Origin of the sequence: Streptococcus mitis, from assembly GCF_013305725.1 — a bacterium.
Taxonomy (GTDB): domain Bacteria; phylum Bacillota; class Bacilli; order Lactobacillales; family Streptococcaceae; genus Streptococcus; species Streptococcus mitis_BO.
In genome coordinates, this window is the sequence record NZ_CP047883.1 from 567,389 (window position 1) to 625,059 (window position 57,671).

Genomic DNA, 57,671 nt, shown 5'->3' on the forward strand with positions numbered 1-57,671 from the left:
GGCGTTGTTGCAAATCGTGTTTTGACGATTCTAGCTAGTCTCTTTTTCGTGATTGTTGTAGCAATGATAATAGTATTGATTTACCTTTCAAGCGGAGGGAGTAATCGCACAGCAGCTTTGAAAGATTTTTATGACTCATCTGCCCCTGCTTCAACATCTGTAACAGAAGAATCGTCTTCTTCATCTAGCAAGACTGAAGAAGCAACTTCTACAGAGAGCTCCTCTAGTGAGAGTCATTCCGAAGAACATGCTGCTAGTGAAGGAACAATTACAGTTCAGGCTGGTGAGGGTGAAGCTGTCTTGGCACAACGTGCAGGTATTTCAATTGCTCAATTAGAAGCATTGAATCCTGGACATATGGCTACAGGATCTTGGTTTGCAAATCCTGGAGATGTGATTAAGACTAGATAGGAGTTATAAATGAAGACGATTCAAATTGCTATCGATGGTCCAGCTTCAAGCGGTAAGAGTACGGTTGCTAAGATTATTGCTAAAGATTTTGGGTATACCTATCTAGATACAGGTGCCATGTATCGTGCGGCGACCTATATGGCTCTGAAACACCAGTTAGGAGTGGAAGAAATTGAGGAACTTTTAGCCTTATTAGACCAGCATCCAATCAGTTTTGGGCGCTCAGAAACTGGAGAACAACTTGTCTTTGTAGGAGATGTGGATATTACCCATCCTATTCGTGAAAATGAAGTGACCAATCATGTTTCAGCTATTGCAGCAATTCCTGAAGTACGTGAGAAACTAGTTTCTCTCCAACAAGAGATTGCCCAGCAAGGTGGGATTGTCATGGATGGTCGCGATATTGGGACTGTTGTATTGCCGCAAGCAGAATTGAAAATTTTCCTAGTAGCTTCTGTTTATGAAAGAGCAGAGCGTCGTTACAAGGAAAATATTGCCAAGGGAATTGAAACAGACCTTGAAGCCCTAAAAGAGGAAATTGCTGCGCGTGACTACAAGGATAGCCATCGTGAGACTTCTCCTCTCAAACAAGCAGAGGATGCAGTTTACCTTGATACAACTGGACTAAGTATTCAAGAAGTAGTTGAAAAAATTGAATCAGAAGCAAAAGAACGCATGTCCTAGGGACAGGAGAAGCAGGCTAAAGCTAGCCTGCTTCTTTTCTATCAAACTGAACGCATTCCAAACCAGTCTTTTTTTGAGTTTTTTGATAAAATAGTACTATCAGTGAAAAGGATGGAAGCATGACTAAGAAAATTGTAGCTATTTGGGCCCAGGATGAAGAGGGTGTGATTGGTAAGGACAATCGTCTGCCTTGGTATTTGCCAGCAGAATTGCAGCACTTTAAAGAAACAACTCTGAATCATGCCATCTTGATGGGGCGCGTGACCTTTGATGGAATGGGGCGTCGCTTGCTTCCAAAACGGGAGACCTTGATTTTGACGCGTAATTCTGAAGAAAAGATAGATGGGGTTACTACTTTTTATGATGTTCAGTCTGTCTTGGGCTGGTATCAGGCTCAAGATAAGAATCTTTATATTCTCGGTGGAAAGCAAATTTTTCAGGCTTTTGAACCTTACCTTGACGAAGTGATTGTAACTCACATTCATGCTCGGGTAGAGGGAGATACCTATTTTCCTGAAGAGTTTGACTTGTCTATTTTTGAGACAGTTTCAAGCAAATCCTATACCAAAGATGAGAAAAATCCTTATGATTTTACCATCCAATACCGCAAGAGAAAGGAAGTCTAATGGAACGTAGTTTATTTGGTTTTTTCACAGCCATGCTGTGTTTGGTCTGCTTGCTTGCAGGAGCACAGGCTTTTCGTAAAAAGCGCTATGGACTTTCTGTCCTGCTCTGGTTAAATGCCTTTACCAATTTGGTCAATAGTATCCATGCTTTTTACATGACCTTATTTTAGATAGAATGACAGTATAGAATAGAACGGAAGGAAATCATGCCTACAAATAGGAATAATGATATGATGGTTTATTGCTCATTTTGTGGCAAAAGCCAAGAAGAAGTACAAAAAATAATCGCAGGTAACAACGCCTTTATCTGTAATGAATGTGTGGAGTTAGCCCAGGAGATCATTCGGGAGGAGTTGGCTGAGGAAGTCTTGGCAGACTTGTCTGAGGTACCAAAACCAATCGAACTCCTCCACATCTTGAATCACTACGTAATCGGTCAAGATCGTGCCAAACGTGCCTTGGCAGTAGCTGTATACAACCACTACAAACGCATCAATTTCCACGATACGCGTGAAGAGTCAGAAGATGTGGATTTGCAGAAATCAAATATCTTGATGATTGGCCCAACTGGTTCAGGGAAAACTTTCCTTGCTCAGACCTTGGCTAAGAGCTTGAATGTACCTTTTGCGATCGCAGATGCGACAGCTCTTACTGAGGCTGGTTATGTGGGTGAGGACGTGGAAAATATCCTCCTCAAACTCCTACAGGCTGCTGACTTTAACATCGAGCGTGCAGAGCGTGGGATTATCTATGTGGATGAAATTGACAAGATTGCTAAGAAAAGCGAGAACGTGTCTATCACACGTGATGTTTCTGGTGAAGGTGTGCAACAAGCCCTTCTCAAGATTATCGAGGGAACCGTTGCTAGCGTGCCGCCTCAAGGTGGACGCAAGCATCCACAACAAGAGATGATTCAAGTGGACACTAAAAATATCCTCTTCATTGTGGGTGGTGCCTTTGATGGCATTGAAGAAATCGTCAAACAACGTCTGGGTGAAAAAGTCATCGGATTTGGTCAAAATAATAAGGCGATTGACGAAAACAGCTCATACATGCAAGAAATCATTGCAGAAGATATTCAAAAATTTGGTATTATCCCAGAGTTGATTGGACGTTTGCCTGTCTTTGCAGCTCTTGAGCAATTGACGGTTGATGACTTGGTTCGCATCTTGAAAGAACCAAGAAATGCCTTGGTCAAACAATACCAAACCTTGCTTTCTTATGATGATGTTGAGTTGGAATTTGACGACGAAGCTCTTCAAGAGATTGCCAATAAAGCCATCGAACGTAAAACGGGTGCGCGTGGTCTTCGCTCGATCATCGAAGAAACCATGCTAGACGTCATGTTTGAAGTACCGAGTCAGGAAAATGTGAAATTGGTTCGCATCACTAAAGAAGCTGTCGATGGAACGGATAAACCAATCCTAGAAACAGCCTAGAGGTGACTATGGAACTTAATACACATAATGCTGAAATCTTGCTCAGTGCGGCTAATAAATCCCACTACCCACAGGATGAACTTCCAGAGATTGCTCTAGCAGGACGTTCAAATGTTGGTAAATCTAGCTTTATCAACACAATGCTGAACCGCAAGAATTTAGCCCGAACATCAGGTAAACCTGGTAAAACCCAGCTTCTTAATTTCTTTAACATTGACGACAAGATGCGCTTTGTGGATGTTCCTGGTTATGGCTATGCCCGTGTTTCTAAAAAGGAACGTGAAAAGTGGGGGCGAATGATAGAGGAGTACTTAACGACTCGGGAAAATCTCCGTGCAGTGGTCAGTCTAGTTGACCTTCGTCATGATCCGTCAGCAGATGATGTGCAGATGTACGAATTTCTCAAGTATTATGAGATTCCAGTCATCATTGTGGCAACCAAGGCGGACAAGATTCCTCGTGGTAAATGGAACAAGCATGAATCAGCAATCAAAAAGAAATTAAACTTTGACCCAAGTGACGACTTTATCCTCTTTTCATCTGTCAACAAGGCAGGGATGGATGAGGCTTGGGATGCAATCTTAGAAAAATTGTGAGGAAAAGAAAATGGCAAAAACAATTCATACAGATAAGGCCCCAAAGGCTATCGGACCATATGTTCAAGGAAAAATCGTTGGCAACCTTTTGTTTGCTAGCGGTCAAGTGCCCCTATCTCCTGAAACTGGGGAAATCGTTGGAGAAACGATCCAAGAACAGACAGAACAAGTCTTGAAAAACATCGGTGCTATTTTGGCTGAAGCAGGAACAGATTTTGACCATGTTGTCAAAACAACTTGCTTCTTGAGCGATATGAACGACTTTGTTCCTTTTAACGAGGTTTACCAAACGGCCTTTAAAGAGGAATTTCCAGCTCGTTCAGCAGTAGAGGTAGCTCGTCTTCCTCGTGATGTAAAAGTCGAAATCGAAGTCATCGCAGAGATTGGATAAGCTAGTTGAAGTTTGGTGTTGCCAAACTTCTTTTGATATAAGGAGAAAAAGATGACAAAGAAACAACTTCACTTGGTGATTGTGACAGGGATGAGTGGCGCAGGGAAAACAGTTGCTATTCAGTCCTTCGAAGATTTGGGTTATTTTACTATTGACAATATGCCGCCAGCTCTCTTGCCTAAGTTTTTGCAGTTGGTGGAAACAAAGGAAGACGACCATAAGTTGGCCTTGGTAGTGGATATGCGTAGCCGTTCTTTCTTTTCAGAAATTCAAGCTGTCTTGGATGAGTTGGAAAATCAAGATGATTTGGATTTCAAAATTCTCTTTTTGGATGCAGCTGATAAGGAATTGGTTGCTCGTTACAAGGAAACCAGACGGAGTCACCCACTAGCAGCAGACGGTCGTATTTTAGATGGAATCAAGTTGGAACGTGAACTCTTGGCACCTTTGAAAAATATGAGTCAAAATGTGGTGGATACGACTGAACTTACTCCTCGTGAGCTGCGTAAAACCATTGCAGAGCAGTTTTCAGATCAAGAGCAAGCCCAGTCTTTCCGTATCGAAGTCATGTCTTTTGGTTTTAAATATGGAATCCCAATTGATGCGGACCTAGTCTTTGATGTCCGTTTCTTGCCAAATCCCTATTACCTTCTAGAACTGAGAAACCAAACGGGTGTGGATGAACCAGTTTATGATTATGTCATGAACCATCCTGAGTCAGAAGACTTTTATCAGCATTTGTTGGCCTTGATTGAGCCGATTTTACCAAGTTACCAAAAGGAAGGGAAGTCCGTTTTGACCATTGCCATGGGTTGTACAGGTGGACAACACCGTAGTGTGGCCTTTGCTAAACGCTTGGCGCAGGACTTATCCAAGAATTGGCCTGTTAATGAAGGGCATCGCGACAAAGACCGAAGAAAGGAAACGGTAAACCGTTCATGAGAAAACCAAAAATAACGGTGATTGGTGGAGGTACTGGGATCCCTGTCATTCTAAAAAGTCTACGTGAAAAAGATGTGGAAATCGCTGCTATCGTAACGGTGGCGGATGATGGTGGTTCATCAGGTGAACTCCGAAAAAATATGCAGCAATTGACACCGCCAGGTGATCTTCGTAATGTCCTTGTGGCCATGTCGGATATGCCTAAGTTTTATGAAAAGGTCTTTCAATACCGCTTTTCTGAGGATGCTGGAGCCTTTGCTGGTCATCCATTGGGAAATCTCATTATCGCTGGTCTGTCAGAGATGCAGGGTTCGACCTATAATGCCATGCAGTTACTGAGCAAATTTTTCCATACAACAGGGAAAATTTATCCTTCCAGTGATCATCCTTTGACCCTGCATGCAGTCTTTCAGGATGGGACAGAAGTGGCTGGAGAGAGCCATATTGCAGACCATCCAGGCATGATTGACCATGTTTATGTGACCAATACCCTCAACGATGATACGCCTCTGGCTAGCCGTCGAGTGGTGCAGACCATTCTTGAAAGTGATATGATTGTCCTCGGACCTGGTTCCCTCTTTACCTCTATTTTGCCCAATATCGTGATTAAGGAAATAGGGCAGGCGCTTTTGAAAACCAAGGCAGAAATCGCCTATGTCTGTAATATCATGACCCAACGTGGGGAGACTGAACACTTTACAGATAGTGACCACGTGGAAGTCTTGCATCGTCACCTTGGCCGACCTTTTATCGATACTGTCTTGGTGAATATCGAAAAAGTGCCTCAGGAATACATGAATTCCAATCGCTTTGATGAATACTTGGTGCAAGTGGAACATGATTTTGCTGGTCTTAATAAGCAAGTTCCGCGCGTGATTTCATCCAACTTCCTCCGTCTGGAAAATGGTGGTGCCTTCCACGATGGGGATTTGCTCGTGGATGAGTTGATGCGGATTATACAGGTGAGAAAATGAGTTTCACAGTAGCAGTAAAAGAAGAAATCCTAGGTCAGCACCATCTAAGCCGGCATGAATTATCTGCCATTATCAAGATGTCTGGTAGCATCGGTCTCTCGACTTCGGGCTTGACCTTGTCCGTCGTGACAGAAAATGCCAAACTGGCTCGTCACCTCTATGAGTCCTTTCTCTATTTTTATGAAATCAAATCAGAAATCCGCCATCACCAACGGAGTAATCTTCGCAAGAATCGCGTCTATACCGTTTTTACTGATGAAAAGGTGCAGGATTTGTTGAGCGATTTGCATTTGGCCGACTCTTTCTTTGGCCTGGAAACAGGTATTGATGAGGAGATTTTATCAGACGAGGAAGCCGGTCGTGCTTATCTTTGTGGCGCTTTCTTGGCAAATGGAAGCATTCGTGACCCTGAATCAGGTAAGTACCAGTTGGAAATCAGTTCTGTTTATCTGGACCACGCGCAAGGGATTGCCTCACTTCTCCAGCAATTTTTACTGGATGCCAAGGTGCTTGAGCGTAAGAAGGGGGCAGTGACCTACCTCCAGCGAGCTGAAGATATTATGGACTTCTTGATTGTCATCGGAGCTATGCAGGCGCGTGATGATTTTGAGCGGGTTAAGATTTTGCGAGAAACTCGTAACGACCTCAATCGGGCCAATAATGCCGAGACAGCCAATATTGCTCGGACAGTTTCTGCCAGCATGAAGACTATCAACAATATCAGTAAAATCAAAGATATCATGGGCTTAGAAAATCTGCCAGTGGATTTGCAGGAAGTAGCACAGTTGCGGATTCAGCACCCAGACTACTCTATCCAGCAGTTAGCAGATAGTCTCAGCACTCCCCTTACAAAAAGTGGTGTCAACCACAGACTCAGAAAGATAAACAAATTAGCCGATGAACTATAAAACCACGAATCCTATGTGACTCGTGGTTCTTTTTTTATAAACTAGTAGAGTGTTTTGGTTGTACCTTTTGTTCTGGGTCAATGTAGTTGATGGCATTGTTGACAGCGGTTGGAGCTTCTCCGAGACCTGTCGCAATCAGGTCAATTTTTCCTTCATAGTAGCAGCAGTCACCGATAGCATAGATACCTGATTGGCTGGATTCCTGTTTGCTGTTGACGATAATCTTGTGGCGGTTGAGGTCCAGACCCCATTTTTTAAGGTTACCGACAGAAGATTTGAAACCATAGTTGACAAAGAGGTGATCTAGGTCAATAATTTCTGCTTCATCAGATTTGGCTTTTGTGATTTCAAGTTTATCAAGCATTTTTCCATCTCCAAGGAGTTGGCTAGGGACGAATGGTGTCTTGATGGTCACAGAAGATTCCTGTAAGGCTTGGACACTGTGTTCCAAGGCGCGGAAATTATCTCTACGGTGGACAAGGGTAGTTGGCGCAATTTTTTCAAAAGCTAAAGCCCAATCAACAGCTGAGTCCCCACCACCCAGAATCGTCACTTTCTTACCAGCATATTGCTGAATGTTAGAAACGTGGTAGTGGATATTTTCATAGCCCTCAACGCCTTCTAGTTCCAGCGGACGTGGTTTGAAGGCACCACCCCCCATAGCAATGATAACAGTTTTAGACAGATGACTTCCTTTAGAAGTTGTGATGACAAATCCTTCTTCTTGTTTTTCAATCTCAAGAACCGTTTCGTTGAGATGGATAGGGGTATCAAAGCCGTTTAGCTGTTCAATCAAGCGGTTGGTCAACTCTTCTCCAGTCAAGTTTGGGAAACCTGGGACGTCGAGGATTTCCTTTTCAGGATAGAGAATAGCAGGTTGTCCACCGAGTTGAGGAAGAGAGTCGATGATTTGGACCTTGGCTTGGCGTAGGTGGGCATAGAAGGCCGCAAAAAGCCCGACAGGACCACCACCTACAATGGTAATATCATAGAGTTGAGACATGGTTTCTCCTTTGTTTTTTCTAGTCATACTCTTCGAAAATCAAATTCAAACCACGTCAGCGGCGCCTTACCGTACTCAAGTACAGCCTGCGGCTAGCTTCCTAGTTTGCTCTTTGATTTTCATTGAGTATCAGTTTATTTTATCATATTTTTTCTTTAATTTAAAATGAAGTAGGATAGGGAAAAAAATGTAAGAAAAATGGTATAATAGAAAGGAACGTGTTTGGACAGAGAGGAGACAGCAGATGAACTTTCAACAATTATCCAATCTGCAATATTGGACTAGCTTGTTTTCTAGTCCTTGGAGTATTGCCATCAATCTGTTTGATATTTTGATTGTGGCCTATATTTTATATCGTTTTACAAAAGCGATAGCTGGCACCAAGATTATGATTTTGGTGCGTGGGGTCGTGATCTTTGTATTAGCCCAGGTTGTGGCCAATATCCTTGATTTAACAACGATTTCTTGGTTGATTAATCAGATTATCACCTATGGGGTTATTGCTGCGGTTGTTATCTTCTCTCCAGAGATTCGGACTGGTTTGGAACGCTTGGGAAGGGCGACAGATTTCTTTTCTACTGCTCAAATTAGTGCAGAGGAGCAAATGATTCGTGCCTTTGTCAAGTCGGTTGAATATATGAGTCCTCGTAAGATTGGTGCTCTGGTTGCCATCCAACGAGTTCGGACCTTACAAGAATACATTGCGACAGGGATTCCTTTGGATGCCAATATTTCAGCTGAACTCCTTATTAATATCTTTATCCCCAACACTCCCCTACACGATGGTGCTGTGATTATCAGAGAAAATCGAATAGCAGTAACCTCTGCCTATCTTCCCTTGACAGAAAGCACAGGGATTTCCAAGGAATTTGGGACCAGACACCGGGCGGCTATCGGTTTGTCAGAAGTATCCGATGCCTTGACCTTCATCGTCTCAGAGGAAACAGGAGGCATTTCTATTACCTATAACGGTGTTTTCAAGCACGACTTGACGATTGAAGAATTTGAAGCAGAGCTACGAGCAATTCTTTTGCCAGCTGTTGAGGAAAAAGTCAGTTTCAAGGACCGTTTGCTAGGAGGTTGGAAATATGAGAAAAAATAGTCTATATATCATTTCATCTCTCTTTTTTGCTTGTGTCTTATTCATTTATGCAACGTCAACCAACTTTCAAAATAGCAATACCGCAAGGCAGGTCAAATCAGAAACCTACACCAATACGATAACGAACGTTCCTATCGATATTCACTATGATAATGACCAGTATTTCATTAGTGGATTTGCATCAGAAGTTTCAGTGATATTAACCGGAGCTAATCGTGTGACCTTGGCCAGCGAAATGCAGGAGAGCACTCGTAAGTTTAAGGTCACAGCGGATTTGACGGATGCCAGTGTTGGAACGATTGAAGTTCCCTTGAATATTGAAAATCTTCCAAGCGGATTGACCGCTGTGGCAACGCCTCAAAAGATTACAGTGAAAGTTGGGAAGAAGGTTAAGCGAGATGGGATGATTGTTGTGCCACAAGTTGACCAAAGCCAGATTGATTCCAAGCTACAAATTGATAGTGTAACCGTGTCAAACGAACGAGTTTCTGTCACAACTGACCAAGAAACATTAGCTAAAATCGATCGTATTATTGCGCTTTTACCAACCAGCGAACGCATAACCGGTAATTACAGTGGTTCAGTACCTTTGCAGGCAATCGATCGCAATGGTGTTGTCTTACCGGCAGTTATTACTCCGTTCGACACAACAATGAAGGTGACTACAAAACCAGTAGCACCAAGTTCAAGCACATCAAATTCAACTACAAGTAGTTCGTCGGAGACGTCTTCGTCAACGAAAGCAACTAGTTCAAAAACGAATTAAAAATAGAAAAAGGATTTTATAAAAATGGGTAAATATTTTGGGACTGATGGAGTCCGTGGAGAAGCTAATGTAGAATTAACGCCAGAATTGGCCTTTAAACTAGGACGTTTTGGAGGCTATGTTCTTAGCCAACATGAAACGGAAGCGCCGAAAGTTTTTGTAGGACGTGACACACGTATTTCTGGGGAAATGCTAGAATCTGCCTTGGTGGCAGGTCTCCTCTCTGTAGGGATTCACGTCTACAAACTTGGTGTCCTTGCAACACCAGCAGTAGCTTACTTGGTAAAAACTGAGGGAGCCAGTGCAGGTGTCATGATTTCTGCTAGCCACAACCCAGCCCTTGATAATGGGATTAAGTTCTTTGGTGGTGATGGTTTCAAACTAGATGATGAAAAAGAAGCAGAAATTGAAGCCTTGCTAGATGCTGCGGAAGACACTCTTCCTCGTCCAAGTGCTGAAGGCTTGGGAACCTTGGTAGATTATCCAGAAGGTTTGCGTAAGTATGAAGGATATCTTGTTTCAACTGGAACTCCTCTTGAAGGAATGAAGGTTGCCTTGGATACGGCTAATGGTGCAGCTTCTACAAGTGCCCGTCAAATCTTTGCAGATCTTGGTGCTCAATTAACTGTTATTGGGGAAACACCAGATGGTCTTAACATCAACCTTAATGTTGGTTCAACCCACCCAGAAACCCTTCAAGAAGTGGTCAAAGAAAGTGACTCAGCTATCGGTTTGGCTTTTGACGGAGACAGTGACCGTTTGATTGCTGTCGATGAGAATGGTGAGATCGTTGATGGTGATAAAATCATGTACATCATCGGAAAATACCTTTCTGAAAAAGGACAATTGGCGCAAAATACAATCGTGACAACCGTTATGTCTAACCTTGGTTTCCACAAGGCCTTGGATCGTGAAGGCATTAACAAGGCAGTCACTGCAGTTGGCGATCGTTACGTTGTTGAAGAAATGCGAAAATCAGGCTACAACCTTGGTGGTGAACAGTCTGGTCACGTCATCTTGATGGACTACAATACAACAGGTGATGGCCAATTATCTGCTGTTCAATTGACAAAAATCATGAAGGAAACTGGTAAGAGCCTGTCAGAGTTGGCAGCAAAAGTAACCATCTATCCACAAAAATTAGTCAATATCCGAGTGGAAAATGCTATGAAGGAAAAGGCTATGGAAGTGCCAGCTATCAAGGACATTATCGAGAAGATGGAAGAAGAAATGGCAGGGAATGGGCGTATCCTTGTTCGTCCAAGTGGAACAGAGCCCCTCTTGCGTGTTATGGCAGAAGCTCCTACAACAGAAGAAGTGGACTACTATGTTGATACTATCGCAGACGTAGTTCGAGCTGAAATCGGGATTGACTAAATCCTAGAAAACTAGATGAAAATAAAAAATTATGGTACAATAGCTTATAATATTGTAGCCGAGGGAGAAAGACATGAATCTTAAACGTGAACAAGAATTTGTTAGTCAGTATCATTTTGATGCGCGTAATTTTGAATGGGAAAATGAAAATGGAGCTCCTGAAACTAAGGTGGATGTGAACTTCCAATTAATTCAACATGACCAAGAAAATCAAGTGACTTCCTTGATTGTTGTCTTGAGTTTTATGATTGTATTTGATAAATTTGTCATCAGTGGAACCATTTCACAGGTGAACCATATCGATGGTCGTATTGTTAACGAACCAAGTGAATTGAACCAAGAAGAAGTGGAAACCTTGGCTCGTCCATGTTTGAATATGCTCAACCGTTTAACTTACGAAGTAACTGAAATTGCATTAGACTTACCAGGAATCAATTTGGAGTTCTAATATGAAATTAGCTGTTATCACAGATTCCTCTGCCTATCTCAGTGCAGATACCTTGCAAAGAGAAGATTTATTTGTTTTGGATATTCCTGTCAATATTGATGGTGAGGAGTATGTCGAAGGCATCAATCTGACTGCTGAGGAATTTTACCAAAAAATGGCTCAGGCCTCTGAATTGCCTAAGACCAGTCAACCAAGTATTGCCAAGTTAGATGAGATTCTAACTTCGCTCAAAGAACAAGGTTACACCCATGCTTTAGGGCTTTTCCTATCTTCTGGAATTTCAGGTTTTTACCAAAATATCCAGTATATGGTGGATGACTATGAGGGCTTAACCATTGCTTTTCCAGACACTTTAATCACAAGTGCTCCTCTGGGTATCATGGTTGAAAGTGTCTTTAACTGGCGAGACCAGGGCGATGACTTTGCCATTATTCAGGATAAGCTAGCTATTCAGATTAGTCACACATCTGCTTTCATCATGGTGGATGACTTGGACCACTTGGTTAAAGGGGGACGCCTTTCAAATGGAGCTGCGATTTTGGGCAATCTGCTAAGCATTAAGCCGATTCTTTATTTTAATGACCAAGGTGTGATTGAAGTGTACGAAAAAGTTCGTACTGAAAAGAAAGCAACCAAGCGTTTAATTGAGATTATCAAGGAAGCAACAGCTTCAGGCCAATACCGTATCATTGTCATTCACGGGAATGCTCCTGAAAAGGCTGAAGAATTGCGTCAGCACTTGCTAGATTCTGAAGTGGGTACGGATATTTCACTTGCTACATTTGGTAGTGTCATTGGAACACACCTAGGAGCAGGAAGTATTGCTCTGGGTTATATTCCAGTGATTTAGTTAGCACTTCTAGACTAGTTAAGAAGGCTTGTATCTTAGAAATTGAACACGGACTACCTGCCTCTTGAAAAAAGATGTCTGTCTTGCCTTTTGTGGAAAGTCAGCGCCATCCCCTATTTTTCACGGGCAGCTAAGGCCCTTTGTATCTTGATAATTGAACACGCCTGGAACCCTCTGTGAAAAAGATAGTTCTTCCAAGGAGGGAGGAGACACTCCTTGATTAGAACTCCTATTTTCACTCTGTGTTCTTACAGGCTTTGTATCTTAGAAATTGAACACGGACTACCTGCCTCTTGAAAAAAGATGTCTGTCTTGCCTTTTGTGGAAAGTCAGCGCCATCCCCTATTTTTCATGGGCAGCTAAGGTCCTTTGTATCTTGATAATTGAACACGCCTGGAATCCTGTGTGAAAAAGATAGGTCTTCCAAGGAGTAGATACTCCTTGATCAGAACTCCTATTTTCACGTTGTGCTCTTACAGGCTTTGTATCTTAGAAATTGAACACGGACTACCTGCCTCTTGAAAAAAGATGTCTGTCTTGCCTTTTGTGGAAAGTCAGCGCCATCCCCTATTTTTCAAGGGCAGCTAAGGTCCTTTGTATCTTGATAATTGAACACGCCTGGAACCCTGTGTGAAAAAGATAGTTCTGATCAAGGAGTAGATACTCCTTGATCAGAACTCCTATTTTCACTTTGTGTTCTTGCAGGTTTTGTATCTTAGACAGGAGTAGAGATGAGTATTCGAGTAATTATTGCTGGTTTTAAGGGAAGAATGGGCCAGGCTGCTTGTCAGATGGTCTTGGCTGATCCAGACTTGGACTTGGTAGCAGTTTTGTATCCCTTTGAGTCTGAATCAGAATGGCAGGGTATTCCTGTTTTCAAGGATAAGGCTGATTTAGCAGGCTTTGAAGCGGATGTCTGGGTAGACTTTACTACTCCAACTGTTGCCTATGAAAATACACGCTTTGCTCTTGAAAATGGCTTTGCTCCAGTAGTTGGAACAACTGGTTTCACGAGTGAAGAAATTGCAGAGCTGAAAGCATTTTCTCGTGAACAAAATTTGGGTGGTTTAATCGCTCCAAATTTTGCCTTGGGTGCTGTTTTACTCATGCAATTTGCAAGGCAGGCTGCTAAATATTTCCCAAATGTGGAGATTATCGAGCTCCATCATGACAAGAAAAAGGATGCTCCGAGTGGAACAGCTATTAAAACAGCTGAGTTAATGGCAGAAGTTCGAGAGTCTACCCAGCAAGGTGCGCCTGATGAAGAAGAATTGATTGCAGGTGCTCGTGGTGCTGACTTTGATGGCATGCGGATCCACTCAGTACGTTTGCCAGGCTTAGTAGCCCATCAGGAAGTCATCTTTGGCAATCAGGGAGAAGGATTGACACTCCGTCATGACTCCTATGATCGCAGCTCCTTCATGACAGGGGTGAATTTGGGAATTAAAGAAGTTGTCAAGCGTCATGAGCTTGTCTATGGATTAGAACACTTATTATGAGATTAACGCAAATGCCTTCTGAATTTCAGAAGGCTTTACCAGTATTAGAAAAAATTAAAGAAGCAGGTTTTGAGGCCTATTTTGTTGGAGGTTCTGTTCGAGATGCCCTCCTCAATCGTCCTATCCATGATGTGGATATTGCGACGTCTTCTTATCCAGAAGAAACCAAGCAGATTTTTCCGCGAACAGCCGATATCGGAATCGAGCATGGAACTGTCTTGGTCTTAGATGGGGACGAGGAGTATGAGGTGACTACTTTTCGGACAGAGGATGTCTATGTGGACTATCGCAGACCCAGTGCGGTCTCCTTTGTGCGCTCGCTAGAAGAAGACCTCAAGCGCCGTGATTTCACAGTCAACGCCTTTGCCTTGGACGATACAGGAGAAATCATTGACTTGTTCCATGGTTTAGAAGATTTAGAAAATCAAGTTTTGCGGGCGGTTGGAGTGGCAAGTGAGCGTTTCAACGAAGATGCTTTGCGGATTATGCGTGGCTTCCGTTTTCAGGCCAGTCTTGGCTTTGAGCTTGAGTCAGAAACATTTAAAGCTATGAAGACTTTGACGCCACTTTTGGAGAAAATTTCTGTGGAGCGTACCTTCGTTGAGTTTGATAAACTCTTGCTGGCTCCATTTTGGAGAAGGGGCTTGACTTCCATGATTGAGAGTCAAGCTTATGATTATCTCCCTGATATGGCAGCTAGCCAGGACGAGCTTAACAGACTGTTTGATTTGGAGACTGATTTCACCTTTGAATCTTCAGAGCAAGCCTGGGCTGCTCTACTGTGGGCTTTGGATATTGAAAATGCGCAGCCATTTTTGAAGGCTTGGAAGACCTCACGTCAGTTTGCTAAGCAAGTTCAGGATTTACTGACTATTTTGGCCTTGCGTGAAAAGGGAGAATTGAGCAAGCGCGATTGTTATCGCTTTGACTTGGATTTGCTTTTACAGGCTGAAAATCTTCGTCAAGCCCAAGGAAAAGAAGTCAACCCACAAGCCATCACAGAAACCTACCAGAGTCTGACCATTCATGACAAGAAAGAAATTCAGATTAATGGTGGCATTTTGATTAAGGAATATGGCTATCAACCAGGCCCAGACTTGGGAGAGATTTTAACAGAGATTGAATATGCCATTGTCGATGGAGAATTGGAAAATGACCGTCAAGCCATCCATGCTTACTTGAGGGAGAAAAAATGAGTGATTTTATCGTTGAAAAACTAAGTAAATCCGTTGGTGACAAGACGGTTTTTAAGGATATTTCCTTTATTATCCATGACCTAGATAGAATTGGTCTGATTGGTGTCAATGGAACGGGCAAGACCACCCTTTTGGACGTCCTTTCTGGTGTTTCTGGATTTGATGGAGATGTCAGTCCCTTTTCAGCTAAGAATGATTACCAGATTGGTTACTTGACCCAAGATCCTGATTTTGATGATAGCAAGACGGTCTTGGATACGGTTCTCTCCAGCGACCTCAAGGAAATCCAGCTCATTCGTGAGTATGAGTTGATCATGCTCAACTACAGTGAGGACAAGCAGGCGCGTTTGGAACGTGTCATGGCAGAGATGGACTCTCTTCAAGCTTGGGAAATTGAGAGTCAGGTCAAGACGGTTCTCAGCAAGCTGGGGATTCAGGACTTATCCACTCCAGTTGGGGAATTGTCAGGCGGTCTAAGAAGACGGGTCCAGTTGGCGCAAGTTCTTCTTGGCAACCACGACCTCTTGCTGCTGGATGAGCCGACCAACCATCTTGACATTGCGACTATTGAGTGGCTGACCCTCTTTTTAAAAAATTCTAAGAAGACAGTTCTCTTTATCACTCACGATCGTTATTTCTTAGACGCTTTGTCAACACGGATTTTCGAGTTGGATAGAGCTGGATTGACCGAGTATCAGGGCAATTATCAGGACTATGTTCGTCTAAAGGCGGAACAGGACGAGCGCGACGCGGCTCTTCTTCACAAAAAGGAACAACTCTATAAGCAAGAATTGGCCTGGATGCGCAGACAACCGCAGGCGCGTGCGACTAAACAACAGGCTCGTATCAATCGTTTCCATGACTTGAAGAAAGAAGTTTCAGGTGGTGCTGCTGAGACAGACTTAACCATAAACTTTGAAACCAGTCGGATCGGTAAAAAAGTCATCGAGTTTCAGGATGTTTCCTTTGCCTATGAAAACAAGCCTATTTTGCAAGATTTTAATCTCTTGGTGCAGGCCAAAGATCGTATTGGAATCGTTGGGGACAACGGTGTTGGAAAATCAACCCTGCTTAATCTGATTGCAGGCAGTCTTGAGCCGACAGCAGGACAAGTTGTGATTGGGGAAACAGTTCGCATCGCCTATTTCTCTCAGCAAATTGAGGGATTGGATGAGAGCAAGCGAGTTATCAATTACTTGCAGGAAGTGGCAGAAGAGGTCAAGACCAGCGGTGGTTCTACGACTTCCATTGCGGAATTGCTGGAGCAGTTCCTCTTCCCACGTTCGACGCATGGAACCTTGATTGAGAAATTGTCTGGTGGAGAGAAAAAACGCCTTTATCTTCTCAAACTGCTCCTTGAAAAACCAAATGTTCTTCTCTTGGACGAGCCAACCAATGACCTAGACATTGCGACTTTGACAGTTTTGGAGAATTTTTTGCAAGGCTTTGCAGGTCCTGTCTTGACAGTTAGCCATGACCGCTATTTCTTGGATAAGGTAGCAACCAAGATTCTCGCTTTTGAGGATGGCAAGATTCGTCCTTTCTTTGGTCATTACACCGACTACCTTGATGAAAAAGCCTTTGAAACAGAGATGGCCAATCAAGTGCAAAAGGTAGAAAAGGAGAAAGTAGTTAAGGTCCGTGAAGACAAGAAACGCATGACCTATAAAGAAAAGCAGGAGTGGGCAAATATTGAAGGCGATATTGAATCCTTGGAAAATCGTATCGCTGCTATTGAAGAGGAGATGCAGGCCAATGGCTCTGACTTTGGTAAGCTGGCTACTCTCCAAAAAGAACTGGATGAGAAAAACGTAGCACTTCTTGAAAAATACGAACGCTATGAATACCTAAGTGAATTTGATAGCTAGGAGAATAGAAAAATCCCGTCTCATGACAGGATTTCTCTATTCTTTTTTGTTTCTTGGTGAAAGATATTTTGCCAAGTTTCGTGACGGCGCCAGATACTGGTATGGACGATACCATCTAACTCATAGCAGATGAGTTTGGTCTTTTGACTGATGGAAGTGATCTGAATATCCTTGATAGCTGAATTCAAATCTTTTTCGGCTTTATAGGCCTCTTTATCCATCTGCTCTCCATCCTGACGAATATAGACAAAATCGTCAGCTAAGAGTTCTTCCAGTTGATTTCCTTGGTCAATCAATTGTTCACGCATAAGTAATTTTTTATAGACATTGTCTAAAATTTCGTCCTCAGGGATAGGTGCTGGCTCGATATGGACATCGGTATCAAAAACTCCAAAACGCTCTTCCAGCATGGATTCGACCTGATCCGCAATCTCATGACTTTCATAAACTGATAAGTCAGGATTCATCTCTAGCGTAATATCCAGGTAGATGTTGCTACCGTAGGTACGACCTCTTTGCGACTTAACCTTGCTGATTTTGGGAATTTCCATAATGGCCTTTTGATAGTCCTCAAGCAGACGGTCGTCAAAGCCATCTGATAGACTAAAGGAAGACTCGATGAAGATATCATAAGCAGTTTTCAAGATAAAGAAAGTGATGATAATGGCAACCAGTTTATCCACAATGGGATAATTGAAACTGCTGGCCAGGATGGCAATGGTAGTACCAAGTGAGGTGACAGCATCAGAAAGATTGTCCTTGGCTGCTGCCTTTAGTGCCTTGGAGTTGGATTTCTTACTGAGGCGAGTATTGTAGAGATAAACTACAAACATAATCGATGCAGAAATAATTCCTAGAGTTGCACCAAGAGGATCGATGACCGTTTCTTCACGACTGAGAATCTTCTGAATGGTATCCCTTAGCACATCAAAGCCAACATAGAACATGATAATAGAAGTGACCAAGCTAGCCAAATCTTCAATCTTCCAGTGGCCAAAACGGTGGTCTCGGTCAGCAGGCTGGCGTGCCATCCGGATTCCAATCAAGAGGGCCACATTTCCAATAATGTCCGACACGTTGTTAAAACCATCGGCCACCAAACTGGATGAATGGAGGAGGTGCCCAGTAGCTAATTTGGCTGCAGACAAGAGCAGGTAGGTAGAAATGCTGATAATGGCACCACGTTCCGCCAACTTGAGATTTGAAATAGATTGCTTCATTCAACTTCCTTTCTAGTCACATAGCATTCTACCATTATACTGGTTTTCAAGGGAAAATTCAAATAAGGCAGTTTTTACTCTTTGAAAACTTTTCAAAATTTGGTATAATAGTACTACTCAAGGGAGTAGCTGGCAGAAACCTGTGATAGTGTCGTCATTCCGAATTTTATACTGAAGAGTATGCTTTCCGGCCCTATCTTAAACAGCGAGACTTGTTATGATTTTTGTTTGTCGTGAAAAGATACGATGAGAAAAAGAGAGTCTGTTTTGCACACAATGTCAAGGAGGAGACACATGTCAAAAGAACAAAAACGCCAAGCGTTTTACATTCAAAGTCCTGAAGAGGTCTTGAAGGCTGTGGATGCGACCGAACAAGGTTTGTCATCAAGTGAGGCGGAAAAGCGCCTTGCCGAATTTGGCCACAATGAACTCGAAGAAGGCGAGAAACGATCAATCCTGGTCAAATTTATCGAGCAATTTAAGGATTTGATGATTATCATCCTAGTTGCGGCAGCAATCTTGTCAGTCGTGACTTCTGGTGGGGAAGATATCGCAGATGCCATTATCATCTTAGCCGTGGTAATCATCAATGCTGCCTTTGGTGTTTACCAAGAAGGGAAAGCAGAAGAAGCTATCGAAGCCCTCAAATCCATGTCTAGTCCAGCTGCCCGCGTTCTTCGTGATGGTCATATGGCGGAGATTGATTCTAAAGAATTGGTACCAGGTGATATCGTCGCTCTCGAAGCTGGTGATGTAGTGCCTGCAGACCTACGTTTGCTAGAAGCCAACTCTCTTAAAATAGAAGAAGCTGCCTTGACAGGTGAGTCTGTGCCAGTCGAAAAAGACTTGACAGTTGAACTTGCTGCAGATGCTGGTATTGGGGACCGTGTCAATATGGCCTTCCAAAACTCAAACGTGACCTATGGTCGTGGGATGGGTGTTGTTGTCAATACAGGGATGTACACTGAAGTTGGTCATATCGCTGGTATGCTTCAAGATGCGGATGAGACAGATACACCACTTAAACGAAACTTGAACAACCTTTCTAAAGTCTTGACCTATGCTATCTTGGTTATTGCACTTGTTACTTTTGTAGTGGGTGTTTTCATTCAAGGGAAAAATCCACTCGGTGAGTTGATGACCTCTGTTGCCCTTGCCGTTGCAGCTATTCCAGAAGGGCTCCCAGCTATCGTAACTATTGTTCTTGCCCTTGGTACTCAAGTTTTAGCCAAACGAAACTCAATCGTTCGTAAGTTGCCAGCAGTTGAAACTCTTGGTTCAACAGAAATCATCGCTTCTGATAAGACTGGTACGTTGACCATGAACAAGATGACCGTTGAAAAAGTCTTCTATGATGCAGTCCTACATGACTCAGCTGGTGACATTGAACTGGGTCTTGAAATGCCGCTTCTACGTTCAGTAGTCTTAGCTAACGATACTAAGATTGATGTCGAAGGCAATCTGATTGGTGACCCTACTGAAACAGCCTTCATCCAGTATGCCTTGGACAAGGGCTACGATGTTAAAGGTTTCTTAGAGAAATATCCACGTGTGGCTGAGTTGCCATTTGATTCTGAACGTAAGCTCATGTCAACAGTTCATCCACTTGCAGATGGACGCTTCCTCGTAGCTGTTAAAGGTGCGCCAGACCAACTCTTGAAACGTTGTGTTCTTCGTGATAAGGCTGGGGATATTGCTCCGATTGACGAGAAGGTTACAAACCTCATTCACACAAACAACTCTGAAATGGCCCACCAAGCCTTGCGTGTCCTTGCAGGTGCTTATAAGATTATCGATAGTATTCCAGAAAACCTGATCTCTGAAGAGCTTGAAAATGATTTAATCTTTACTGGTTTGATTGGGATGATTGACCCTGAACGTCCTGAAGCTGCTGAGGCTGTTCGTGTGGCTAAGGAAGCGGGAATTCGTCCAATCATGATCACAGGTGACCATCAAGACACTGCAGAAGCTATTGCTAAACGTTTGGGAATCATTGACGCAAATGATACAGAAGGACATGTTTTAACTGGTGCTGAGCTCAACGAACTATCTGATGAAGACTTTGAAAAAGTCGTTGGTCAATACTCTGTTTATGCCCGTGTGTCTCCAGAACACAAGGTTCGTATCGTCAAGGCTTGGCAAAAACAAGGTAAGGTCGTTGCCATGACAGGTGACGGTGTCAATGATGCTCCGGCTTTGAAAACAGCCGATATCGGTATCGGTATGGGAATCACTGGTACAGAGGTGTCTAAGGGGGCTTCTGACATGATTCTTGCAGATGATAACTTTGCAACTATTATCGTTGCAGTGGAAGAAGGACGTAAGGTCTTCTCAAATATTCAAAAGACTATTCAGTACCTACTTTCTGCCAATACTGCTGAAGTATTAACCATCTTCCTATCAACCTTGTTTGGTTGGGATGTCTTGCAACCAGTTCACCTCTTGTGGATTAACTTGGTAACAGATACCTTCCCAGCTATCGCTCTTGGTGTTGAGCCAGCTGAGCCTGGTGTCATGAACCATAAACCACGTGGACGCAAGGCAAGCTTCTTCTCAGGTGGTGTTTTGAGTTCTATTATCTATCAAGGTGTACTCCAAGCAGCTATTGTTATGAGTGTTTATGGCCTTGCGATTGCTTACCCAGTTCACGTGGGTGACAATCATGCCATTCACGCAGATGCCCTTACTATGGCCTTTGCAACACTTGGTTTGATTCAGCTCTTCCATGCCTACAATGTGAAATCTGTTTACCAATCCATCTTGACAGTTGGACCATTCAAGTCTAAGACCTTCAACTGGTCTATCTTGGTATCCTTCATCCTTCTCATGGCAACAATCGTCGTAGAACCACTTGAAGGAATTTTCCACGTAACCAAACTAGACTTGTCTCAATGGAGAATCGTCATGGCTGGAAGCTTCTCAATGATTATCATTGTTGAAATCGTTAAGTTTGTTCAACGTAAACTCGGTTTTGACAAGAATGCGATTTAAAAAGAAAAAGTCATCTTCGGATGGCTTTTTGCTACAGTTAAGGGAAAGGGCTTGCAGTTATCGGCTTTTGTGCTATAATTGCTATAATATAGTAAAAAGCAAGAGGAGTGAGCAGAAGTGGAAAAGAAAATTGTAAAGGATATTTTGTTTTTATCTCAGGTGTCTCAGCCGGCAAATCAGGATGATCTGTATCTTGCCAGAGATTTGCAGGATACACTTTTAGCGAATCGTGAGACTTGTGTCGGTCTGGCTGCCAATATGATTGGGGTGCAGAAGCGCGTGATTATCTTTAATCTTGGCTTGGTTCCTGTGGTCATGTTTAACCCAGTGCTCCTGTCCTCAGAAGGATCTTATGAGACAGAGGAAGGTTGTTTGTCCTTGACAGGTATGAGACCTACTAAGCGTTATGAAACCATAAGGGTTGCCTATCGTGACAGCAAGTGGCAGGAACAGACCATTACTTTGACAGGTTTCCCAGCCCAGGTTTGCCAGCATGAACTGGATCATTTGGAAGGACGAATCATTTAGGAGGAAAGCAAATGAAACGAATAGTCTTTGAACTTATTTTTATCGCAACGACCTGGTATATCTTTTTACCGCCTCTTAACCTGACCAGTTGGGAATTTCTCTTTTTCCTCTGTGGACATTTGCTGCTTGTAGCAATCTTATTTGGCTTTGGCAAGGGGATAAACCTTGTCAAAACGGTTCATGTGCGCCACGGAAAGGCGGAAGCTGCCTTAAATCTTGAGGGTTTCAAAATCAATCGGTTAGGGAAAATCCTTTTAGCTTCTATTGGAGGAATTCTTCTCTTAGCAGCCTTGGTTTCCTTGGTAACTTCTAGCATTTTTCAGGCTAAAAATTATGCCAATGTAGTCACAGTTACGGAAAAAGACTTTACTGAATTTCCTAAGACTGACACCAGTAAGGTTCCTATTTTAGATAGAAGTACTGCTGAAAAGATTGGGGACCGCTACTTGGGTTCCCTAACGGATAAGGTGTCGCAGTATGTAGCGGCAGACACCTATACCCAATTGACGATTGATGGGAAACCTTATCGAGTTACGCCACTAGAATACGCAGATCCTATCAAGTGGTTTAATAATCAAGCCAAGGGAATCGGCGAGTATATCAAGGTGAATATGGTAACCGGGAATGCGGACTTGGTGGACTTGAAGACACCAATCAAGTATTCGGACTCGGAGTATTTTAACCGCGATGTCAAGCGTCACCTGCGCTTGAAGTACCCAACTAAAATCTTCAAGACTCCATCTTTTGAGGTGGACGATGAGGGCAATCCTTTCTATGTGGCAACCGTTTACCAAAAGCAATTTGGTTTAGCGGTTCCTCGTCCTGTTTCAGTCATTATCTTGGATGCCACAAATGGAGAAACCAAGGAATACAGTTTGGCAGATGTTCCAGAATGGGTGGACAGGGTCTATCCAGCTGAGGAAACCATTGAGCAAATAAACTATAATGGCAAGTACAAGGATGGTTTTTGGAATGCATTGATTTCCAAGAAAAATGTCACCCAGACCACTAAAGGTTATAATTACTTGTCCATAGGAAATGATATCTACCTCTACACAGGGGTGACTTCAGCCAATGCAGATGAAAGTAATCTTGGTTTCATCCTAGAAAATATGCGAACAGGAGAAATCACTAAGTACAGCTTGGCTTCTGCGACAGAAGAATCAGCCCGTGAATCAGCCGAAGGTGCTGTTCAGGAGAAATCCTACAAGGCAACCTTCCCAATCCTCATCAACCTCAATGACAAGCCTCTCTACATCATGGGCTTGAAGGACAATGCGGGCTTGGTCAAAGAGTATGCCCTGGTAGACGCAGTCGAGTACCAAAACGTTATCGTAGCTACTACAGTGGAAGAACTGCTTAGCAAATATGCCAATAAAAACGACCTTGAAATTGACAATGCAACCACAGAAAGCATCAAGGGAGTAGTAGCAGACCTCAAATCAGCTGTTATCAAGGGCGATACCGTCTATTTCTTTAAAGTTGATGGCAAGATATACAAGGTCAAGGCCTCAGTATCAGATGACCTCCCTTACCTAGAAAATGGTAAAGCCTTTGAAGGTCAAGTAGGAAAAGACAATTATCTCAAGACATTTAAAGTACAGTAAGAGGAGAGGCTGGGCAAAACCTCAATTTCAGGAAAAATAAAGTAAATCTTTCCATCATAAAATGCATAGTATCAAGATTTCTCAATTCCTGATACTATGCATTTTTTAATTTTAATGCCTTTTTTCCCAAATCTCTTTTCAGATGAATTTCTTGGTAGTGGCTAAAAAATATGCTACACTATTAATATGAAAATTTTAATCCCAACAGCAAAAGAAATGAACACAGATTTGCCAAGTATTGAAGCCACTCCTTTAAAGCCAGAAAGTCAGGCCGTGCTTGATGCCTTGGCTCTCTATTCTGCTAGTCAATTGGAGAGTTTTTACAAGGTATCAGCTGAAAAGGCGGCGGAAGAATTTCAAAATATCCAAGTTTTGAAAAGGCAGACTGCTCAACACTACCCAGCCTTGAAACTTTTTGATGGGCTGATGTACCGCCACATCAAGCGAGATAAATTGACCGAGGCAGAACAAGCCTATCTTGAAAATCATGTCTTTATTACCTCGGCTTTGTACGGAGTCGTTTCAGCCTTGTCACCTATGGCGCCTCACCGTTTGGACTTTTTGATGAAGTTAAAAGTCGCTGGTAAGACTTTAAAGAGTCATTGGAAGGTAGCCTATGATGAGGCTCTGAAGCAGGAAGAAGTGATTTTCTCCCTCTTGTCATCGGAGTTTGAGACTGTATTTTCTAAGGAAATCAGAGAAAAAATGGTGACCTTCAAATTCATGGAGGATAGAGGTGGTCAGCTGAAGATTCACTCAACCATTTCCAAGAAAGCGCGTGGTACCTTCCTGACAGTCCTGATAGAAAATCAAGTACAAACGGTGGAAGAAGCTCGTCGCTTAAGATTTGCAGGATTTAACTACCGAGAAGACCTGTCCCAGCCACAGGAATTGGTTTTTGTAAAGGAAGTATAGAAATCAGATAAGAGAAAAAGTCAGCACGATTATGCTGACTTTTTTCTAGCTTATAAAGTATTGGATATATGAATCTCATTTGATAAACAGTTAAGATGATTAACCAAATTCATGATTGACAGATGGTTTCGGCAAATAAACTTCTTGGTAATTCCTGGAATATAGAAATTAGACACAATGATATCGTAGTCTGTCTGATTTAAAATCTCAGGGCTTGTTTCCAATTCATCCCAAGTATCAAAGGTGAATCGATTGTTACAATAGTATGTAAGCATATCCTTTAAAGTAAGTGATAGGGCGTGGTCAAAGTTACTGATAATCAAAACCTTGATAGGTGGTCGATTTTCTAACAACTGAGTAGAGAGGTTTTCAGCATGGGTTAAGATGGTGTACATCAAGTGTTCCAACTGTTCAGGATGGTCATGCTGTCCAATTGCTTGACGGTATTGAGCCAGTTCTTGACGCGCACTCTTCATAAAGTCTGGGAAGTAAACTTCGAAATTTTTAATCGTCAATGCTTTTTGTTCAAATAAGATTGGGGTAGAAAAGATTTCCTGTCTTGCAAAGAAAGCAGTGTTGTGTAAATGCCAAATCAGCTCATCGTGGTTGGTAAAGGTAATCTTATATTGTTTTGATAGGCGTTCTAATATTTGACTCAGTAATTGATAAGAGTATCTTGCTTCACTGTTTTCTTCTAATGAATTAAAGAACTCTTGAGGATCTAAGAAAAGATTGTTTTGAATAAAGGAAATAAAAATTTGTGCGATGATATCTGGAGTGATTTCCAGTCCCAGTTTTTCAGAAAAATGGACAAGTATCTCCTCAAAGTTTGGAATGCTTGCTAAAATAGGATAGTATTCATCAAAGAAATGATTTGGTAAGTCGATGAAATGACCATTTTTGATGCGGTAAATACTGATAGCTATCATTAGTTTGTACATTCTATAAATTGAAAATCGCATTGGATAATTCGTAATTTTATAGAAGAAGTCAGCAAACTCTGTTAAATCCTCTTCAGGAAGGTCAGGAAAAGGCCAATCAAGGAAATAATAGCGCTCAGAAAAGTATTGGGCAAAAAAGTAACGAATATCGATCTCATTTCCACGTATCTCGGATGGAGTAAAAGATAATTCAATTTGAAACTGAGATGAAAGAATCTTTGTAATATTTCTGCCCAATCGATAGAGGTTGGCATTACTAGAGTGAAGATTTTCTATTGTTCGATAAATAGGTAGCCCCTCATTGAAGAACATATACTCTAGTAATTGAAAAGATTGAGAATTAGCAAGAAAATATTGATAAACATCTTCTAAACTAGTGTTAACTTCTAAATCTATCATGATTCCGTTAACAGAAGATTGGATGTCAATAGATGGAAAGGCAAGACGTAATTCATTTAAATCACTTTTTAAGATTCGTTCTGTACATCCTAACTTGTCGGCAAGTTCATGTAATTTCAACCAATCGCGATGTTGAATTAGGGTTTCCATTAAGCGTAATTGTCTTTGATCTTTTGTGGATAAAAGGTTTCTCATACGGATATTATCCTCCTTAAAAACATTATATCACATTTTTGCCTTAATATAACAAAAATGTTAGAATCAAAAAAACGTTCTGATAATTCAAAAAAATAGAATATAATAAAAGGCTTTTATAGACAGAAATATGATATAGTAATTCCTTGGATAATATTGATTTATATATCAAATAGTTGTACATTAGAAATTATAAAATACTATCTAGGAGTTTAAAATGAAACATTCACATAAGAAATCATTTGACTGGTATAGCATGCAACAACGATACTCTATTCGTAAGTATCACTTTGGTGCAGCTAGTGTCTTGCTCGGTACAGCCTTAGTATTGGGAACTGCCGCTAATGCGCAATCAGTACAAGCAGAGGAACAACATCCTGAGGCAACTAATAGTGTCTCTGTTGATAAGGTAGATGAAGCTACTAAACCAGCAGAAGTTTCTACACCTAAAAAAGAAACAACTTATGCAGCTCCAACTGTTGCGAACCCAGTAGAAACGACTCCAGCTAAATCTGATGAAGCTAAAGCGCCAGCAGAAAAAGTTGAAGAAGTAAAAGATAAAAAAGAAGAAGTAACGCATCAAGATGCTGTTGACAAGTCAAAATTGTTAACAGCTCTTTCGCGTGCTAAAAAATTAGAAAGCAAGTTATATACAGAAGCAAGTGCTGCTAACTTGCAAGCAAGTATCCAAGCTGGTCAAAGCTTGCTTGGAAAAGCAGATGCAACTGAAGCTGAATTATCAGTAGCAGAGTCATCTATTCAATCAGCTATTATTGGTCTAGAACTTCGTTCTAACTCTAACAAAGGAACTGTATCAGAAACGCCTGTAGCGAAGAAAGCTGACGCGGCAGAAGCCAAAGAAGAAGCTAAACCAGCTGCAACAACTGATCGTTCAGCTGTTGATAGCGCTGTTTTGCCAACTAGCACAGCTGCCAAAGTAGAAACAACTTCAGCTCCAGCAGCTACTAATGAAATCTTGAAACCAGGTTTGAGCCTTTCTGATGCTCGCCAAAATCCAGCTATCCGTAAGGAAGACTTAGATAAAGGGCATAGTGGCTTTAGAGCGGCTAGCAATCCAGCCAACCCAATTGTCTCAGGTTCTGGAAATACAGTTGCATTTTCAGATATCAGCCAAGGTGGTCGTAGCTATAGTTTCCGTGGCTACGGGAACTCACGTGGTGGTAATTCAATTCATTACGATGTAACAACAGTACGTCAAGGTAATAGATTGAATTTCACAATTAAATACTCTGGTCCAGGTGAATTTGTTAATAATAACTTTATCTTGGATAAAGGGGATGGATTTGGAAATCCTTCAAATGCGACTATCACAACCCCTAGATTGAGAGAACAATCAAAACCTATTAGCCAGGGTGCCAACTTTGTATCTCACTCAGGATACAGTATGACCTCTGCAACTTCAACTAACGTGGAACAAACAATCAGATTTAGTTTGCCTATCATTAATCCAAATGGTGACTTGTCTGTACGTTTGAAACCTGTTACTTTTAACGTGGACCAAGGTGGTGGTGGTGCCGCTACTAGCAATGACCCATACAGTAACTCTAACTATTATTATAGAGCAAACCCACTATACTTGGATGCAAACCCTTATGGTGGTACTAATAACAAGACTGTTTCAGAAGACATTGACTTCCAAACTGTCTATCTTCCAACTACTAAGTTACCAGAAGGTCAAACCAGATTAGTTCGAGAAGGTGAAAAAGGACAACGTCAAATTACCTATAAAGTCCATCGATTTGGTAACGAAACACTTTTAGGATTGCCAATTAGTAATTCTGTTACTAAAGAAGCTAAGCCACGTATTATGCAAATTGGTGTGGCTAAAGAGCTAATCGATACAGTAAAACCACGTGTTGATCAAAATAAAGTTGGTGATACAAATAACCTCACTTTCTATCTTGATAACGATGGAAACGGTGTTTATACTGAGGGCGTAGACGAACTTGTTCAAAAAATTGCTATTAAAGATGGAGCCAAGGGTGAAAAAGGGGACCAAGGCGAACGTGGTCTCACTGGAGCCCAAGGTGCCAAAGGTGAAAAAGGGGATCAAGGCGAACGTGGTCTCACTGGAGCCCAAGGTGCCAAAGGTGAAAAAGGAGACCGAGGCGAACGCGGTCTAACCGGAGCACAAGGTGCTAAAGGTGAAAAAGGAGACCAAGGTGAACGCGGTCTGACTGGAGCACAAGGTGCTAAAGGTGAAAAAGGAGACCAAGGTGAACGCGGTCTGACTGGAGCACAAGGTGCTAAAGGTGAAAAAGGAGACCGAGGCGAACGCGGTCTAACTGGAGCACAAGGTGCTAAAGGTGAAAAAGGGGACCGAGGCGAACGCGGTCTCACTGGGGCACAAGGTGCTAAAGGTGAAAAAGGAGACCAAGGTGAACGCGGTCTCACTGGGGCACAAGGTGCTAAAGGTGAAAAAGGAGACCAAGGTGAACGCGGTCTAACTGGAGCACAAGGTGCTAAAGGTGAAAAAGGGGACCGAGGCGAACGCGGTCTCACTGGGGCACAAGGTGCTAAAGGTGAAAAAGGAGACCAAGGTGAACGCGGTCTAACTGGAGCACAAGGTGCTAAAGGTGAAAAAGGGGACCGAGGCGAACGCGGTCTAACTGGAGCACAAGGTGCTAAAGGTGAAAAAGGAGACCAAGGTGAACGCGGTCTAACCGGAGCACAAGGTGCCAAAGGTGAAAAAGGAGACCAAGGTCAGGCAGGTCGTGACGGTGTAACTCCAACCGTAACCGTTAAAGATAATAAAGAAGACGGTACTCACACTATCACTATTAACGACGGTAGAGGTAATGTTACAAGTACTGTTGTAAGAGATGGTTTCGATGGAGCAAGCCCATTAGTTGCTACTCAACGAAATGAAGCCGATAAAACAACAACTGTTATCTTCTATTATGATCAAAATGACAACAACGAATTTGATGCAGGAGATACAAAACTAAAAGAAGTTGTCATTGCAGATGGTGCCAAAGGTGAAAAAGGAGACCAAGGAGAACGTGGTCTAACCGGAGCGCAAGGTGAAAAAGGAGAACGTGGAGACCGTGGTGAAACAGGAGCAGCGGGACGTGACGGAAAAACTCCAAAAATCACAACTGCTCGTGGAGCAGACGGCCGTAGTACTGATATTACATTTACTATTCCTGGTGAAGAACCTGTAACAGTTAACATTAAAGATGGTAAAGATGGACGTACACCAACCATCGACTTAAATGCCTTAGCTGAAGCAGCAGCAAGATTAAACAATCAAAGAAGCGGAAGAGTAAGAAGAGCTTTAGCAGACGCCCCATCTACAGCACCAGCAGAAAAACCAAGAGAAGGTACTCTTATTACAGCGTACTTTGATAACAATGGTAATGGTCGATACGATGAAGGTATAGATGAATTAATTGCTAAACAACCAATTTATAATGGTACAGACGGTGCCAATGGTGCAGCAGGTGCAGCCGGACGTAATGGTGCTGAACTATTAAGTGGACCTAAACCACCAACATCAAATGATGGTAAAGATGGTGACACTTATATCGATGCAACTACAGGTGACGTTTATAAGAAAGAAAACGGAACTTGGGATAAGATTGGTAACATTCGTGGACCTCAAGGTCTAAAAGGTGAAGCCGGAGTTGCAGGACCACAAGGACCACAAGGGCTACAAGGACCTAAGGGTGAACAGGGTGTTCAAGGTCTTCAAGGACGTGATGGAGCGCAAGGACCTGCAGGACGTGACGGACGTGAAGGTGTACCAGGACCAGCGGGACGCGACGGACGTGATGGTGCAGCAGGTCGTGACGGCCGTGATGGACGCGACGGAAAAGACGTATTGAATGGCAAAGTTGATCCAACAACAGAAGGTAAAGACGGCGATAAATACGTTAACACAGAAACAGGTGACGTTTTCGTTAAGAATAACGGCACATGGGAAAAAGAAGGTAACATCAAGGGACCTAAGGGTGATAAAGGTGCAGAAGGAGCGCAAGGACCTAAAGGTGCGGATGGAGCTCAAGGTTTACCAGGACGCGACGGACGTGATGGCGCAGCAGGTCGTGACGGCCGTGATGGACGCGACGGAAAAGACGTATTGAACGGCAAAGTTGATCCAACAACAGAAGGTAAAGACGGCGATAAATACGTTAACACAGAAACAGGTGACGTTTTCGTTAAGAATAACGGCACATGGGAAAAAGAAGGTAACATCAAGGGACCTAAGGGTGATAAAGGTGCAGAAGGAGCGCAAGGACCTAAAGGTGCGGATGGAGCTCAAGGTTTACCAGGACGCGACGGACGTGATGGCGCAGCAGGTCGTGACGGCCGTGATGGACGCGACGGAAAAGACGTATTGAACGGCAAAGTTGATCCAACAACAGAAGGTAAAGACGGCGATAAATACGTTAACACAGAAACAGGTGACGTTTTCGTTAAGAATAACGGCACATGGGAAAAAGAAGGTAACATCAAGGGACCTAAGGGTGATAAAGGTGCAGAAGGAGCGCAAGGACCTAAAGGTGCGGATGGAGCTCAAGGTTTACCAGGACGCGATGGACGTGATGGCGCAGCAGGTCGTGACGGCCGTGATGGACGCGACGGAAAAGACGTATTGAACGGCAAAGTTGATCCAACAACAGAAGGTAAAGACGGCGATAAATACGTTAACACAGAAACAGGTGACGTTTTCGTTAAGAATAACGGCACATGGGAAAAAGAAGGTAACATCAAGGGACCTAAGGGTGATAAAGGTGCAGAAGGAGCGCAAGGACCTAAAGGTGCGGATGGAGCTCAAGGTTTACCAGGACGCGATGGACGTGATGGCGTAGCAGGTCGTGACGGCCGTGATGGACGCGACGGAAAAGACGTATTGAATGGCAAAGTTGATCCAACAACAGAAGGTAAAGACGGCGATAAATACGTTAACACAGAAACAGGTGACGTTTTCGTTAAGAATAACGGCACATGGGAAAAAGAAGGTAACATCAAGGGACCTAAGGGTGATAAAGGTGCAGAAGGAGCGCAAGGACCTAAAGGTGCGGATGGAGCTCAAGGTTTACCAGGACGCGACGGAAAAGACGTATTGAACGGCAAAGTTGATCCAACAACAGAAGGTAAAGACGGCGATAAATACGTTAACACAGAAACAGGTGACGTTTTCGTTAAGAATAACGGCACATGGGAAAAAGAAGGTAACATCAAGGGACCTAAGGGTGATAAAGGTGCAGAAGGAGCGCAAGGACCTAAAGGTGCGGATGGAGCTCAAGGTTTACCAGGACGCGATGGACGTGATGGCGCAGCAGGTCGTGACGGCCGTGATGGACGCGACGGAAAAGACGTATTGAACGGCAAAGTTGATCCAACAACAGAAGGTAAAGACGGCGATAAATACGTTAACACAGAAACAGGTGACGTTTTCGTTAAGAATAACGGCACATGGGAAAAAGAAGGTAACATCAAGGGACCTAAGGGTGATAAAGGTGCAGAAGGAGCGCAAGGACCTAAAGGTGCGGATGGAGCTCAAGGTTTACCAGGACGCGACGGACGTGATGGCGCAGCAGGTCGTGACGGCCGTGATGGACGCGACGGAAAAGACGTATTGAACGGCAAAGTTGATCCAACAACAGAAGGTAAAGACGGCGATAAATACGTTAACACAGAAACAGGTGACGTTTTCGTTAAGAATAACGGCACATGGGAAAAAGAAGGTAACATCAAGGGACCTAAGGGTGATAAAGGTGCAGAAGGAGCGCAAGGACCTAAAGGTGCGGATGGAGCTCAAGGTTTACCAGGACGCGATGGACGTGATGGCGCAGCAGGTCGTGACGGCCGTGATGGACGCGACGGAAAAGACGTATTGAACGGCAAAGTTGATCCAACAACAGAAGGTAAAGACGGCGATAAATACGTCAATACAGAAACAGGTGACGTCTTCGTTAAGAATAACGGCAACTGGGATAAAGAAGGCAACATCAAGGGACCTAAGGGTGATAAAGGTGAACGTGGAGAAGATGGTAAGACTCCAGAAGTAACTGTAACTCCAGGTAAAGATGGTCATAGTACCGACATTACATTCACTGTTCCAGGTAAAGATCCAGTTACAGTAAATGTTAAGAACGGTGAAAATGGTCTGAACGGTAAAACTCCAAAAGTTGATTTGCTTCGTGTTGAAGGACAAAACGGAAATCCATCTCATACAATTGTGACATTCTATACTGATGAAAACAATGATGGTAAGTACACTCCAGGAACTGATGAACTTCTAGGTTCTGAAATGATTAAAGATGGTGCTAAAGGTGCGGACGGACGTGATGGTAAATCATTACTTACTGTCAAAGATGGTAAAGAAACTAAAGTTTACCAAGAAGATCCAGCACATCCAGGTCAACCATTGAACCCAGAAAAACCTCTAGCAGTTATTAAAGACGGAGTGGACGGTGTCTCTCCAACGGTAACAGCTGTTCGTAAGGATGAAGAAGGTCATAAAGGTGTAGAAATCACGGTGGATAACCATGATGGTTCACAACCAACTACAGTCTTTGTTCAAGATGGTGCTAAGGGAGAAACTGGTGCAACCGGTCAGGATGGACAAACTCCTACAATCACTACTCAACGTGGACAAGATGGCCAAAGCACTCTTGTAACTATCACAACACCAGGTAAAGATCCAGTAACCTTCACTGTCAAAGATGGTAAGAATGGTAAAGATGGACGTACACCATTTATTGACTTAAATGCATTGGTGGAAGCAGTTAGAAGAGGTGCTGGATCAACTTCTAATTCACAACCTTCTGGAACATCAAGAAGTACAAGAAATAGAAGAGCATTACCAGATGAAGATAGAAGTGCAACTGAGTCATCAGAAACAGTACAACCAACAACTACAGATGCAACAGATTCACAACCAGTAAATGGTACTCGTATTACAGCATACTATGATAATAATGGTAACGGTAAATACGATCCAGGTGTGGATGAATTAATTGGTACAAGAGATATCTTGAATGGTACAAATGGACGTAATGGTACAGATGGAGCTTCTGGTACAAATGGACGTAACGGTGCTGAATTACTAAGTGGAGTTACTGCCCCAACTGCTAATGATGGTAAAGACGGTGATACTTATATCGACGCCAATACAGGTGATGTTTACAAGAAAGAAAATGGTTCTTGGAACAAGATTGGTAATATCCGTGGACCTCAAGGAGTAGCCGGTGAAAAAGGTGAAAAAGGTGAAAAAGGTGAAAAAGGTGAAAAAGGTGAAAACGGAGCTAATGGAGCAGACGGTAAATCACCAGTTGTAAATGTAACGGACAATGGAGATGGAACACACTCTATTACTGTTAGAAACCCTGATGGTTCTGAATCAACAACTAAAGTTAAAGATGGTAAAGACGGTAAAACTGCCAATATCACTACAACAGAAAATCCAGATGGAAGTCACACAATTACTGTAACAAATCCAGATGGAACAACTAAAGAAACAGTTGTTAAGAATGGTAAAGATGGTAAGACTCCAAAAGTTGAAGTGACTGATAACAACGATGGAACTCACACTGTTAAAGTTACGGATGGAGATGGCAATGTTACGAATGCTATCATCAAAGATGGTAAAGATGGTAAAGCTGCAACAGCAACAACAACAGAAAACCCAGATGGAAGCCACAGAGTAACAATCACTAACCCAGACGGAACTAAGAATGAGTTTGTTGTGAAAAATGGACGTGACGGTGTTGACGGACGTACTCCAACCGCATCTGTTCGTGATAATGGAGACGGAAGTCATACAATCGTTATTACAAATCCAGAAGGTGTGACAACTGAAACAACAGTACGTGATGGTAAATCACCAAAAGTGACTATAACTGATGAACAAAATGGAACTCATAAGATCTCAGTTCTAAATGGTGACGGCACAACTACTGAAACAATCATTAAAGATGGTAAATCACCAGTAGCGACTGTTACTGACAACCATGATGGTACTTACACAATTCGTGTAGAAAACGGTAATGGTACTGTTTCTGAAACCACAGTTCGTGACGGTAAATCACCAACTGCTAAGGTTGTAGATAATGGAGATGGAACTCACACTATCACAGTTGTGAACTCAGACGGTACAACTACAACAACTACAGTTCGTGATGGTAAAGAACCAAAACTTGAAGTGATTGATAACAACAATGGTTCACACACTATTAAAGTGACAGGAGCTGATGGTAAAGAAACTACAACTACAATCTTTGATGGTAAATCACCAAAAGCGAATATCGTAGATAACGGAGATGGAACTCACACATTAACAATCGTAGATTCTGATGGTCGTCAATACAAATCTATTATCAAAGATGGTAAAGACGGTAAAGATGGCGTTTCACCAACTGTAACTGTTAAAAATAATAACGATGGAACTCACGTTGTTACAATTATTAATCCAGATGGAAGTAAGACAGAAATGGTGATTAAAGACGGTAAAGATGGTAAATCACCAAAAGTTTCTGTTGAAGATAATGGTGATGGTAGTCATACAATCACAATCATCAATTCTGACGGAACTGTGACAAAAACAGTTATTAAAGATGGCAAAGATGGTCGCGATGGACGTGACGGTAAAGATGGCAAAGATGGTAAATGTGGTTGCCAAGACAAACCAGTAACACCATCAAATGACAAACCAGTTCCTCCAACACGTAATGTGCCAGAAAGACCAACGTTTGCAATGCCAGAACCACCAGTTCATGAATTGCCAGAATTCAACGGTGGTGTTCCAGGAATGCCAGAAGTTCATGAATTGCCAGAATTCAATGGTGGTGTGCCAGGTATGCCAGAAGTTCATGAATTGCCAGAATTCAATGGTGGTGTGCCAGGTATGCCAGAAGTCAATGAACTTCCTAATCCAGAAGTTCCAGGAATGCCAACACCTCCAGTTCATGAAATTCCAGAATTTAATGGCGGAGTACCTGGTATGCCAGAAGTCAATGACAAACCAACTTCAAACATTCCTGAAGTTCCAACACAACCAAATTCAAATGTACCAGTTCAACCGGTAACACCATTAACTTCTAACCCAGTAGCACCAACTACAGGTAAAGAAAAACATGGGGACAAATTACCTGAAACTGGAAGCCAATCTGATTATATCTCTGTTCTTTTAGGTAGCGGTATTCTATTGAGCCTATATGTAGGACGAAGAAAAGAAGATTAATCGGCCAAAAGCAGTCACTAATTTCTCGAAAGAAGATGATAAGTGATAGATCTCGAATGAAAGAATATTCTTAGAACGATTTTCCATGATGGAAAAGACTGCTAAAAACCTTGAGTGGTAACGCTCAAGGTTTTTTTGGATGGGTGATGTTTGTCTGAGAATCTTGATAGAGTCTAAAAAAGCCACCCTATGAGGTGGCGATAATTGATTTAGACTTCTTAAAATTCTCTATTTTTTACTGAACTGCTGCAAGCAAGTCTTGAGCTTGTTTTTCAAGTGAATTTAGGACTGATTCTTCGAGAATCAATTTTCCGTCTGCCCAAGCAGAGTCATTAACACGTGCAGCAGTAAAGTCACCAACGATTTGTGTCCGGATAAATGGCAAGAGGTCTTTGTAGATAGCGAAAAGTTGATCGTGGCCTGCATTGGCTACAGATGATACGGTGACAAACTTGTCTTGAAGAGCAGAAGCGCCACGTGTATCAGATAAGTCAAGGGCACGAGATAGCCAGTCAAGCAAGTTTTTCACTGTTCCAGGGATAGAAAAGTTGTAGACTGGCGAGAAGATCCAGATGGCATCCGCAGCGAGAACTGCTTCACGAGCAGCCGCTACAGCTGGATGTGTTGGAACTTCCAAATCTTGGCTGAAGAGAGGAAGGGCTGAATAATCAAGGTAGCTAACCTCTGCTTTACCAGCAAGTACTTTCTCAGCTTCGAGAGCCATTTGGTGGTTGAAAGAACCTTGACGTAGTGATCCGACGATAAATAATACTTTTTTAGACATGATGTGTCTCCTTTTTCTTAAATTTCCGAGAAGTTTCTCGTTGTTATAAAATATATTACAACAAAACAAAAGGACTTGCAAGAAATCTGCTCAGAGTTTATTTGAGAATTATAAAATTGCAGAATTCCTAGTTACTTGCTACTGAAAAAGTAAGAACTGTTTATCTTAGATTACGGGTTTAATTTGATTTTATAGGAGGATTCCAATATTCTCTTGTAATATGATGATATAAGTGCTAAAATAAACGAGAAAACTCGCAATAGAAACTACAAAACAGTTTTTCCGGTATCATTTCATAAACAATTAAACGAAAATAATGGCATTGAAGAATGCTTCTAAAAGGGGTGGAGATCATGTAAGGCACAGATTAACAAGTGACGGACAAAAGAAATAATAATACACTTGTTAAGGAGAAAAAATGTTAATAAGAAATTATCGGAAAAATATTGGCCTGATGGCCGGAGTTGAATTTTTTGCTTTTTTAGGAATTACCAGCTTTTGGATTCTCTTTCTCAGTCAAAACGGAATGTCTCTTTGGCAGATTGGACTTCTGGAAAGTATTTTTCATACGACCAGTCTTCTCTGTGAAATTCCATCTGGAATGTTGGCTGATCGTTATTCCTATAAAACCAACCTTTATTTAAGTCGTATAGCAGGAATTATGTCTTCTATTCTCATGTTGGCTGGTCAGGGAAATTTTTGGATTTATGCACTAGCAATGGTGGTGAGTGCCTTGTCTTATAATTTTGATTCAGGAACAAGCGCAGCAATGGTCTATGACTCGGCTGTAGAGGCTGGACTAAAAGAACGCTATCTATCCATTTCAAGTTTCATGTCAGGAGTAGCAGAAGGAACTCGGTCTTTGGGGACAGTGTTGGCGGGATTTTTTGTCCATGGTCAATTGCACCTGACCTACTATATCATGATTGCCACTTCTATCATAGTTCTTGTCTTGATTTGGATGCTGAAAGAACCCAGTGTCAAGGTAGAAAAAACTGATAGTGTGACCATGAAACAGATTATTTGGACTGTTAAGGAAGAGTTGGAGAGAAATCCCATGCTCTTCAACTGGATGATTTTGTCTCAGATTGTTGGTACACTCATGTGTATGTTTTATTTTTACTATCAAAATCAGTTACCAGATTTAAGTAGTTGGCAAATTTCAGCAGTTATGCTACTTGGAAGTCTCTTGAATATCGTTGCAGTCTATCTAGCAAGTAAGATTGGAAGGAAATATGCCGCCTTGAAGATTTTCCCTATTCTCGTCCTGCTGACTGGAGTTACCTACCTGCTGTCCTACTTTGGAACACCTCTAATCTATATTTTGATTTATTTGATTAGTAATGCTCTATATGCTCTTTTTCAGCCGATTTTTGACAATGATTTGCAAGATCGGCTCCCAAGTGAAGTAAGGGCAACCATGCTAAGTGTCTACTCTATGATGTTTAGCCTTAGTATGATTGTGTTCTTTCCAATGACAGGGTGGTTGATTGACAATTTAGGCTTTGTGATAACATTTCTTTATCTAGGATTCTTTTTAGTCTTGATTAGCCTTCTACTGCCTGTCTTTTTAGGAAAAATGGCTAAAAGAATGGATGATAAAGTGATTCCATAAATCAAAAAAAATTAGGAAAACTTGAGTGCCAAAGCTCAAGTTTTTTAATATCTTGATTTTGCTTGTGTCTTTACTTTTCTTACTCGGTTTTAAATAAGAAAAATCGGTTTGCTTTGAAGGAAGAAATAATATAGGTTTGTTCTTGCATTCACTTGTAATAAAGCCCAATAGATGGTAAAATAGACGAGTGAAAAAAAGACAAAACAAAGCAAAAAATAATCTACTGTGGCAGTATGGTCTAGGGATGACGATTTTGTTTGTGGTTATCAGTGCTTCCTTTCTGTATCTGGTTTCTCTCGGCATGAAACCCTATCAAACAGCTAAAAGTGAAGGAGAAAAATTAGCTCAGCAGTATGCAGGATTAGAGCAGGTTGATCAGGTTGATTTATACAATGGCTTGGAATCTTACTACAGTGTTCTTGGTCATAACAAACAGCAAGAATCACTTGCTGTCCTGATTGGTAAAGATGACCATAAGATTTACGTTTATCAGCTAAATCAGGGTATTCCACAAGAAAAAGCAGAAGCTCTTTCTAAGGAAAAAGGAGCTGGCGAGATTGACAAGATTACCTTTGGTCGTTATCAAGACAAGCCAATCTGGGAAGTCAAGTCAGGCTCCGATTTTTATCTAGTAGATTTTGAAACAGGAGCATTGGTCAATAAGGAGGGCTTATGAAACTATCCAAGCGTGTTTTAGAAATGGAAGAAAGTGTTACTTTAGCTAGTGATGCGAGAGCAAAAAAATTAAAAGCTCAAGGTAAGGATGTCCTTTTCTTGACCTTGGGACAACCAGATTTTCACACTCCTGAAAATATTCAGGATGCAGCAGTTAAAGCTATTCGAGAAGGACAGGCTTCCTTCTATACAGTAGCTTCAGGCCTACCAGAATTAAAAGCTGCGGTGAATACCTACTTCGAGCGCTACTATGGCTATTCTGTCGCAAGTAACGAGGTTACCTTTGCTACAGGTGCCAAGTTCTCCCTCTATACTTTCTTTATGGCTGTAATCAATCCTTTAGATGAGGTTATTATTCCAACTCCATACTGGGTTAGTTATGGAGATCAGGTCAAGATGGCAGAAGGGATTCCAGTCTTTGTTCAAGCTAAAGAAGACAATGATTTTAAAGTCACGGTGGATCAACTAGAACTAGTTAGGACAGATAAGACAAAGGTTTTGGTTCTCAATTCACCATCTAATCCGACTGGTATGGTCTATACTCGTGAAGAATTACTAGCTATCGGAAATTGGGCAGTTGAGCATGACATTCTGATTTTAGCAGATGATATATACGGTCGCCTTGTTTATAATGGAAATGAATTTGTTGCAATCTCAAGTCTATCAGAAGCGATTCGTAAGCAAACTATTGTTATCAACGGTGTATCTAAGGCCTATGCCATGACGGGTTGGCGAGTTGGTTATGCGGTAGGTGATCCTGAAATCATTGCAGCTATGAGTAAATTGACGGGACAAACAACTTCAAATTTGACATCTGTTTCTCAATATGCGGCTATTGAAGCCTTAACAGGACCACAGGATTCTGTCGATATCATGCGTCAAGCTTTTGAGGAGCGTCTCAATACCATTTATCCGCTATTATGTGAGGTCCCTGGTTTTGAAGTCGTTAAGCCACAAGGAGCCTTCTACCTCTTCCCAAATGTTAAAAAAGCCATGGAGATGAAAGGTTATACGGATGTGACTGACTTTACAACAGCTATTCTTGAGGAAGTTGGTTTGGCACTCATAACAGGAGCAGGGTTTGGAGCGCCAGAAAATGTCCGCCTCAGCTATGCGACAGACCTAGACACGCTTAAAGAAGCAGTTAAACGCTTGAAAGCATTTATGGAAAGATAAAAGAAAAGGAAAAATAATGACAAAACGTGTAACGATTATTGATGTAAAAGACCATGTTGGTCAAGAAGTGACGATTGGCGCTTGGGTTGCCAACAAATCAGGAAAAGGGAAAATCGCCTTCTTGCAATTGCGTGATGGAACAGCCTTCTTCCAAGGTGTGGCCTTTAAACCAAACTTTGTAGAAAAATTTGGTGAAGAAGTGGGGATTGAGAAGTTTGATGTCATCAAACGCTTGAGCCAAGAAACGTCTGTTTATGTGACAGGAATTGTCAAAGAAGACGAACGTTCTAAGTTTGGCTATGAATTGGACATTACAGACATCGAAGTGATCGGTGAATCTCAAGACTACCCAATCACCCCAAAAGAACACGGAACAGACTTCTTGATGGACAACCGTCACTTGTGGCTTCGCTCTCGTAAGCAAGTAGCGGTGATGCAAATCCGTAACGCGATCATCTATGCAACTTATGAGTTCTTTGATAAGAACGGCTTCATGAAGTTTGATAGCCCAATCCTTTCAGGAAATGCGGCAGAAGATTCAACAGAACTCTTTGAAACAGACTACTTCGGAACTCCCGCCTACTTGAGCCAATCAGGTCAGCTTTACCTAGAAGCAGGTGCTATGGCTCTTGGTCGTGTCTTTGACTTTGGTCCAGTATTCCGTGCTGAAAAATCAAAAACACGTCGTCACTTGACTGAGTTCTGGATGATGGACGCAGAGTACTCATACTTAACACACGATGAATCACTTGACTTGCAAGAAGCTTATGTGAAAGCTCTTCTTCAAGGTGTTCTTGACCGTGCGCCTCAAGCTTTGGAAACCTTGGAACGTGATACAGAACTCTTGAAACGCTACATTGCAGAGCCCTTCAAACGCATCACTTACGATCAAGCCATTGACCTCTTGCAAGAGCATGAAAATGATGAAGATGCTGACTATGAGCATCTTGAGCATGGTGATGACTTTGGTTCACCACACGAAACTTGGATTTCAAACCACTTTGGTGTGCCAACATTTGTCATGAACTACCCAGCAGCTATCAAGGCCTTCTACATGAAACCAGTTCCTGGAAATCCAGAGCGCGTGCTTTGTGCAGACTTGCTTGCTCCAGAAGGTTATGGAGAAATCATCGGTGGATCTATGCGTGAGGAAGACTACGATGCATTAGTTGCTAAGATGGACGAACTTGGCATGGATCGTACAGAGTATGAATTCTACCTTGACCTTCGTAAATACGGTACTGTACCACACGGAGGATTCGGTATCGGTATCGAGCGTATGGTAACTTTCGCAGCAGGAACAAAACACATCCGTGAAGCCATTCCATTCCCACGTATGTTGCACCGTATCAAACCGTAAAAATAAAATAAAAAAGTTATTATAATAAAAAGAAGGTGAATCCCTTCTTTTTTTGAACTTTGGGTACAAAAAACGAGAATATATATAGCGTTTTGGTTGACTAGTTGTAAAAATGTATGGTAAAATTGGCTCATGAATATTGTGTTGTTGTTTCGTTAAAGAAGGTGTTCTTTAGCAGGAAAGGCAGGGAATATGAAGAACTCCAACCTTATTCTAAATAAACATATATATAAAAAAGGAGAAAAAATGTATTCAAGAATGGAGAAATACCATGGTAGAAGAGCTCAGCGCTTTTCTATTCGTAAGTATAGCTTTGGTGCCGCTAGTGTTCTATTGGGAACTGCTCTTCTTTTAGGAGCAAATGCTGTTAAAGCTGATGAGACAAGTACTGCTTCTACAAAAACTCCAGAAGTTACAAATTCTGATAAACAGAAAACTGATTCAGCCATAACAACACCAGTTGTTGAGGAACTTCCAGAATTAAAGATTGATGCTGTAAAAGCAGATGAAAAACCTGAAGTTAAAGAAGATGCTAAAACTGAAGCTAAACCTGTAGCAGAAAAAGAAGTTACCGATAAAGCTGCAACAGAAAAATCTGATAAAGGGCAAGCTGACAAAAAAGAAGTAGCTAAAGAAAAAACTGACAAAGAAACACCTGAAAAAGCTGCAACAGAAAAAGCACAAGATGAAGTGAAGACAGTTCTTACTCAATTGACTTCAGAAGCTGATGTTATGGGCACAGTAGCCTCAAACTTCTCAGATAAAGAAGTGAAAGATGATGCATCTAAACAAAAATTGTCAGCTGCAATTGCTGCAGTGAAGCTTGAAGCAGTAGCGTCTAAAGGTTTACTTTCATCTGATGCTTCTAAAGATCAGATGGTAGCCCAAGTGAACCGTCTTTCTGCTGCCATTGAAGCAGTTTATGCTGAAATGAAACGTGCTGGCCATGCAGGTAAAGTAGAATCGGTATTAGCTGCTACTGCGTCAAAAATTACAGGTAAAGATGTTTTTAAAGATGGAGAAACAGTTAAAGCTGTAACAAACGCTTATGTTGATATGAATGCAGATAATACGGCTCCTACAGGATGGGGGATTGATACTGTTATTAGTACATCAACACTTAAAGCAGGTTCAATTACAAAAATTGAACTAACTAACTTAGCTGAGTTGGGTAGTGGTTTGGCAGTAGGTACTGCAATCAAAGCATCTGATGGAGTTACAGTAGGGGTAGTTAAATCTATCGATTTTAAAACTTCAACAGGAAATAATAACAATAAATCTGTACCATATTGGGCGCAACGTACACAACGTGGTATGACTTATGATCAACGTGTTGCTGAGCAACCACCGGTAGCTAACGAAACTGGTACATATACTTATAACATCGAGTGGAATGACAAAGTAAAAAACTATCCGAATGTGTCGTTTGGAGCGAGTAATTTATCGGGTAATGGATATTTAGCACCAGAAATTTCAAAAGATACCCCTTATACTGCAACTATTAAAATTGATGGGCGAACAGTTCTTGAACATACTTATACAAGAAAAGGACAGAAAGCTAGCTATCAAAAACAAGGTACTAGTGCATCACTAAGTGAAAATAATGGATTGAACTACCTTAACAATGAGCTAAAAAGTAGAAGTGATTCAATCGTATTAAGAACTGATTCAGATGTTCGTTATGGAGTAGGATCTAAATTTACTATTAAACTTCCAAATGCAAATTTTACTGAATTTAAAGAACTTGAAGGAAGTTCTAGCTTTGTAAATGGATTAAATACAGCGTCTACTATTAAGCCTAATAAAGGAGATAGTATTACATATCGTCCTGCTAGTCGTTGGGCTAACGTAAAAGCTAATGAAAACAATGTTTGGATTCTTAATGATGGTCGTGATAGTGGGTTCACATTAACGCCTCGATTAATCTCACCAACTGAGTTAGAACTTACAGTTACAGAAGGTTCTATTCAAGAAGGTTCTGTCGTTTCTATGCCTTTACAATCTTTAGGTATTGAAAAAGTAATAAAAGACAAAACTTTAACAAGTGAATATTCTAATATTACTTATGAAAATGGATTAATTAAACAAGGTTATGTAGGAAACGATAAAACTGCAGCAACTCTTACTGTATCAGGTGGAGAATCTGTTAACGGTGAAAAAGAAGACGTTACAACTACAGTGCCAAACGGTTGGAATGTTAATGGTGACGGTAAAGTTCAAGGTGAGCCGCCAACAGGAGCTGTTGTTAGAACGTTCAAAGATTTATTGACAGGTAAAGTTATAGGTTTCGAACCAACAAGATATACGGGGAATATTCCTTTAAGTGAAGATGGTTCAAAAGATTATACTAATGTGCTTGGAAACAAATATGATGTAAGTAATGATCACGTAGACTTAGTTAAAGAAGTTAATGGAGAAGAATACATTCTTGCAGATCTTCCTCCTGAGAACGTAAAAGGAACACTAAGTGTTACGAAGACAAGAGCAAGAGATTTATATTCTGAAGAAGAATTAAAAGCTAAAGGTATAAATGGATCTGCATTTGTTACCCCAGCAGAGTATAATTATGTTAAGAAAACAAAAGTAGAAGAAGTAAACCGTACAATTAAATTTGTATACGCTGATAATGTTGCAGGCTTAGCGGGTACAGAAGTATTCCCATCACAAAAACAAACTGTCAGCTACACAGGTTCAATCAAGTTAACTGCAGAAGGTAAAGCGGTAATTAACTCTAATGACAGACCAGTTTATATTAACTGGAAAGGAACTGATGGACAAAGCACTGATCTTCCAGAACTTGCAGTACCTCAAAAAGAAGGTTACATCGCAAGTGTAGAAAAAGTTCCAGTACAAGCAACAACAGCTACAGATGAAGATTACGAATATGTTGTTAAATATACAGCAATCCAAAAAGCGAAAACAACATTCGTAGACGAAAAAGGAAATGCAATTCCAGGAGTAGCTGAAATTACAGAACAAGGTGGATCAGAAACTCCATTAACAAAAGAAGCTGATGTTAAAGCTAAAATCGCAGAACTTGAAAACAAAGGATATGAATTAGTATCTAATACATACCCAGAAGGTGGTAAGTTCGATACGGATAAAGATACAGATCAAGAGTTCAAAGTAATACTTAAACAAAAAGAAGTTACAGTAACACCAGATCAACCAAAAACACCAGGAACTCCAGTAGATCCAAACAACCCAGACGGACCTAAATACCCAGCTGGCTTGGAAGAGAAAGATCTAAACAAAACTGTTACACGTACAATCACTTATGTGTACGAAGATGGAACTCCAGTATTAAATGAAGATGGAACACCAAAAACAGTAACACAAGAAGCTAAATTCACACGTGAAGCAAAAGTAAACTTAGTTACAGGAGAAGTTACATACGGAGATTGGTCAGAAGCTAAAGATTTAGCTGAAGTTAATTCACCAGTAGTAACAGGTTTCTTAGCTGATAAAGCAAGTGTTCCAGTAGTAAATGTAACTGGAGATTCAAAAGATATTACGGAAGTAGTAACATACAAACCAATCGGATCATGGATTCCAAACATCCCAGGACAACCAACAAACCCAATCAAATATCCAAATAATCCAGATGATCCAACAAAACCAGGTAAACCAACAGAAACATTACCATACGTACCAGGATTCACACCGAAGGATAAAGATGGAAATCCACTTAAACCAGTAGATCCAACAGATCCAACAAAAGGATACGAAGTACCAAATCTTCCAACAGATCCAAGTCAAGACACACCAATCAACTACGTAAAAGATACGCAAAAAGCGAAAACAACATTCGTAGATGAAAAAGGAAATCCAATTCCAGGTGTTGACGCTATTACTGAAGAAGGCGACTCAGATACACCACTTACAAAAGAGGCTGATGTAAAAGCGAAAATCAAAGAACTTGAAAACAAAGGATATGAATTAGTATCTAATACATATCCAGAAGGTGGTAAGTTCGATAAAGATAAAGATACAGATCAAGAGTTCAAAGTAACGCTTAAAGCTAAAGAAGTTACAGTAACACCAGACCAACCGAAAACACCAGGAACTCCAGTGGATCCAAACAACCCAGATGGACCTAAATATCCAGCTGGCTTGGAAGAAAAAGATCTAAACAAAACTGTCACACGTACAATCACATACGTATACGAAGATGGAACTCCAGTATTAAACGAAGATGGAACTCCGAAAACAGTAACACAAGAGGCTAAATTCACTCGTGAAGCTAAGGTCAACTTAGTTACAGGAGAAGTTACATACGGAGACTGGACACAAGCTCAAGACTTAGCAGAAGTTAAATCACCAGTAGTTAAAGGATACTTAGCTGATAAAGTAAGTGTTCCTGTAGTAAATGTAACTGCAGATTCAAAAAATACTACAGAAGTAGTAACTTACAAACCAATCGGATCATGGATTCCAAATATCCCAGGTCAACCAACTAACCCAATCAAGTATCCAAATGACCCACAAGATCCAACAAAACCAGGACAACCAACAGAAGTGTTACCACACGTTCCAGGATTCACTCCAGAAGATAAAGATGGCAACCCACTTAAACCAGTTGATCCAACAGATCCAACAAAAGGATATGTAGTACCAAACATCCCAACAGATCCAAGTCAAGATACAGTAATTAACTACGTAGCGAACAAAGCTAAACTAGTAGTTAAATATGTAGATGAAAAAGGAAAAGACTTAATCCCTTCAGAAACAACAGAAGGAAAAGTAGGAGATGAGTACACAACAACTGGAAAAGTTATTCCAGGACACCTACTTGTTCGTGTAGATGGAGATGCTAAAGGTAAGATTGGCACAGATGGTTCAACAGTAACATACGTGTACAAACCAATCGGATCATGGATTCCAAATATCCCAGGTCAACCAACTAACCCAATCAAGTATCCAAATGATCCAACAGATCCAACAAAACCAGGACAACCAACAGAAGTAGTACCATACGTCCCAGGCTACACACCTAAGGATAAAGATGGCAACCCACTTAAACCAGTTGATCCGAAAGATCCATCAAAAGGATATGTAGTGCCAAACATCCCAACAGATCCAAGTCAAGATACAGTAATTAACTACGTAGCGAACAAAGCTAAACTAGTAGTTAAATATGTAGATGAAAAAGGCAAAGATTTAATCCCTTCAGAAACAACAGAAGGAAAAGTAGGCGATGAGTACACAACAACTGGAAAAGTTATTCCAGGACACCTACTTGTTCGTGTTGAAGGAGAAGCAAAAGGTAAGATTGGAAAAGACGGTTCAACAGTAACATACGTGTACAAACCAATCGGATCATGGATTCCAAACATCCCAGGTCAACCAACAACTCCAATCAAGTATCCAAATGACCCACAAGATCCAACAAAACCAGGACAACCAACAGAAGTGTTACCATACGTACCAGGATTCACTCCAGAAGATAAAGATGGCAACCCGCTTAAACCAGTTGATCCGAAAGATCCATCAAAAGGATATGTAGTACCAAACATCCCAACAGATCCAAGTCAAGATACAGTAATTAACTACGTAGCAAACAAAGCTAAACTAGTAGTTAAATATGTAGATGAAAAAGGCAAAGACTTAATCCCTTCAGAAACAACAGAAGGAAAAGTAGGAGATGAGTACACAACAACTGGAAAAGTTATTCCAGGATACCTACTTGTTCGTGTTGAAGGAGAAGCTAAAGGTAAGATTGGCACAGATGGTTCAACAGTAACATATGTGTACAAACCAATCGGATCATGGATTCCAAATATCCCAGGACAACCAACAAGCCCAATTAAGTATCCAAACGATCCAGCAGATCCAACAAAACCAGGTCAACCAACAGAAGTGTTACCATACGTACCAGGATTCACTCCAGAAGATAAAGATGGCAACCCACTTAAACCAGTTGATCCAACAGATCCAACAAAAGGATATGTAGTACCAAACATCCCAACAGATCCAAGTCAAGATACAGTAATTAACTACGTAGCGAACAAAGCTAAACTAGTAGTTAAATATGTAGATGAAAAAGGAAAAGACTTAATCCCTTCAGAAACAACAGAAGGAAAAGTAGGAGATGAGTACACAACAACTGGAAAAGTTATTCCAGGACACCTACTTGTTCGTGTAGATGGAGATGCTAAAGGTAAGATTGGCACAGATGGTTCAACAGTAACATACGTGTACAAACCAATCGGATCATGGATTCCAAACATCCCAGGTCAACCAACAACTCCAATCAAGTATCCAAATGACCCACAGGATCCAACAAAACCAGGACAACCAACAGAAGTGTTACCATACGTTCCAGGATTCACTCCAGAAGATAAAGATGGCAACCCACTTAAACCAGTTGATCCGAAGGATCCATCAAAAGGATATGTAGTACCAAACATCCCAACAGATCCAAGTCAAGATACAGTAATTAACTACGTAGCAAACAAAGCTAAACTAGTAGTTAAATATGTAGATGAAAAAGGCAAAGATTTAATCCCTTCAGAAACAACAGAAGGAAAAGTAGGCGATGAGTACACAACAACTGGAAAAGTTATTCCAGGAAACCTACTTGTTCGTGTTGAAGGAGAAGCAAAAGGTAAGATTGGAAAAGACGGTTCAACAGTAACTTATGTTTACAAACCACTAGGTTCATGGGTACCAAACATCCCAGGCCAACCAACAGACCCAATCAAGTATCCAAATGATCCAACAGATCCAACCAAACCAGGTAACGACAAACCAGTTCTTCCATACGTCCCAGGCTACACACCTAAGGATAAAGATGGTAATCCGTTGAAACCAGTAGATCCAAACGATCCAACTAAAGGTTATGAAGTACCAAGTGTCCCAACTAACCCAGGTGAGGATACACCAATTAACTATGTTCCAAATCCTAAGGAAGTAGAAAAACCTGTTAAACCAGGTCAACCTTCTAAACAAGAAACACCTAAATATGTTGAAGGTCAAAAAGAATTGCCTAACACAGGTACAGAAGCTAATGCTAGCCTAGCAGCACTTGGACTTCTTGGAGCCCTAGGTGGATTTGGACTTCTTGCTCGCAAGAAAAAAGAAGACTAAAAACTCATAGTTTTTGAGAAGATGATTCGTCATCTTCTTTTTTTATTTCGCTGTTTTTACTTGCGTAAAAAAATATTTTCTAGTATAATAGTTTATTGTGAGCGAACCTCACTTACCCCTTGCAAAGTCTTGGGGTCATTAGACCAAAAGGAGGAACATATCAATGGCTAAATACGAAATTCTTTATATCATTCGTCCAAACATTGAAGAAGAAGCTAAAAACGCTTTGGTAGCACGTTTTGACTCTATTTTGACTGACAACGGTGCAACTGTTGTTGAATCAAAATCTTGGGAAAAACGTCGTCTTGCATACGAAATCAAAGATTTCCGTGAAGGACTTTACCACATCGTTAACGTTGAAGCAAGCGACGACGCAGCTCTTAAAGAGTTTGACCGTCTTTCAAAAATCAACGCTGACATTCTTCGTCACATGATCGTCAAAACTGACGCGTAAGAAGGTAAACTATGATTAACAATGTTGTACTTGTAGGGCGTATGACACGTGACGCTGAGTTGCGTTATACCCCGTCAAATGTAGCAGTTGCGACTTTTACTCTTGCAGTAAACCGTACATTTAAGAGTCAAAATGGCGAACGTGAGGCTGATTTTATCAATGTCGTTATGTGGCGCCAACAGGCTGAAAACCTTGCTAACTGGGCTAAAAAAGGCTCACTTATCGGGGTGACAGGTCGTATCCAGACTCGTAGTTACGATAACCAGCAAGGACAACGTGTCTACGTGACAGAGGTCGTGGCTGAGAATTTCCAAATGTTGGAAAGCCGTAGTGTGCGTGAGGGTCACACAGGTGGAGCTTACTCTGCACCAACTGCAAACTATTCAGCACCTACAAATTCAGTACCAGACTTTTCACGTGATGAAAATCCATTTGGAGCAACAAATCCGTTGGATATTTCAGATGATGATTTACCATTCTAATGGACAACTAAAATTATAAAGGAGAAAAAACATGGCTCAACAACGTCGTGGCGGATTCAAACGCCGTAAAAAAGTTGATTACATCGCAGCAAACAAAATTGAATATGTTGATTACAAAGATACTGAGCTTCTTAGCCGTTTCGTTTCAGAACGTGGGAAAATCCTTCCTCGTCGTGTAACAGGAACCTCAGCTAAAAACCAACGTAAAGTAACAACAGCTATCAAACGCGCTCGCGTAATGGCTTTGATGCCTTTCGTAAACGAAGATTAAAAAAGAGGTCCGGGTGGACCTCTTTTTCATGAGCTTGAAAACAAGAAAGCGAATTAAAACCCGCTTGGGTCTTTTTTTCACGAGCTTTGAAATGAAAGAGCGAGTTGAGTTCCGAGTGGACCTCTTTTTCAGACCCGGTTGTGTCTTTTTTCACGAGATAGTTTTTTTCTGACCTTGGCGTGCTATAATGGTAATAGAAAGAGTAAAGGTGGGTAAGTCAAAGATGAATTGTACGATTAGAAATATGATTAAGTCTGATATTGAATCCTTATCTCATGGATTTATGAATCAAGGTTGGCCTGGTAGAGAGGAAATTTTGGCTAGATATTTTCTGGAACAGGAAAGTGGGGAGAGAGAAGTCTTGGTAGCGACTATGAATGGAGTAGTGGCAGGTTATATTACCATTTTGCCCTCTGCTAAATATGGTCCTTTTGCAGAAGTCTATCCAGAATTATCAGATTTTAATGTGTTTGAGCCTTTTCGAAATCAAGGGATTGGGAATCAACTGCTAGAAGAAGCAGAAAAACGAGTCAAGTTTGTTTCGAGTAAGGTCACTCTTGGTGTAGGTTTGTACTTGGGGTATGGTCCTGCCCAGAGATTGTATATTAAACGAGGCTATATTCCAGATGGGACAGGTGTGTGGTATAGAAATAAACCGCTAGAAATGGGTGCAAGTTGTCAAAATGATAATGATTTAGTTTTATACTTATCCAAGGACTTACAATAAAACTGGAAACTTTTTGAAAATAGGGGATTTAGCTACTTTATGGTATAATGGAAAGAGTTAGATTGAAAGAGGTAGTGAGATGGATGCCAAATTAAGATACAAGGCAAAGAAGATAAAGATTGTCTTTTTTGATATTGATGATACATTGCGGAATTCCAAGACAGGTTTTATTCCAACTTCAATCCCAACTGTTTTTAAGCAATTACGTGAGAAAGGAATCTTGACAGGTATTGCTTCTGGACGAGGGATTTTTGGTGTCGTTCCAGAGATTCGTGATCTCAAGCCTGACTTTTTTGTAACTTTGAATGGGGCTTATATCGAAGATAAAAAAGGTCAGGTTATTTATCAGCATCAGATTGAGAAGTCAGATGTTGAGGAGTATATCTCTTGGGCTAAGCAAGAGGGAATTGAGTATGGTTTGGTTGGGAGTCATGATGCCAAGTTGTCGACTCGCACCGATATGATTAGTGAAGCTATCAATCCAATTTACCCCGATTTGGATGTGGATCCAGATTTCCATGAAAAAGAAGATATCTATCAAATGTGGACTTTTGAAGATAAAGGAGATGACTTGCACTTTCCTGATAGTCTCTCAGACAAACTTCGCATGGTTCGTTGGCATCAACATTCGTCTGATATTGTTCCGATTTCAGGCTCCAAAGCGACGGGCGTGGAAAAAGTTGTAGAACACCTTGGCTTGAAACCAGAGAACGTCATGGTTTTTGGAGATGGGTTGAATGACTTGGAACTCTTTGATTATGCTGGAATCAGCGTTGCCATGGGAATTTCTCATGATAACATCAAAGAAAAAGCAGATTATATAACAAAAACATTAGAAGAAGATGGCATTTTTGATGCCTTAGAAGGATTTGGTATGGTAGAAAAAGAATTGCATTTCCCACAAGTAGATATTGAAACAGTAGAAGGTCCTATCGCGACTATTAAGACCAATCACGGAGACTTGCGTATCAAGCTTTTCCCTGAATATGCTCCTAAAACAGTGGCTAACTTTGTTGCACTTTCAAAAGATGGCTACTATGATGGTGTCATTTTCCATCGTATTATCAAGGACTTTATGATCCAAGGTGGAGACCCAACTGGAACTGGTATGGGTGGCGAGTCAATCTACGGTGAATCATTTGAGGATGAATTCTCTGAAGAACTTTACAATATCCGTGGTGCCCTTTCCATGGCTAATGCTGGGCCAAATACCAACGGCAGCCAGTTCTTTATCGTGCAAAATCAACACCTGCCTTATTCTAAAAAGGAGATTGCTCGTGGTGGTTGGCCAGAACCGATCGCAGAAATCTATGCAGAGCAAGGTGGGACACCTCACCTAGACCGTCGTCACACTGTATTTGGTCAGCTAGCTGATGAAGATTCTTATGCTGTTTTGGATGCCATTGCTGCTGTTGAGACTGGAGCTATGGACAAGCCAGTTGAAGATGTCGTGATTGAAACAATTGAAATTGAGGACTAAGATGAAAATCGGTGATAAGCTAAAGGGGCGTATTACAGGGATTCAGCCCTACGGTGCCTTTGTTGAGCTAGAGACGGGTGATACGGGGCTGATTCACATTTCGGAGATTCGGACAGGCTTTATTGAAAATATCCAAGAAGCCTTGAAAGTCGATGAAGAGGTTCTGGTTCAGGTGGTGGATTTAGATGAATTTACAGGGAAAGCTAGCCTTTCTATCCGCACCTTGGAGGAAGAAAAGCACCAGTTTCCTAGACGGAGACGCTTTTCAAGCGACCGCTTTAACTATGGTTTTGCCCCTCTCAAACGAATGATGCCAATTTGGACCAAAGAAGCCCTTCAACATTTGAAGAATCAGAAGCGCTAGTTAGAAAACTCTATCTTTTGTAATGTTAATATGAATTTGTTATAATAGGACCATGGAAGAAGAACAATTATTAAAATCAGGGGAGCGCATTAACCAGCTCTTTTCGACAGATATCAAAATCATTCAAAATAGAGAGGTTTTTAGCTATTCGGTGGATAGTGTTCTCTTGTCACGTTTTCCACGTTTTCCTAAGAAGGGCTTAATTGTGGATTTCTGTGCTGGGAATGGAGCAGTGGGGCTATTTGCTAGCACTCGTACCCAGGCACAGATTTTGGCTGTTGAGATTCAGGAGCGTTTGGCAGATATGGCTGAACGCTCTGTCCGTTTGAATGGTTTGGAAGAGCAGATGCAGGTCATCTGTGATGATTTGAAAAATATGCCTGCTTACATTCAGGGAAGTAAGGTGGATATGATTTTGTGTAATCCGCCCTATTTCAAGGTGGATCCTCATTCCAACTTGAACGAGAGTGAACATTATCTCTTGGCGCGACATGAAATCACGACCAATTTGCAGGAAATCTGTCGTAGTGCCCAGAGTATTCTCAAGTCCAACGGGCGTTTGGCCATGGTTCATCGCCCTGATCGACTTCTGGATATTTTGGATACGTTACAACGGCATAATCTAGCCCCTAAGCGCCTGCAGTTTGTTTATCCAAAAAGAGAAAAGGAAGCCAATATGCTCTTGATTGAGGCTATCAAGGATGGTTCAACAAGTGGCTTTAAGGTCTTACCACCTCTCATTGTCCACAATGATGATGGCTCTTATACGCCGGAACTTGAAGAGATTTATTATGGATCATAAGGCTTATATGTACGTGCTGGAGTGCCGTGACGGATCCTATTATACAGGCTATACGACTGATGTGAGAAAACGCCTCGCTGTCCACAATAGTGGGAAGGGAGCCAAATACACACGAGCACGCTTGCCAGTCAAACTCATCTATGCTCAAGGTTTTGCCAGTAAGGAAGAAGCCATGTCGGCAGAAGCCCTTCTCAAGCGTAAGAAGAGACCACAGAAGGAAACATTTTTATCTGAAAATCAAGATAGAAATTTACTTAGTTATTTTGAACAATTGTGAGGAGTCCTTTGACTCCTCTTACTTTTGTCAAAAAGCGAAAAAAATGCTACAATAAAGAGAATAAACAAAATGAGGTATTATCATGTCTAAGATTCTAGTATTTGGTCACCAAAATCCAGACTCAGATGCCATCGGTTCATCTGTAGCCTTTGCCTACCTTGCAAAAGAAGCTTACGGTTTGGATACGGAAGCTGTTGCCCTTGGAACTCCAAATGAAGAAACAGCCTTTGTCTTGAACTATTTTGGTGTGGAAGCACCGCGTGTTATCACTTCTGCTAAAGCTGAAGGCGCAGAGCAAGTTATCCTGACTGATCACAATGAATTCCAACAATCTGTATCAGATATCGCTGAAGTAGAAGTTTATGGTGTTGTAGACCACCACCGTGTGGCTAACTTTGAAACTGCAAGCCCACTCTACATGCGTTTGGAGCCAGTTGGATCAGCGTCTTCAATCGTTTACCGTATGTTCAAAGAACATGGTGTAGCTGTTCCTAAAGAGATTGCTGGTTTGATGCTTTCAGGTTTGATTTCAGATACCCTTCTTTTGAAATCACCAACAACACACCCAACAGATAAGGTTATTGCTCCTGAATTGGCTGAATTGGCTGGTGTAAACTTGGAAGAGTATGGTTTGGCTATGTTGAAAGCTGGTACAAACTTGGCCAGCAAATCTGCTGAAGAATTGATTGACATCGATGCTAAAACTTTTGAATTGAATGGAAACAATGTCCGTGTTGCTCAAGTAAACACAGTGGACATCGCTGAAGTATTGGAACGCCAAGCAGAAATTGAAGCTGCAATGCAAGCCGCTAACGTAGCAAATGGTTATTCTGACTTTGTCTTGATGATTACAGATATCGTCAACTCAAACTCAGAAATCCTAGCACTTGGTGCTAACATGGACAAGGTTGAGGCTGCTTTCAACTTCAAACTTGAAAACAACCACGCCTTCCTTGCTGGTGCTGTTTCACGTAAGAAACAAGTGGTACCTCAATTGACTGAAAGCTTTAATGCTTAAGATTTTGGGTGTCAGTTCAAAATCGGAAAGGCTAGTTTGACTTATATCGAAAGGAGTTTCGGCTCCTTTTTTTCTAGGAGTGAAGCATGTTAGAAAATGGTGATTTGATTTTTGTGAGAGATGAGTCAGATATGGGACAGGCCATCCAGACTTCCACAGGCAACTATAACCATGTTGCGATTTGTTTGGATGGGATGATTTACCACGCTAGTGGACAGGCTGGTGTTGTTTGTCAGGAGCCAGCAGACTTCTTTGAGTCCAATCACTTGTACGACCTCTATGTTTACCCAGAAATGGATATCCAGTCTGTGAAGGAAAAAGCTTGCAAACATCTGGGAGCTCCTTATAATGCTTCTTTCTATCCAGATGGAGCTGGTTTTTACTGTTCCCAGTACATGGCAGAAATCCTCCCCATTTTTGAAACTATTCCCATGAAATTTGGAGATGGGGAGCAGGAGATTAGTGATTTTTGGAAGGAGTATTACAGAGAACTAGGTCTGCCTGTTCCTCTGAACCAAGCTGGGACCAATCCCAGTCAGTTGGCAGCATCGCCTCTGTTAGAATGTAAAGAAAGGAATCTTCATGATTCAGATTTTTAATCCATCTCGTTTGACGAGACAGCCATTTTTTGGAGAATTAATCTGCTATCTGGACCAGCATGATGATGTGATTTTGCGAGAAATTAAGGCTCAATTTCCAGATGTTGCAGTTGATAAACTCATGGAAGAGTATATAAAGGCAGGTTTGATTCTACGAGAAAATAAGCGTTATTACCTTAATCTTCCTATGCTTGAATCACTTGATAGTCTCGAACTGGATCAAGAGATTTTTGTTAAAGAAGATAGTCCGGTCTATCAAGCCTTGTTAGAGCAGAGTTTTGAGACGGAATTACGAAATCAAACCAATGCAGCTATTTTAGTTGAAAATACGGACTTTGCGAGATCAAAAATGACCCTGTCTAATTATTTCTACAAGGTCAAACATCAGTATCCTTTGACAGAAAAACAGCAGGAACTCTATGACATTTTGGGAGATGTTAATCCTGAGTATGCTCTTAAATATATGACAACTTTTTTGTTGAAATTTCTCAAAAAAGACCAGCTTATACAGAAACGACGTGATATCTTTGTGGAAAGTTTGGTCGTCCTAGACTATATTGTCCAAAATGAAGAGGGGAAGTATGAGTTGGCTATCGATTTGGATAAGGAGAGATTAACTTTCTACTTGGTCTGATTTCTTGTTTCTGAGCACATTGTTTGACTTTCCTTAGGATTAAGTATAAACTATATGTAACCGGTAACACATATCGGAATAAACTAAAGGAGACAATCATATGTCACTTGAAAACAAATTGGAACAAGCAACAGGCGCTATCAAAGAAGGATTTGGTAAAGTTACTGGGGATGGTAAGACTGAAGCAGAAGGTGCTGTAGAAAAGACAGTTGCTAAGGCAAAAGAAGTAGTTGAAGATGCTAAAGGTGCTGTAGAAGGTGCCGTTGAAGGTTTGAAAAACGCTTTTAAATAAAAATAGAAAAATCAAGGGTTTCATTTCCCTTGATTTTTTTACCATCTTATAAATAATTTTCTGCGACAGCTGCATCACCTGGATAAGCTTCTTTCTTGCCTTGGACGATTTGGTAGCAATCGGCTCCCTTACCAGCAATAATGACAGCATCTAATTCGTGATTTGTGATAGCCATAGCTGCCTTGATGGCTTCTTCACGATCGGCAATCTTTTCAACAGGATGATTGATGTAGCTACTAATCTCATCTGCAATGGCCATTGGGTCCTCATAGTTGGGGTCATCAGCAGTCAGAAAGACTTGAATCTCAGGATGTTGATTGAGGAGGAGGCCAAAGTCCTTCCGACGACTTTCTCCCTTATTTCCTGTCGAACCCAGAACCAGAGCAATCTTTCCTGTTTGATGAGTCTCTACAACATTGATTAGTTTTTTTAGACTATCACCATTGTGGGCATAGTCGATGAAAACCTTGGCTCCATTTTTCTGAGTGAGGACTTCCATACGACCAGGAACGCGGGTTGCAGCAATTCCTTTTTTGATGTCCTCAAGACTAGCTCCGAGACGGAGACAAGCAAGTCCAGCTGCAACTGCATTTTCTTGATTGAAGTGCCCAATCAGTTGGATATCATAGTCTCCAGCGAGTTTACCCGTAGCTGAAAAACTAAAGGCTTTGGAATTCTCGATTTGGTTATCAGACTGGCTACCGTAGAAATCATGGTCTTGATCTGCGACTTGTTCTTTTAGTACAGAGAAGTGGTCCATGTCACTGTTAATGATGACTGCTCGGCTATTTTTCATCAAGAGACGCTTGTGGTAGAAGTAGTCTTCAAAGCTAGGGTGTTCAATCGGGCCGATATGGTCTGGACTGATATTGAGGAAAACTCCCACATCAAAGGTTAGACCATAGACACGTTTGACCAGATAGGCCTGACTGGATACTTCCATGATGAGGTGGGTACGGTCATTTTGCACAGCCTGATTCATCATATCAAAGAGATCAATACTCTCAGGGGTTGTTAATGCAGACTTAAAGAAAGTCTTGCCATCTAGAGTTGTGTTCATGGTCGAGAGCATAGCAGGTCGATGCCCTTGAGATAAGATGTTATAAGCGAAATAGGCTGCTGTTGTTTTACCCTTAGTACCAGTAAAGGCAAGGAGTTTGAGTTTTTCCTGTGGATTTCCATAAAATTCCATAGCTACCAAACTCATGGCTTTCTTGATATCGCTGACGATAATAGCAGGAATACCAACTTCATAGTCTTCTTCAGCCACATACCAACCGAGGCCTTGAGAGATGGCAGAAATCAGAAATTCCTTTTTAAAGGCAGCACCCTTGACGAAAAAGAGGCTCTTCTCTTTGGCCTTGCGGCTATCATAGCAGATGGTGTCAAATACGACATGGCTGTAGTTGTAGTGATAATGTCCTTGGTCGATAATCTCACGGAAGAGACCATCTTTCTTTAAAATATCTAATACGGTTTCAATCTTAATCATACTTTCTATTGTAAACCGAAAGTCGTAAATTTACAAGTGACAAGGAAAAGTTTATAATGGAAGATGAGGAATTTTTCCTAGTGATTAAAATTAAATGAGGAATCTATGTCTAACGAAAACAATCACCAGCAGGCCCAGATGTTACGGGGGACTGCTTGGCTAACGGCTAGTAACTTTATCAGTCGTCTACTCGGTGCCATTTATATCATCCCTTGGTATATCTGGATGGGGTCTTATGCGGCTACAGCAAATGGTCTCTTTACCATGGGCTACAATATCTATGCTTGGTTCTTGCTGATATCAACAGCGGGTATTCCAGTTGCGGTTGCCAAGCAAGTTGCCAAGTATAATACCATGCGAGAAGAAGAGCATAGCTTTGCCCTGATTCGGAGCTTTTTGGGCTTTATGACTGGACTAGGTCTGGTTTTTGCTTTAGTCTTGTATGTCTTTGCTCCTTGGCTAGCAGATTTGTCGGGTGTAGGGAAAGACCTGATCCCAATCATGCAGAGCTTGGCTTGGGCAGTCTTGATTTTCCCATCTATGAGTGTTATCCGAGGTTTCTTCCAAGGGATGAATAACCTGAAACCTTATGCTATGAGCCAAATCGCTGAGCAGGTCATTCGTGTTATCTGGATGCTTTTAGCTACCTTTATCATTATGAAGATTGGTTCAGGAGATTATCTAGCAGCGGTTACCCAATCCACCTTTGCTGCTTTTGTTGGTATGGTAGCTAGCTTTGTAGTTTTGATCTATTTCCTTGCCAAAGAAGGTTTACTCAAAAGAGTTCTTGAAACAGGAGATAAGATTAATAGTAAGCGTCTCTTGGTTGATACCATTAAGGAAGCCATTCCTTTTATTCTGACAGGGTCTGCTATCCAGCTTTTCCAGATTTTGGACCAGATGACCTTTATCAATAGTATGAGTTGGTTTACCAACTATAGTAATGAAGACTTGGTTGTCATGTTTTCTTATTTCTCAGCCAATCCTAATAAA

General features: G+C 41.5%; 46 protein-coding genes (2 of these 46 running past the window's edge). 41 read left to right on the forward strand and 5 right to left on the reverse strand.

The window, feature by feature from the left end; translation table 11 throughout:
• The 10 genes from M594_RS02920 to whiA form a co-directional block, all read left to right on the forward strand.
• A protein-coding gene (locus M594_RS02920; protein WP_061590353.1) for an SAG1386/EF1546 family surface-associated protein crosses the window boundary here: on the forward strand, positions 1-411 show its 3' portion. Its footprint begins 90 nt before the window's first position; only the last 411 of its 501 coding nucleotides appear in the window; its start codon lies off the left edge, out of view; it ends in the stop codon at positions 409-411.
• A gap of 9 nt (positions 412-420) precedes the next feature.
• On the forward strand, positions 421-1,095 hold the full coding sequence (gene cmk, locus M594_RS02925) for a (d)CMP kinase (RefSeq protein ID WP_173875912.1): 675 nt from the start codon (positions 421-423) through the stop codon (positions 1,093-1,095).
• 119 nt (positions 1,096-1,214) lie between these two features.
• Positions 1,215-1,721, forward strand: coding sequence for a dihydrofolate reductase (locus M594_RS02930; protein ID WP_173875913.1), 507 nt, complete (start codon positions 1,215-1,217; stop codon positions 1,719-1,721).
• Positions 1,721-1,891 carry a hypothetical protein gene (locus tag M594_RS02935; RefSeq protein WP_112445491.1) on the forward strand — a complete coding sequence of 57 codons (171 nt, stop codon included), beginning with the start codon at positions 1,721-1,723 and terminating at the stop codon, positions 1,889-1,891. The genes M594_RS02930 and M594_RS02935 overlap by 1 nt, the downstream gene beginning before the upstream one ends.
• A 36-nt stretch (positions 1,892-1,927) precedes the next feature.
• Positions 1,928-3,160 carry an ATP-dependent Clp protease ATP-binding subunit ClpX gene (gene clpX, locus M594_RS02940; protein WP_012972566.1) on the forward strand — a complete coding sequence of 411 codons (1,233 nt, stop codon included), beginning with the start codon at positions 1,928-1,930 and terminating at the stop codon, positions 3,158-3,160.
• A gap of 8 nt (positions 3,161-3,168) precedes the next feature.
• Entirely contained in the window at positions 3,169-3,756 is a 588-nt protein-coding gene (gene yihA, locus M594_RS02945) for a ribosome biogenesis GTP-binding protein YihA/YsxC (RefSeq protein ID WP_000422604.1), read from the forward strand.
• A 10-nt stretch (positions 3,757-3,766) separates the two neighbouring features.
• The gene (locus tag M594_RS02950) at positions 3,767-4,147 is read left to right on the forward strand and encodes a RidA family protein (protein WP_001140420.1); all 381 of its coding nucleotides are present in this window, start codon (positions 3,767-3,769) and stop codon (positions 4,145-4,147) included.
• 51 nt (positions 4,148-4,198) lie between these two features.
• A complete protein-coding gene (gene rapZ, locus M594_RS02955) occupies positions 4,199-5,089 on the forward strand; it encodes an RNase adapter RapZ (protein ID WP_084925753.1) in 891 nt (296 codons plus the stop codon).
• Entirely contained in the window at positions 5,086-6,063 is a 978-nt protein-coding gene (locus M594_RS02960) for a YvcK family protein (RefSeq protein WP_060627753.1), read from the forward strand. The genes rapZ and M594_RS02960 overlap by 4 nt, the downstream gene beginning before the upstream one ends.
• Positions 6,060-6,971 (forward strand): DNA-binding protein WhiA, encoded by a 912-nt coding sequence (gene whiA, locus M594_RS02965; RefSeq protein WP_173875914.1) that lies wholly within the window; start codon positions 6,060-6,062, stop codon positions 6,969-6,971. The genes M594_RS02960 and whiA overlap by 4 nt, the downstream gene beginning before the upstream one ends.
• A 34-nt stretch (positions 6,972-7,005) precedes the next feature.
• Here the strand turns inward: whiA and M594_RS02970 are convergent, their stop codons facing one another.
• On the reverse strand, positions 7,006-7,974 hold the full coding sequence (locus M594_RS02970) for an NAD(P)/FAD-dependent oxidoreductase (protein WP_173875915.1): 969 nt from the start codon (positions 7,972-7,974) through the stop codon (positions 7,006-7,008).
• 244 nt (positions 7,975-8,218) lie between these two features.
• Between M594_RS02970 and cdaA the strand changes: the two genes are divergently transcribed.
• The 8 genes from cdaA (at position 8,219) to M594_RS03010 (ending at position 17,080) form a co-directional block, all read left to right on the forward strand.
• Positions 8,219-9,076 (forward strand): diadenylate cyclase CdaA, encoded by an 858-nt coding sequence (gene cdaA / locus M594_RS02975; RefSeq protein WP_001011069.1) that lies wholly within the window; start codon positions 8,219-8,221, stop codon positions 9,074-9,076.
• The gene (locus M594_RS02980; RefSeq protein WP_001230940.1) at positions 9,063-9,842 is read left to right on the forward strand and encodes a YbbR-like domain-containing protein; all 780 of its coding nucleotides are present in this window, start codon (positions 9,063-9,065) and stop codon (positions 9,840-9,842) included. Before cdaA ends, M594_RS02980 begins: the two co-directional genes overlap by 14 nt.
• A gap of 24 nt (positions 9,843-9,866) precedes the next feature.
• Positions 9,867-11,219, forward strand: coding sequence for a phosphoglucosamine mutase (gene glmM, locus M594_RS02985; protein WP_000521447.1), 1,353 nt, complete (start codon positions 9,867-9,869; stop codon positions 11,217-11,219).
• Positions 11,220-11,292: 73 nt separating this feature from the next.
• Entirely contained in the window at positions 11,293-11,667 is a 375-nt protein-coding gene (locus tag M594_RS02990; protein WP_001050081.1) for a DUF1149 family protein, read from the forward strand.
• Position 11,668: 1 nt separating this feature from the next.
• Positions 11,669-12,517, forward strand: coding sequence for a DegV family protein (locus tag M594_RS02995; protein ID WP_000762173.1), 849 nt, complete (start codon positions 11,669-11,671; stop codon positions 12,515-12,517).
• A 731-nt stretch (positions 12,518-13,248) separates the two neighbouring features.
• Positions 13,249-14,016 (forward strand): 4-hydroxy-tetrahydrodipicolinate reductase, encoded by a 768-nt coding sequence (gene dapB / locus M594_RS03000; RefSeq protein ID WP_173875916.1) that lies wholly within the window; start codon positions 13,249-13,251, stop codon positions 14,014-14,016.
• Positions 14,013-15,212, forward strand: coding sequence for a CCA tRNA nucleotidyltransferase (locus M594_RS03005; RefSeq protein ID WP_302478542.1), 1,200 nt, complete (start codon positions 14,013-14,015; stop codon positions 15,210-15,212). The genes dapB and M594_RS03005 overlap by 4 nt, the downstream gene beginning before the upstream one ends.
• Complete coding sequence (locus M594_RS03010) at positions 15,209-17,080, forward strand: ABC-F family ATP-binding cassette domain-containing protein (protein WP_173875917.1); 1,872 nt, start codon at positions 15,209-15,211, stop codon at positions 17,078-17,080. Before M594_RS03005 ends, M594_RS03010 begins: the two co-directional genes overlap by 4 nt.
• Before the next feature lie 20 nt (positions 17,081-17,100).
• Here the strand turns inward: M594_RS03010 and mntE are convergent, their stop codons facing one another.
• Positions 17,101-18,300 (reverse strand): CDF family manganese efflux transporter MntE, encoded by a 1,200-nt coding sequence (mntE, locus tag M594_RS03015; RefSeq protein WP_173875918.1) that lies wholly within the window; start codon positions 18,298-18,300, stop codon positions 17,101-17,103.
• A gap of 294 nt (positions 18,301-18,594) precedes the next feature.
• Between mntE and M594_RS03020 the strand changes: the two genes are divergently transcribed.
• The 4 genes from M594_RS03020 (at position 18,595) to yaaA (ending at position 24,341) form a co-directional block, all read left to right on the forward strand.
• Positions 18,595-21,291 (forward strand): cation-translocating P-type ATPase, encoded by a 2,697-nt coding sequence (locus M594_RS03020; RefSeq protein WP_173875919.1) that lies wholly within the window; start codon positions 18,595-18,597, stop codon positions 21,289-21,291.
• Positions 21,292-21,408: 117 nt separating this feature from the next.
• Complete coding sequence (locus M594_RS03025) at positions 21,409-21,819, forward strand: peptide deformylase (RefSeq protein ID WP_173875920.1); 411 nt, start codon at positions 21,409-21,411, stop codon at positions 21,817-21,819.
• 11 nt (positions 21,820-21,830) lie between these two features.
• Positions 21,831-23,426, forward strand: coding sequence for a hypothetical protein (locus M594_RS03030; RefSeq protein WP_173875921.1), 1,596 nt, complete (start codon positions 21,831-21,833; stop codon positions 23,424-23,426).
• 186 nt (positions 23,427-23,612) lie between these two features.
• Complete coding sequence (gene yaaA, locus M594_RS03035) at positions 23,613-24,341, forward strand: peroxide stress protein YaaA (RefSeq protein ID WP_173875922.1); 729 nt, start codon at positions 23,613-23,615, stop codon at positions 24,339-24,341.
• Between the two features lie 50 nt (positions 24,342-24,391).
• Here yaaA and M594_RS03040 read toward each other — a convergent pair whose 3' ends face one another.
• Positions 24,392-25,876: a M protein trans-acting positive regulator PRD domain-containing protein gene (locus M594_RS03040; protein ID WP_173875923.1), complete on the reverse strand. Its 1,485-nt coding sequence runs from the start codon at positions 25,874-25,876 to the stop codon at positions 24,392-24,394.
• A gap of 217 nt (positions 25,877-26,093) precedes the next feature.
• On the opposite strand from M594_RS03040, the gene M594_RS03045 reads away from it, so the two are divergent.
• Complete coding sequence (locus M594_RS03045) at positions 26,094-35,087, forward strand: SIALI-17 repeat-containing surface protein (protein WP_173875924.1); 8,994 nt, start codon at positions 26,094-26,096, stop codon at positions 35,085-35,087.
• Positions 35,088-35,322: 235 nt separating this feature from the next.
• Here the strand turns inward: M594_RS03045 and M594_RS03050 are convergent, their stop codons facing one another.
• Positions 35,323-35,871 carry an NADPH-dependent FMN reductase gene (locus M594_RS03050; RefSeq protein WP_173875925.1) on the reverse strand — a complete coding sequence of 183 codons (549 nt, stop codon included), beginning with the start codon at positions 35,869-35,871 and terminating at the stop codon, positions 35,323-35,325.
• A 418-nt stretch (positions 35,872-36,289) separates the two neighbouring features.
• Here M594_RS03050 and M594_RS03055 point away from each other — a divergent pair, with 418 nt between their 5' ends.
• The 17 genes from M594_RS03055 to M594_RS03135 all read left to right on the forward strand — a co-directional run bounded on the left by M594_RS03055 (position 36,290) and on the right by M594_RS03135 (position 55,186).
• A complete protein-coding gene (locus M594_RS03055) occupies positions 36,290-37,486 on the forward strand; it encodes an MFS transporter (protein ID WP_173875926.1) in 1,197 nt (398 codons plus the stop codon).
• 187 nt (positions 37,487-37,673) lie between these two features.
• On the forward strand, positions 37,674-38,162 hold the full coding sequence (locus M594_RS03060) for a DUF5590 domain-containing protein (protein WP_173875927.1): 489 nt from the start codon (positions 37,674-37,676) through the stop codon (positions 38,160-38,162).
• Positions 38,159-39,337 carry a pyridoxal phosphate-dependent aminotransferase gene (locus M594_RS03065; RefSeq protein WP_173875928.1) on the forward strand — a complete coding sequence of 393 codons (1,179 nt, stop codon included), beginning with the start codon at positions 38,159-38,161 and terminating at the stop codon, positions 39,335-39,337. The genes M594_RS03060 and M594_RS03065 overlap by 4 nt, the downstream gene beginning before the upstream one ends.
• 16 nt (positions 39,338-39,353) lie before the next feature.
• Complete coding sequence (asnS, locus tag M594_RS03070) at positions 39,354-40,697, forward strand: asparagine--tRNA ligase (protein WP_419991825.1); 1,344 nt, start codon at positions 39,354-39,356, stop codon at positions 40,695-40,697.
• A 246-nt stretch (positions 40,698-40,943) separates the two neighbouring features.
• Positions 40,944-47,786 (forward strand): MucBP domain-containing protein, encoded by a 6,843-nt coding sequence (locus M594_RS03075; protein ID WP_173875929.1) that lies wholly within the window; start codon positions 40,944-40,946, stop codon positions 47,784-47,786.
• A gap of 163 nt (positions 47,787-47,949) precedes the next feature.
• Positions 47,950-48,240, forward strand: a complete 291-nt coding sequence (gene rpsF / locus M594_RS03080; protein WP_045612061.1) for a 30S ribosomal protein S6 — start codon at positions 47,950-47,952, stop codon at positions 48,238-48,240.
• An 11-nt stretch (positions 48,241-48,251) separates the two neighbouring features.
• A complete protein-coding gene (ssbA, locus tag M594_RS03085; RefSeq protein WP_000609606.1) occupies positions 48,252-48,722 on the forward strand; it encodes a single-stranded DNA-binding protein SsbA in 471 nt (156 codons plus the stop codon).
• A 31-nt stretch (positions 48,723-48,753) separates the two neighbouring features.
• The gene (rpsR, locus tag M594_RS03090; RefSeq protein ID WP_000068664.1) at positions 48,754-48,993 is read left to right on the forward strand and encodes a 30S ribosomal protein S18; all 240 of its coding nucleotides are present in this window, start codon (positions 48,754-48,756) and stop codon (positions 48,991-48,993) included.
• A gap of 223 nt (positions 48,994-49,216) precedes the next feature.
• Positions 49,217-49,720: a GNAT family N-acetyltransferase gene (locus M594_RS03095; protein ID WP_150922249.1), complete on the forward strand. Its 504-nt coding sequence runs from the start codon at positions 49,217-49,219 to the stop codon at positions 49,718-49,720.
• 79 nt (positions 49,721-49,799) lie between these two features.
• Positions 49,800-51,200, forward strand: a complete 1,401-nt coding sequence (locus tag M594_RS03100; protein WP_173875930.1) for a bifunctional Cof-type HAD-IIB family hydrolase/peptidylprolyl isomerase — start codon at positions 49,800-49,802, stop codon at positions 51,198-51,200.
• A gap of 1 nt (position 51,201) precedes the next feature.
• Positions 51,202-51,564, forward strand: a complete 363-nt coding sequence (locus tag M594_RS03105) for a S1 RNA-binding domain-containing protein (RefSeq protein ID WP_049488521.1) — start codon at positions 51,202-51,204, stop codon at positions 51,562-51,564.
• 52 nt (positions 51,565-51,616) lie between these two features.
• Positions 51,617-52,366 carry a tRNA1(Val) (adenine(37)-N6)-methyltransferase gene (locus tag M594_RS03110; RefSeq protein ID WP_000390778.1) on the forward strand — a complete coding sequence of 250 codons (750 nt, stop codon included), beginning with the start codon at positions 51,617-51,619 and terminating at the stop codon, positions 52,364-52,366.
• Positions 52,356-52,643 (forward strand): GIY-YIG nuclease family protein, encoded by a 288-nt coding sequence (locus tag M594_RS03115; protein WP_150922251.1) that lies wholly within the window; start codon positions 52,356-52,358, stop codon positions 52,641-52,643. The genes M594_RS03110 and M594_RS03115 overlap by 11 nt, the downstream gene beginning before the upstream one ends.
• An 82-nt stretch (positions 52,644-52,725) precedes the next feature.
• Positions 52,726-53,661 carry a manganese-dependent inorganic pyrophosphatase gene (locus tag M594_RS03120; RefSeq protein WP_173875931.1) on the forward strand — a complete coding sequence of 312 codons (936 nt, stop codon included), beginning with the start codon at positions 52,726-52,728 and terminating at the stop codon, positions 53,659-53,661.
• A gap of 86 nt (positions 53,662-53,747) precedes the next feature.
• Positions 53,748-54,260 carry a YiiX/YebB-like N1pC/P60 family cysteine hydrolase gene (locus M594_RS03125; protein WP_173875932.1) on the forward strand — a complete coding sequence of 171 codons (513 nt, stop codon included), beginning with the start codon at positions 53,748-53,750 and terminating at the stop codon, positions 54,258-54,260.
• A complete protein-coding gene (locus tag M594_RS03130) occupies positions 54,244-54,894 on the forward strand; it encodes a DUF1803 domain-containing protein (protein ID WP_173875933.1) in 651 nt (216 codons plus the stop codon). The genes M594_RS03125 and M594_RS03130 overlap by 17 nt, the downstream gene beginning before the upstream one ends.
• A gap of 100 nt (positions 54,895-54,994) precedes the next feature.
• Entirely contained in the window at positions 54,995-55,186 is a 192-nt protein-coding gene (locus M594_RS03135) for a CsbD family protein (RefSeq protein ID WP_000051182.1), read from the forward strand.
• Positions 55,187-55,232: 46 nt separating this feature from the next.
• Here the strand turns inward: M594_RS03135 and M594_RS03140 are convergent, their stop codons facing one another.
• Positions 55,233-56,678, reverse strand: coding sequence for a UDP-N-acetylmuramoyl-L-alanyl-D-glutamate--L-lysine ligase (locus M594_RS03140; RefSeq protein WP_173875934.1), 1,446 nt, complete (start codon positions 56,676-56,678; stop codon positions 55,233-55,235).
• A gap of 105 nt (positions 56,679-56,783) precedes the next feature.
• On the opposite strand from M594_RS03140, the gene M594_RS03145 reads away from it, so the two are divergent.
• Positions 56,784-57,671, forward strand: partial view of a putative polysaccharide biosynthesis protein gene (locus M594_RS03145; RefSeq protein ID WP_173875935.1) — the 5' portion only. 735 nt of this gene lie beyond the right edge of the window; the window shows 888 of its 1,623 coding nt (coding positions 1-888); its start codon is at positions 56,784-56,786; its stop codon lies off the right edge, out of view.

Coding starts and splice junctions, on each gene's coding strand:
- cmk (WP_173875912.1), top strand. CDS start 421: ATGAAGACGATTCAAATTGCTATCGATGGTCCAGCTTCAAGCGGTAAG.
- M594_RS02930 (WP_173875913.1), top strand. CDS start 1,215: ATGACTAAGAAAATTGTAGCTATTTGGGCCCAGGATGAAGAGGGTGTG.
- M594_RS02935 (WP_112445491.1), top strand. CDS start 1,721: ATGGAACGTAGTTTATTTGGTTTTTTCACAGCCATGCTGTGTTTGGTC.
- clpX (WP_012972566.1), top strand. CDS start 1,928: ATGCCTACAAATAGGAATAATGATATGATGGTTTATTGCTCATTTTGT.
- yihA (WP_000422604.1), top strand. CDS start 3,169: ATGGAACTTAATACACATAATGCTGAAATCTTGCTCAGTGCGGCTAAT.
- M594_RS02950 (WP_001140420.1), top strand. CDS start 3,767: ATGGCAAAAACAATTCATACAGATAAGGCCCCAAAGGCTATCGGACCA.
- rapZ (WP_084925753.1), top strand. CDS start 4,199: ATGACAAAGAAACAACTTCACTTGGTGATTGTGACAGGGATGAGTGGC.
- M594_RS02960 (WP_060627753.1), top strand. CDS start 5,086: ATGAGAAAACCAAAAATAACGGTGATTGGTGGAGGTACTGGGATCCCT.
- whiA (WP_173875914.1), top strand. CDS start 6,060: ATGAGTTTCACAGTAGCAGTAAAAGAAGAAATCCTAGGTCAGCACCAT.
- M594_RS02970 (WP_173875915.1), bottom strand. CDS start 7,974: ATGTCTCAACTCTATGATATTACCATTGTAGGTGGTGGTCCTGTCGGG.
- cdaA (WP_001011069.1), top strand. CDS start 8,219: ATGAACTTTCAACAATTATCCAATCTGCAATATTGGACTAGCTTGTTT.
- M594_RS02980 (WP_001230940.1), top strand. CDS start 9,063: ATGAGAAAAAATAGTCTATATATCATTTCATCTCTCTTTTTTGCTTGT.
- glmM (WP_000521447.1), top strand. CDS start 9,867: ATGGGTAAATATTTTGGGACTGATGGAGTCCGTGGAGAAGCTAATGTA.
- M594_RS02990 (WP_001050081.1), top strand. CDS start 11,293: ATGAATCTTAAACGTGAACAAGAATTTGTTAGTCAGTATCATTTTGAT.
- M594_RS02995 (WP_000762173.1), top strand. CDS start 11,669: ATGAAATTAGCTGTTATCACAGATTCCTCTGCCTATCTCAGTGCAGAT.
- dapB (WP_173875916.1), top strand. CDS start 13,249: ATGAGTATTCGAGTAATTATTGCTGGTTTTAAGGGAAGAATGGGCCAG.
- M594_RS03005 (WP_302478542.1), top strand. CDS start 14,013: ATGAGATTAACGCAAATGCCTTCTGAATTTCAGAAGGCTTTACCAGTA.
- M594_RS03010 (WP_173875917.1), top strand. CDS start 15,209: ATGAGTGATTTTATCGTTGAAAAACTAAGTAAATCCGTTGGTGACAAG.
- mntE (WP_173875918.1), bottom strand. CDS start 18,300: ATGAAGCAATCTATTTCAAATCTCAAGTTGGCGGAACGTGGTGCCATT.
- M594_RS03020 (WP_173875919.1), top strand. CDS start 18,595: ATGTCAAAAGAACAAAAACGCCAAGCGTTTTACATTCAAAGTCCTGAA.
- M594_RS03030 (WP_173875921.1), top strand. CDS start 21,831: ATGAAACGAATAGTCTTTGAACTTATTTTTATCGCAACGACCTGGTAT.
- yaaA (WP_173875922.1), top strand. CDS start 23,613: ATGAAAATTTTAATCCCAACAGCAAAAGAAATGAACACAGATTTGCCA.
- M594_RS03040 (WP_173875923.1), bottom strand. CDS start 25,876: ATGAGAAACCTTTTATCCACAAAAGATCAAAGACAATTACGCTTAATG.
- M594_RS03045 (WP_173875924.1), top strand. CDS start 26,094: ATGAAACATTCACATAAGAAATCATTTGACTGGTATAGCATGCAACAA.
- M594_RS03050 (WP_173875925.1), bottom strand. CDS start 35,871: ATGTCTAAAAAAGTATTATTTATCGTCGGATCACTACGTCAAGGTTCT.
- M594_RS03055 (WP_173875926.1), top strand. CDS start 36,290: ATGTTAATAAGAAATTATCGGAAAAATATTGGCCTGATGGCCGGAGTT.
- M594_RS03065 (WP_173875928.1), top strand. CDS start 38,159: ATGAAACTATCCAAGCGTGTTTTAGAAATGGAAGAAAGTGTTACTTTA.
- asnS (WP_419991825.1), top strand. CDS start 39,354: ATGACAAAACGTGTAACGATTATTGATGTAAAAGACCATGTTGGTCAA.
- M594_RS03075 (WP_173875929.1), top strand. CDS start 40,944: ATGTATTCAAGAATGGAGAAATACCATGGTAGAAGAGCTCAGCGCTTT.
- rpsF (WP_045612061.1), top strand. CDS start 47,950: ATGGCTAAATACGAAATTCTTTATATCATTCGTCCAAACATTGAAGAA.
- ssbA (WP_000609606.1), top strand. CDS start 48,252: ATGATTAACAATGTTGTACTTGTAGGGCGTATGACACGTGACGCTGAG.
- rpsR (WP_000068664.1), top strand. CDS start 48,754: ATGGCTCAACAACGTCGTGGCGGATTCAAACGCCGTAAAAAAGTTGAT.
- M594_RS03095 (WP_150922249.1), top strand. CDS start 49,217: ATGAATTGTACGATTAGAAATATGATTAAGTCTGATATTGAATCCTTA.
- M594_RS03100 (WP_173875930.1), top strand. CDS start 49,800: ATGGATGCCAAATTAAGATACAAGGCAAAGAAGATAAAGATTGTCTTT.
- M594_RS03105 (WP_049488521.1), top strand. CDS start 51,202: ATGAAAATCGGTGATAAGCTAAAGGGGCGTATTACAGGGATTCAGCCC.
- M594_RS03110 (WP_000390778.1), top strand. CDS start 51,617: ATGGAAGAAGAACAATTATTAAAATCAGGGGAGCGCATTAACCAGCTC.
- M594_RS03115 (WP_150922251.1), top strand. CDS start 52,356: ATGGATCATAAGGCTTATATGTACGTGCTGGAGTGCCGTGACGGATCC.
- M594_RS03120 (WP_173875931.1), top strand. CDS start 52,726: ATGTCTAAGATTCTAGTATTTGGTCACCAAAATCCAGACTCAGATGCC.
- M594_RS03125 (WP_173875932.1), top strand. CDS start 53,748: ATGTTAGAAAATGGTGATTTGATTTTTGTGAGAGATGAGTCAGATATG.
- M594_RS03130 (WP_173875933.1), top strand. CDS start 54,244: ATGATTCAGATTTTTAATCCATCTCGTTTGACGAGACAGCCATTTTTT.
- M594_RS03135 (WP_000051182.1), top strand. CDS start 54,995: ATGTCACTTGAAAACAAATTGGAACAAGCAACAGGCGCTATCAAAGAA.
- M594_RS03140 (WP_173875934.1), bottom strand. CDS start 56,678: ATGATTAAGATTGAAACCGTATTAGATATTTTAAAGAAAGATGGTCTC.